Origin of the sequence: Salinispora fenicalii, from assembly GCF_000514815.1 — a bacterium.
Classification (GTDB): domain Bacteria; phylum Actinomycetota; class Actinomycetes; order Mycobacteriales; family Micromonosporaceae; genus Micromonospora; species Micromonospora fenicalii.
The window spans coordinates 115,343-171,467 of the sequence record NZ_AZWQ01000015.1 but is presented as its reverse complement, the minus strand read 5'-3'; the positions used below and the strand labels follow the sequence as shown (position 1 = coordinate 171,467).

The 56,125-nt window shown below is 70.1% G+C and carries 58 protein-coding genes and 2 tRNA genes (2 of these 60 cut by a window edge); 25 read left to right on the top strand and 35 right to left on the bottom strand.

Going from position 1 to position 56,125, the window contains the following annotated elements:
* Window positions 1-1,866 carry the 3' portion of a phosphate acetyltransferase gene (gene pta / locus B116_RS0105310; RefSeq protein WP_027659404.1) on the top strand. The gene continues 210 nt to the left of window position 1, outside the view, so 1,866 of the gene's 2,076 nt are visible here — the last part of the coding sequence; its start codon lies beyond the left edge, outside the window; its stop codon occupies window positions 1,864-1,866.
* Window positions 1,863-2,978 carry an acetate/propionate family kinase gene (locus B116_RS0105305; RefSeq protein WP_018720461.1) on the top strand — a complete coding sequence of 372 codons (1,116 nt, stop codon included), beginning with the start codon at window positions 1,863-1,865 and terminating at the stop codon, window positions 2,976-2,978. The genes pta and B116_RS0105305 overlap by 4 nt, the downstream gene beginning before the upstream one ends.
* A gap of 6 nt (window positions 2,979-2,984) precedes the next feature.
* On the opposite strand, the gene B116_RS0105300 is transcribed toward B116_RS0105305, so the two are convergent.
* From B116_RS0105300 to B116_RS0105290, 3 genes are all read right to left on the bottom strand, one after another.
* A complete protein-coding gene (locus tag B116_RS0105300) occupies window positions 2,985-3,947 on the bottom strand; it encodes a zinc-binding dehydrogenase (RefSeq protein WP_027659403.1) in 963 nt (320 codons plus the stop codon).
* 153 nt (window positions 3,948-4,100) lie between these two features.
* Complete coding sequence (locus tag B116_RS0105295; RefSeq protein WP_027659402.1) at window positions 4,101-5,276, bottom strand: NAD(P)-dependent malic enzyme; 1,176 nt, start codon at window positions 5,274-5,276, stop codon at window positions 4,101-4,103.
* 140 nt (window positions 5,277-5,416) lie between these two features.
* Window positions 5,417-5,818 (bottom strand): S24/S26 family peptidase, encoded by a 402-nt coding sequence (locus B116_RS0105290; RefSeq protein WP_018720464.1) that lies wholly within the window; start codon window positions 5,816-5,818, stop codon window positions 5,417-5,419.
* A gap of 24 nt (window positions 5,819-5,842) precedes the next feature.
* On the opposite strand from B116_RS0105290, the gene sodN reads away from it, so the two are divergent.
* Complete coding sequence (sodN, locus tag B116_RS0105285) at window positions 5,843-6,247, top strand: superoxide dismutase, Ni (RefSeq protein WP_018216841.1); 405 nt, start codon at window positions 5,843-5,845, stop codon at window positions 6,245-6,247.
* Window positions 6,248-6,388: 141 nt separating this feature from the next.
* Window positions 6,389-6,790 (top strand): ATP-binding protein, encoded by a 402-nt coding sequence (locus B116_RS0105280; protein ID WP_018720465.1) that lies wholly within the window; start codon window positions 6,389-6,391, stop codon window positions 6,788-6,790.
* Between the two features lie 42 nt (window positions 6,791-6,832).
* Here B116_RS0105280 and B116_RS0105275 read toward each other — a convergent pair whose 3' ends face one another.
* Entirely contained in the window at window positions 6,833-7,222 is a 390-nt protein-coding gene (locus tag B116_RS0105275; RefSeq protein WP_018720466.1) for a hypothetical protein, read from the bottom strand.
* A 42-nt stretch (window positions 7,223-7,264) separates the two neighbouring features.
* Here B116_RS0105275 and B116_RS0105270 point away from each other — a divergent pair, with 42 nt between their 5' ends.
* Both B116_RS0105270 and B116_RS0105265 read left to right on the top strand, forming a co-directional pair.
* Complete coding sequence (locus B116_RS0105270) at window positions 7,265-8,215, top strand: diacylglycerol/lipid kinase family protein (RefSeq protein ID WP_027659401.1); 951 nt, start codon at window positions 7,265-7,267, stop codon at window positions 8,213-8,215.
* 422 nt (window positions 8,216-8,637) lie between these two features.
* Window positions 8,638-8,895 carry a WhiB family transcriptional regulator gene (locus tag B116_RS0105265; protein WP_026321393.1) on the top strand — a complete coding sequence of 86 codons (258 nt, stop codon included), beginning with the start codon at window positions 8,638-8,640 and terminating at the stop codon, window positions 8,893-8,895.
* Between the two features lie 112 nt (window positions 8,896-9,007).
* Here the strand turns inward: B116_RS0105265 and B116_RS0105260 are convergent, their stop codons facing one another.
* The 4 genes from B116_RS0105260 to B116_RS0105245 are packed head-to-tail and all read right to left on the bottom strand — an operon-like array spanning window position 9,008 to window position 12,358.
* Window positions 9,008-9,760 (bottom strand): sirohydrochlorin chelatase, encoded by a 753-nt coding sequence (locus B116_RS0105260; protein WP_027659400.1) that lies wholly within the window; start codon window positions 9,758-9,760, stop codon window positions 9,008-9,010.
* A complete protein-coding gene (locus tag B116_RS0105255; RefSeq protein WP_018720469.1) occupies window positions 9,742-10,497 on the bottom strand; it encodes a phosphoadenylyl-sulfate reductase in 756 nt (251 codons plus the stop codon). Before B116_RS0105255 ends, B116_RS0105260 begins: the two co-directional genes overlap by 19 nt.
* Entirely contained in the window at window positions 10,494-10,652 is a 159-nt protein-coding gene (locus B116_RS27770; protein ID WP_188115992.1) for a hypothetical protein, read from the bottom strand. Before B116_RS27770 ends, B116_RS0105255 begins: the two co-directional genes overlap by 4 nt.
* Window positions 10,649-12,358, bottom strand: a complete 1,710-nt coding sequence (locus tag B116_RS0105245; protein WP_027659399.1) for a nitrite/sulfite reductase — start codon at window positions 12,356-12,358, stop codon at window positions 10,649-10,651. The genes B116_RS27770 and B116_RS0105245 overlap by 4 nt, the downstream gene beginning before the upstream one ends.
* A gap of 338 nt (window positions 12,359-12,696) precedes the next feature.
* Between B116_RS0105245 and B116_RS0105240 the strand changes: the two genes are divergently transcribed.
* Entirely contained in the window at window positions 12,697-14,145 is a 1,449-nt protein-coding gene (locus B116_RS0105240; protein ID WP_027659398.1) for a glycosyltransferase family 39 protein, read from the top strand.
* 78 nt (window positions 14,146-14,223) lie between these two features.
* Here B116_RS0105240 and B116_RS0105235 read toward each other — a convergent pair whose 3' ends face one another.
* Window positions 14,224-15,747: a sensor histidine kinase gene (locus tag B116_RS0105235; RefSeq protein WP_027659397.1), complete on the bottom strand. Its 1,524-nt coding sequence runs from the start codon at window positions 15,745-15,747 to the stop codon at window positions 14,224-14,226.
* A gap of 25 nt (window positions 15,748-15,772) precedes the next feature.
* Entirely contained in the window at window positions 15,773-16,804 is a 1,032-nt protein-coding gene (locus B116_RS0105230; protein WP_018720474.1) for an SIS domain-containing protein, read from the bottom strand.
* A gap of 186 nt (window positions 16,805-16,990) precedes the next feature.
* Between B116_RS0105230 and B116_RS0105225 the strand changes: the two genes are divergently transcribed.
* Window positions 16,991-18,805, top strand: coding sequence for a tetratricopeptide repeat protein (locus tag B116_RS0105225; protein ID WP_027659396.1), 1,815 nt, complete (start codon window positions 16,991-16,993; stop codon window positions 18,803-18,805).
* Between the two features lie 20 nt (window positions 18,806-18,825).
* Here B116_RS0105225 and B116_RS0105220 read toward each other — a convergent pair whose 3' ends face one another.
* Window positions 18,826-20,403 (bottom strand): MDR family MFS transporter, encoded by a 1,578-nt coding sequence (locus tag B116_RS0105220; RefSeq protein ID WP_026321394.1) that lies wholly within the window; start codon window positions 20,401-20,403, stop codon window positions 18,826-18,828.
* Between the two features lie 105 nt (window positions 20,404-20,508).
* Between B116_RS0105220 and B116_RS0105215 the strand changes: the two genes are divergently transcribed.
* The gene (locus B116_RS0105215; protein WP_026321395.1) at window positions 20,509-21,099 is read left to right on the top strand and encodes a TetR/AcrR family transcriptional regulator; all 591 of its coding nucleotides are present in this window, start codon (window positions 20,509-20,511) and stop codon (window positions 21,097-21,099) included.
* A gap of 62 nt (window positions 21,100-21,161) precedes the next feature.
* On the opposite strand, the gene B116_RS0105210 is transcribed toward B116_RS0105215, so the two are convergent.
* Window positions 21,162-21,665: a GNAT family N-acetyltransferase gene (locus tag B116_RS0105210; protein WP_018720478.1), complete on the bottom strand. Its 504-nt coding sequence runs from the start codon at window positions 21,663-21,665 to the stop codon at window positions 21,162-21,164.
* Window positions 21,662-21,883: a biotin/lipoyl-binding carrier protein gene (locus B116_RS0105205; protein WP_018216856.1), complete on the bottom strand. Its 222-nt coding sequence runs from the start codon at window positions 21,881-21,883 to the stop codon at window positions 21,662-21,664. The genes B116_RS0105210 and B116_RS0105205 overlap by 4 nt, the downstream gene beginning before the upstream one ends.
* Window positions 21,884-22,142: 259 nt before the next feature.
* Between B116_RS0105205 and B116_RS28905 the strand changes: the two genes are divergently transcribed.
* Window positions 22,143-22,217 (top strand): 50S ribosomal protein bL37, encoded by a 75-nt coding sequence (locus B116_RS28905; protein WP_372492465.1) that lies wholly within the window; start codon window positions 22,143-22,145, stop codon window positions 22,215-22,217.
* Between the two features lie 93 nt (window positions 22,218-22,310).
* Here B116_RS28905 and rsrA read toward each other — a convergent pair whose 3' ends face one another.
* The 5 genes from rsrA to B116_RS0105175 form a co-directional block, all read right to left on the bottom strand.
* A complete protein-coding gene (gene rsrA / locus B116_RS0105195; protein ID WP_026321396.1) occupies window positions 22,311-22,598 on the bottom strand; it encodes a mycothiol system anti-sigma-R factor in 288 nt (95 codons plus the stop codon).
* A 1-nt stretch (window position 22,599) separates the two neighbouring features.
* A complete protein-coding gene (locus B116_RS0105190; protein WP_018720481.1) occupies window positions 22,600-23,406 on the bottom strand; it encodes a sigma-70 family RNA polymerase sigma factor in 807 nt (268 codons plus the stop codon).
* Window positions 23,407-23,613: 207 nt separating this feature from the next.
* A complete protein-coding gene (locus tag B116_RS0105185) occupies window positions 23,614-24,282 on the bottom strand; it encodes an alpha/beta hydrolase family protein (protein WP_027659395.1) in 669 nt (222 codons plus the stop codon).
* Window positions 24,283-24,335: 53 nt separating this feature from the next.
* Window positions 24,336-24,725 carry a WhiB family transcriptional regulator gene (locus B116_RS0105180; protein WP_026321397.1) on the bottom strand — a complete coding sequence of 130 codons (390 nt, stop codon included), beginning with the start codon at window positions 24,723-24,725 and terminating at the stop codon, window positions 24,336-24,338.
* Between the two features lie 191 nt (window positions 24,726-24,916).
* Window positions 24,917-25,636, bottom strand: a complete 720-nt coding sequence (locus B116_RS0105175) for an SOS response-associated peptidase (protein WP_033667301.1) — start codon at window positions 25,634-25,636, stop codon at window positions 24,917-24,919.
* A gap of 105 nt (window positions 25,637-25,741) precedes the next feature.
* Between B116_RS0105175 and aroA the strand changes: the two genes are divergently transcribed.
* From aroA to B116_RS0105155, 4 genes are all read left to right on the top strand, one after another.
* Window positions 25,742-27,043: a 3-phosphoshikimate 1-carboxyvinyltransferase gene (gene aroA / locus B116_RS0105170; RefSeq protein ID WP_018720485.1), complete on the top strand. Its 1,302-nt coding sequence runs from the start codon at window positions 25,742-25,744 to the stop codon at window positions 27,041-27,043.
* Window positions 27,013-28,137: a ribosome small subunit-dependent GTPase A gene (rsgA, locus tag B116_RS0105165; protein ID WP_033667300.1), complete on the top strand. Its 1,125-nt coding sequence runs from the start codon at window positions 27,013-27,015 to the stop codon at window positions 28,135-28,137. The genes aroA and rsgA overlap by 31 nt, the downstream gene beginning before the upstream one ends.
* Window positions 28,138-28,162: 25 nt before the next feature.
* Entirely contained in the window at window positions 28,163-28,966 is an 804-nt protein-coding gene (hisN, locus tag B116_RS0105160; protein WP_027659392.1) for a histidinol-phosphatase, read from the top strand.
* A gap of 74 nt (window positions 28,967-29,040) precedes the next feature.
* Complete coding sequence (locus B116_RS0105155) at window positions 29,041-29,964, top strand: hypothetical protein (RefSeq protein ID WP_188115994.1); 924 nt, start codon at window positions 29,041-29,043, stop codon at window positions 29,962-29,964.
* Here B116_RS0105155 and B116_RS0105150 read toward each other — a convergent pair.
* Window positions 29,919-31,121 (bottom strand): glycosyltransferase, encoded by a 1,203-nt coding sequence (locus tag B116_RS0105150; protein ID WP_027659390.1) that lies wholly within the window; start codon window positions 31,119-31,121, stop codon window positions 29,919-29,921. The genes B116_RS0105155 and B116_RS0105150 overlap by 46 nt on opposite strands.
* A gap of 222 nt (window positions 31,122-31,343) precedes the next feature.
* Here B116_RS0105150 and B116_RS0105145 point away from each other — a divergent pair, with 222 nt between their 5' ends.
* Both B116_RS0105145 and B116_RS0105140 read left to right on the top strand, forming a co-directional pair.
* Window positions 31,344-31,916 (top strand): DUF5709 domain-containing protein, encoded by a 573-nt coding sequence (locus B116_RS0105145; protein ID WP_018720490.1) that lies wholly within the window; start codon window positions 31,344-31,346, stop codon window positions 31,914-31,916.
* A gap of 90 nt (window positions 31,917-32,006) precedes the next feature.
* Window positions 32,007-32,462: an ATP-binding protein gene (locus B116_RS0105140; protein ID WP_027659389.1), complete on the top strand. Its 456-nt coding sequence runs from the start codon at window positions 32,007-32,009 to the stop codon at window positions 32,460-32,462.
* Window positions 32,463-32,478: 16 nt separating this feature from the next.
* Here B116_RS0105140 and B116_RS0105135 read toward each other — a convergent pair whose 3' ends face one another.
* The 4 genes from B116_RS0105135 to B116_RS0105120 all read right to left on the bottom strand — a co-directional run bounded on the left by B116_RS0105135 (window position 32,479) and on the right by B116_RS0105120 (window position 34,766).
* The gene (locus B116_RS0105135) at window positions 32,479-33,417 is read right to left on the bottom strand and encodes a ribose-phosphate diphosphokinase (protein ID WP_027659388.1); all 939 of its coding nucleotides are present in this window, start codon (window positions 33,415-33,417) and stop codon (window positions 32,479-32,481) included.
* A 22-nt stretch (window positions 33,418-33,439) separates the two neighbouring features.
* Complete coding sequence (locus B116_RS0105130) at window positions 33,440-34,273, bottom strand: phosphoribosylaminoimidazolesuccinocarboxamide synthase (RefSeq protein ID WP_018720493.1); 834 nt, start codon at window positions 34,271-34,273, stop codon at window positions 33,440-33,442.
* Window positions 34,274-34,373: 100 nt separating this feature from the next.
* Window positions 34,374-34,616 (bottom strand): hypothetical protein, encoded by a 243-nt coding sequence (locus tag B116_RS0105125; protein ID WP_018720494.1) that lies wholly within the window; start codon window positions 34,614-34,616, stop codon window positions 34,374-34,376.
* Window positions 34,617-34,692: 76 nt separating this feature from the next.
* Window positions 34,693-34,766, bottom strand: a tRNA-Met gene (locus B116_RS0105120).
* Between the two features lie 119 nt (window positions 34,767-34,885).
* Here B116_RS0105120 and B116_RS0105115 point away from each other — a divergent pair.
* A complete protein-coding gene (locus tag B116_RS0105115; RefSeq protein ID WP_018720495.1) occupies window positions 34,886-35,500 on the top strand; it encodes a dihydrofolate reductase family protein in 615 nt (204 codons plus the stop codon).
* A gap of 122 nt (window positions 35,501-35,622) precedes the next feature.
* Here B116_RS0105115 and B116_RS0105110 read toward each other — a convergent pair.
* The 3 genes from B116_RS0105110 to B116_RS0105100 form a co-directional block, all read right to left on the bottom strand.
* Window positions 35,623-35,696 (bottom strand) — tRNA-Met (locus B116_RS0105110).
* A gap of 119 nt (window positions 35,697-35,815) precedes the next feature.
* Window positions 35,816-38,812: a UPF0182 family membrane protein gene (locus tag B116_RS0105105; protein ID WP_188115991.1), complete on the bottom strand. Its 2,997-nt coding sequence runs from the start codon at window positions 38,810-38,812 to the stop codon at window positions 35,816-35,818.
* Window positions 38,813-38,921: 109 nt separating this feature from the next.
* The gene (locus B116_RS0105100; RefSeq protein ID WP_026321399.1) at window positions 38,922-39,935 is read right to left on the bottom strand and encodes a YlbL family protein; all 1,014 of its coding nucleotides are present in this window, start codon (window positions 39,933-39,935) and stop codon (window positions 38,922-38,924) included.
* Window positions 39,936-40,117: 182 nt separating this feature from the next.
* On the opposite strand from B116_RS0105100, the gene B116_RS24700 reads away from it, so the two are divergent.
* The gene (locus B116_RS24700) at window positions 40,118-41,332 is read left to right on the top strand and encodes a zinc-dependent metalloprotease (protein WP_018720498.1); all 1,215 of its coding nucleotides are present in this window, start codon (window positions 40,118-40,120) and stop codon (window positions 41,330-41,332) included.
* Between the two features lie 19 nt (window positions 41,333-41,351).
* On the opposite strand, the gene B116_RS0105090 is transcribed toward B116_RS24700, so the two are convergent.
* Entirely contained in the window at window positions 41,352-42,014 is a 663-nt protein-coding gene (locus B116_RS0105090; RefSeq protein ID WP_018720499.1) for a hypothetical protein, read from the bottom strand.
* A 30-nt stretch (window positions 42,015-42,044) separates the two neighbouring features.
* A complete protein-coding gene (locus B116_RS0105085) occupies window positions 42,045-42,563 on the bottom strand; it encodes a M48 metallopeptidase family protein (protein WP_018720500.1) in 519 nt (172 codons plus the stop codon).
* Between the two features lie 478 nt (window positions 42,564-43,041).
* Between B116_RS0105085 and B116_RS27765 the strand changes: the two genes are divergently transcribed.
* The 3 genes from B116_RS27765 (at window position 43,042) to B116_RS0105070 (ending at window position 45,919) form a co-directional block, all read left to right on the top strand.
* Window positions 43,042-43,209 carry a DUF5679 domain-containing protein gene (locus tag B116_RS27765; protein ID WP_012014940.1) on the top strand — a complete coding sequence of 56 codons (168 nt, stop codon included), beginning with the start codon at window positions 43,042-43,044 and terminating at the stop codon, window positions 43,207-43,209.
* A 179-nt stretch (window positions 43,210-43,388) separates the two neighbouring features.
* Window positions 43,389-44,441: a thiamine biosynthesis protein ThiF gene (locus B116_RS0105075; protein ID WP_027659386.1), complete on the top strand. Its 1,053-nt coding sequence runs from the start codon at window positions 43,389-43,391 to the stop codon at window positions 44,439-44,441.
* Between the two features lie 131 nt (window positions 44,442-44,572).
* Window positions 44,573-45,919 (top strand): ABC1 kinase family protein, encoded by a 1,347-nt coding sequence (locus B116_RS0105070; RefSeq protein WP_018720502.1) that lies wholly within the window; start codon window positions 44,573-44,575, stop codon window positions 45,917-45,919.
* Window positions 45,920-46,259: 340 nt separating this feature from the next.
* On the opposite strand, the gene B116_RS0105065 is transcribed toward B116_RS0105070, so the two are convergent.
* From B116_RS0105065 to B116_RS0105055, 3 genes are all read right to left on the bottom strand, one after another.
* Window positions 46,260-46,622: a WhiB family transcriptional regulator gene (locus tag B116_RS0105065; protein WP_027659385.1), complete on the bottom strand. Its 363-nt coding sequence runs from the start codon at window positions 46,620-46,622 to the stop codon at window positions 46,260-46,262.
* 129 nt (window positions 46,623-46,751) lie between these two features.
* On the bottom strand, window positions 46,752-47,006 hold the full coding sequence (locus B116_RS0105060) for a hypothetical protein (RefSeq protein ID WP_027659384.1): 255 nt from the start codon (window positions 47,004-47,006) through the stop codon (window positions 46,752-46,754).
* A gap of 120 nt (window positions 47,007-47,126) precedes the next feature.
* Window positions 47,127-49,286 carry an ATP-dependent DNA helicase UvrD2 gene (locus B116_RS0105055; RefSeq protein ID WP_027659383.1) on the bottom strand — a complete coding sequence of 720 codons (2,160 nt, stop codon included), beginning with the start codon at window positions 49,284-49,286 and terminating at the stop codon, window positions 47,127-47,129.
* An 84-nt stretch (window positions 49,287-49,370) separates the two neighbouring features.
* On the opposite strand from B116_RS0105055, the gene B116_RS0105050 reads away from it, so the two are divergent.
* Window positions 49,371-49,613 (top strand): mycoredoxin, encoded by a 243-nt coding sequence (locus tag B116_RS0105050; RefSeq protein WP_018720506.1) that lies wholly within the window; start codon window positions 49,371-49,373, stop codon window positions 49,611-49,613.
* Here B116_RS0105050 and B116_RS0105045 read toward each other — a convergent pair.
* Complete coding sequence (locus B116_RS0105045) at window positions 49,582-50,886, bottom strand: MFS transporter (protein WP_027659382.1); 1,305 nt, start codon at window positions 50,884-50,886, stop codon at window positions 49,582-49,584. The genes B116_RS0105050 and B116_RS0105045 overlap by 32 nt on opposite strands.
* Window positions 50,887-51,044: 158 nt before the next feature.
* Between B116_RS0105045 and B116_RS0105040 the strand changes: the two genes are divergently transcribed.
* From B116_RS0105040 to B116_RS0105030, 3 genes are all read left to right on the top strand, one after another.
* Complete coding sequence (locus B116_RS0105040; protein ID WP_026321400.1) at window positions 51,045-52,025, top strand: helix-turn-helix domain-containing protein; 981 nt, start codon at window positions 51,045-51,047, stop codon at window positions 52,023-52,025.
* 71 nt (window positions 52,026-52,096) lie between these two features.
* Entirely contained in the window at window positions 52,097-52,324 is a 228-nt protein-coding gene (locus B116_RS0105035) for a DUF397 domain-containing protein (RefSeq protein WP_027659381.1), read from the top strand.
* Between the two features lie 240 nt (window positions 52,325-52,564).
* Window positions 52,565-52,840: a hypothetical protein gene (locus B116_RS0105030; RefSeq protein ID WP_027659380.1), complete on the top strand. Its 276-nt coding sequence runs from the start codon at window positions 52,565-52,567 to the stop codon at window positions 52,838-52,840.
* A gap of 165 nt (window positions 52,841-53,005) precedes the next feature.
* On the opposite strand, the gene nudC is transcribed toward B116_RS0105030, so the two are convergent.
* The 3 genes in view from nudC to B116_RS0105015 are tightly spaced (each overlapping or abutting the next) and all read right to left on the bottom strand, a layout consistent with a single transcriptional unit that may run on beyond the window.
* Complete coding sequence (gene nudC, locus B116_RS0105025; RefSeq protein ID WP_027659379.1) at window positions 53,006-53,953, bottom strand: NAD(+) diphosphatase; 948 nt, start codon at window positions 53,951-53,953, stop codon at window positions 53,006-53,008.
* Window positions 53,950-55,293 carry a M16 family metallopeptidase gene (locus tag B116_RS0105020; protein ID WP_018720512.1) on the bottom strand — a complete coding sequence of 448 codons (1,344 nt, stop codon included), beginning with the start codon at window positions 55,291-55,293 and terminating at the stop codon, window positions 53,950-53,952. Before B116_RS0105020 ends, nudC begins: the two co-directional genes overlap by 4 nt.
* On the bottom strand, window positions 55,290-56,125 hold the 3' portion of the coding sequence (locus B116_RS0105015; RefSeq protein WP_027659378.1) for a M16 family metallopeptidase. 475 nt of this gene lie beyond the right edge of the window; only the last 836 of its 1,311 coding nucleotides appear in the window; its start codon lies beyond the right edge, outside the window; its stop codon occupies window positions 55,290-55,292. Before B116_RS0105015 ends, B116_RS0105020 begins: the two co-directional genes overlap by 4 nt.

Here is a 56,125-nt window from a genome sequence, read left to right as displayed (position 1 = left end):
GGCACCACCTACACCGAGGCCACCGGGATGGTCGCCGAAGGTCGGCGGGAACAGCTCGTCTCCCGCATCGTCGAGCGATATCGCGCGATCGAGCGGCAGTTCCCGGCGGTGGTCGTGGTGGGCAGCGACTTCGCCGATGGCGGCGAGGGCGCCGGGCCCCGGGAACTGGCCTTCAACGCCCGGCTCGCGACCGAGTTCGGCAGCGTCGTGGTCCCCGTGGTGGACGGGTACGAGCAGGAGACCTCCACCATCGCCGCGGCAGCCCGGGGGGCGTACCACGACCTGGCGGACCTCGGCGCGACGGTGCTGGCGGTCGTCGCGAACCGGGTGACCGGTCCGCTCACCCTGCCCGAACTGCCGGTGCCCGCGTACCTGATCCCCGAGGTGCCCAGTGTGTCGGCGCCGACCGTCGCTGAGGTGGCGACGGCGCTCGGCGCCACCCAGGTCGGTGGGGACAACGCCGCGCTCAGCCGCGACGTACTCGACTATGTCGTCGGGGCGGCCCACGTGCCCACGCTGCTCGACCACCTGACCGAAGGCGCCCTGGTGATCATGCCAGGGGATCGGGACGATCTCCTGGTCGCCACCAACGCCGCGCACGTCGCGGGACAGGTCGCGCTCTCCGGGCTGGTCCTCACCCTCGGCGAAACGCCGGACCCACGCACAATGCAGCTGGTCGAGCGGCTACGGCCGGGCCTCGCCGTGCTCTCCGTGCCTAGCGACAGCTACGACACGGTCGCCGCCTGCAACCGAATCGAGGGCCGACTCAACGCCGGCAACCCGCGCAAGGTGGAGGCCGCGCTGGGTGCCTTTGAGCGCTGCGTGGACACCGACGACCTGTCCCGCCGACTACGGGTCACCCGTTCGCAGCGGGTCACCCCGCTGATGTTCGAGTACGACCTGATCGACCGGGCCCGGGCACAGCGCCGGCATGTGGTGCTGCCGGAGGGGAACGAGGAGCGAATCCTGCGGGCAGCCGAGATCCTGCTACGCCGGGATGTAGCCGAACTGACCCTGCTCGGCCGGCCCGACGATATCGCCCGACGGACCCGGGAGTTGGGCGTCGACATCGCCGGCGCACGGGTGATCGATCCGTTCACCAGCGAGTGGCGCGACGAGTTCGCCGACGGGTACGCGCGGCTCCGCGCCCACCGGGGCGTTACCCCGGACCTCGCCCACGACATCGTGCCCCAGCCGAACTACTTCGGCACGATGATGGTGTGGGCCGGGTACGCCGACGGCATGGTCTCCGGTGCCACCCACACCACCGCGGCCACCATCCGTCCCGCCTTCGAGATCATCCGCAACCTGCCCGACGTCTCCATCGCCTCCAGCGTCTTCTTCATGCTGCTCGCCGACCGGGTACTCGTCTACGGCGACTGCGCGGTCAACCCCGACCCGAACGCCGCCCAGCTCGCCGACATCGCGATCTCATCTGCCGACACCGCCGTCCGGTTCGGCATCGAGCCACGGGTGGCGATGCTGTCGTACTCGACCGGTAGCTCGGGCGCCGGCGCCGATGTGGAGAAGGTCGCGGAGGCCACTCGACAGGTTCGGGAGCGCCGACCGGATCTACTGGTCGAGGGGCCGATCCAGTACGACGCGGCGATCGACCCGACGGTGGCGGCGACGAAGCTGCCCGGCAGTACGGTCGCCGGGCGGGCGACGGTCTTCGTCTTCCCGGATCTCAACACGGGCAACAACACGTACAAGGCGGTGCAGCGGTCTGCCCGAGCGGTGGCGGTCGGGCCGGTCATGCAGGGGCTACGCCGGCCAGTGAACGACCTTTCCCGGGGTGCGACCGTTCCGGACATCGTCAACACAGTGGCGATCACCGCGATCCAGGCCGGAGAGGCAGGCAAATGAGCCGGGTACTGGTACTCAACTGCGGGTCATCGTCGGTCAAGTGGCGGCTCTACGACGGCGACGATGTCCTCAACCGGGGCGCCGTCGAGCGGATCGGTGAACCCGGGGGCGGACCGGCCGACCACAGCACCGCCATCCGGGGGATCCTCGCCGAGCTCGACCTGACCGGGCTCACCGCCATCGGGCACCGGGTGGTGCATGGTGGACGCCGCTTCGGCCAGCCGGTCCTGATCGACGACGCGGTGCTCACCGCGATCCGGGAGCTGGTGCCCCTCGCCCCGTTACACAACCCCGCAAACTTGGCCGGCATCGAGGTCGCCCGGGCGACGCTGCCCGGTGTCCCCCAGGTCGCCGTCTTCGACACCGCCTTCCACACCACGATGCCCGAGTCCGCCGCCACCTACGCGATCGACCGGGCGACGGCCGACCGGTACGGCATTCGGCGGTACGGCTTCCACGGCACCTCCCACGCGTACGTCTCCCGGCGCACGGCGGAGTTGCTGGGTCGTCCGTACGCCGAGACCAACACCATCACCCTGCACCTGGGCAACGGCGCGAGCGCCGCCGCCGTCGCTGGTGGGCGAAGCGTGGCCACTTCAATGGGGATGTCCCCGCTCGAGGGGTTGGTCATGGGCACCCGGAGCGGCGACCTGGACCCAACAGTGATCTTTCACCTGCGGCGGGAGGGCGGGCTGGGCGTCGACGACATCGACGACCTGCTCAACCATCGCAGCGGCCTGTACGGGCTCACCGGCGCCAATGACATGCGCGAGGTGCTTGCCCGCCGGGCGGACGGCGACCAGGCCGCTGTCCTCGCCTTCGACGTCTACTGCCGCCGGATCACCAGCTATGTGGGGGCGTACTACGCGCTGCTCGGCCGGGTGGACGCGGTGACCTTCACCGCCGGCGTCGGCGAGCACGCCGCCCCGGTCCGTGCGGCGGCCTTGGCCGGACTGGAGCGACTCGGTATCACGGTCGATCCGGAGCGCAACGCCGGCAGTGGTGACCGGGTCATTTCGCCGGACGGGGGCGAGGTGGCGGTCTGCGTCATCGGTACCGACGAAGAGCGGGAGATCGCCCGCGCCGCCCGGGAGGTGGCGGGCCGGCGCTGACGTCGCTCAGGCAGCGTGGTCAACGACCACCTTGCCGAAGACGTCGCCGGAGTGCAGGCGGACGAATGCCTCCTCGACCGCGGTGAACGGCACCACCCGGTCCTGCACCGGGCGCAGCCCCCGCTCGGCGCAGAAGGTCAGCAGCGCGGCCAGCTCATCCGGGGTGCCCATGGAGGTGCCAAGGATCTCCAGCTGCATGGCGAAGACGCGGCGCAGGTTGACCTTGGGTTCGTGCCCGGCGGTAGCGCCGGAGACCACGATCCGGGCCTCGGGTGCGGCTGACTTCAGCGAGTGGTCGAAGGTCGCGGCACCGACCGTTTCGATCACCAGGTCCACCCGCTCTGGCAGCCGAGCGCCCGGTTCGACGGCGGTCGCGCCGAGCACCGCGACCCGCTCCCGCTTGGCGGCGTCCCGGCTGGTCGCATAGACCCGTTTACCCATTGCGCTGGCGAGCGCGATGGCCGCGGTGGCCACACCTCCACCCGCCCCCTGCACCAGCACGGCGGCGGCCTCGTCCACCCGGCCCCGGGTGGTGAGCATCCGCCATGCGGTCAGCCAGGCGGTGGGCAGGCAGGCCGCGTCCGTCGCCGCCAGACCCGCCGGCAGCGGCAGCAGGTTCGCCCGGGGTACGGCGACCCGTTCGGCCAGGGTGCCCGGGAAGTGCTCGGAGAGGATGGAGATCCGCCGGGGATCGCTCGGGGTGGGGATCACCGGGTAGACGACCACCGGGTTGCCTTCCGGGTCAATGCCGGCCGCGTCGCAGCCCAGGATCATTGGCAGCTGCTCCGCGCGCAGTCCGACGCCGCGCAGCGACCAGAGGTCGTGGTGATTGAGCGAGCTGGCGGTGACCTGGACGGTCACCCAGTCGTCGCCGTGGTGCGCGGGTTCAGGCCGTTCGCCGACGGTGAGCGCGGCGAGCGGGTTGGCGTCGTCGAAGCGGGAGGCGAAGGCGGCACGCATGATCGGCACGGTAACAACCCAGGCGGGTGACCAGAAGGCCCATCGGCGTGTGTGAGACCACACGTCGGGGTTAGCCGCCGCGCCACGCGAACCCCGCCGCCGGCACGCACCCCGCGCCACGCGGATCCCACCATCTTCACCGCGCGGATCCCGCCACCGCGGCTACCGGGTAACGCCGTCGCGCCGCGCAGCCTCCGCGACCGCCTCGGCCACAGCGGGGGCGACCCGCGGGTCGAGGGGTGACGGGACGATCGCCTCGGGTGTGAGCGAGTCGGCCACCACCCCGGCGATCGCGTCCGCCGCGGCCACCTTCATGTCATCGGTAATCCGGGTGGCCCGGGCGTCCAGGGCGCCGCGGAAGACACCGGGGAAGGCGAGCACATTGTTGATCTGGTTGGGGTGGTCGCTTCGACCGGTGGCGACCACCGCGACGTGTCGGGCGGCCACCTCCGGCTGCACCTCGGGGGTGGGGTTGGCCAGGGCGAAGACGATGCCGCCGGGAGCCATGCCGGCCACTGCTGCCTCGGGGATCTGGCCACCGGAGACACCGATCAGCACATCGGCGTCGCGCAGCGCCTCGGCCATGTCGCCCCGCCGACCGTCACCGTTGGTCAGCTCCGCCAGCTCGGCCTTGGCACTGGTGAGACCTTCGCGGTGCGATCCGAGGATGCCCCGGGAGTCACAGACCACTACCTGTTCCGGGTTCACTCCACCGGCGATGAGCATCTTGGTCACCGCCACGCCGGCGGCACCCGCGCCACTGATCGCCACCCGAAGGTCGCCGAGCTTTCGGGTGAGCAACGCCGCCGCGTTGCGTAACGCGGCGAGCACGACGATCGCGGTGCCGTGCTGGTCGTCGTGGAAGACCGGGATGTCCAGCGCCTCGTCGAGGCGCTGCTCGACCTCGAAGCAGCGCGGCGCGCTGATGTCCTCCAGGTTGATGCCGCCGAAGGAGGGGGCGAGGGCCAGGACCGCCGTCACGATCTCATCCACGTCTTGCGTGTTCAGACAGATCGGTACCGCGTCCACCCCACCGAACTGCTTGAACAGCACAGCCTTGCCCTCCATGACCGGCAACGCGGCCTGCGGGCCGATGTTGCCGAGCCCCAGCACGGCGGAGCCGTCGGTGACGACCGCGACGGTGTGCCCGACCCAGGTGTAGTCATCGGCTGCCCGGGGGTCGGCGGCGATGGCCGCACAGACCCGGGCCACCCCGGGGGTGTACGCCAGGGAGAGGTCTTCCCGGCTGTTCAGTGGCACGGTCGAGGCGACGGCCAGCTTGCCGCCCCGATGCAGTCGGAAGACCGGGTCCTCAGGGTCCAGGGTGGACGATGGCATTGGTGACTCCAGGATCTGTCGAGCAGATGGACCAGCTGGTCCGGACGCGAGGTGGGCGCCGACCGGCGGCAGAGGTGTGGGGGTCACCCGGGACACCTGCCGAGCATAGTGCGCAGTACGTCGCCCGGATGTGAGTAGGGTCATACTCCACGGCGGCACAGCAGTCGAGGCCGCGGCCAGTAGCGCGCCACCACCCGCCCCCAGATGTCCGCTCCACCGTATGCCCGCGAGTCGTCAGTGATCAATGGATTGTCGCCCGCGAGCCACCAGCCCTCCGCGGTCGGACCGACCGCCCGCTTGACCACCAGCAGGTCGGGACGGCTCCGAAAGACCGCGACCACCACGTCCCCGGCCCGGATACCGCGGTCCCCACGGCGCACCAGTACCGCGTCACCGTGCCGCAGGGTCGGCGCCATGGAAGGACCCGTCACCAGAACGGCGGAGAGCGACCACCGGGCGCGTGGCACCGGGCACGGCGGGGGCGGGCGCATGCCGTTCACCTCCACCAGGTACGGCGTCCAAGTAATGTCGTGCTCGATCATCGCAAACTTCCCAGGAGGCTCCTGATGCGACTTCCACGCATCCTCACCCCCCGAGTGACCGCCAGCGCCCACTGCGACCTGCCCTGCGGTGTCTACGACCCGGCCCAGGCCCGGATCGAGGCCGAGTCAGTAAAAATGATCTGTGAGAAGTACCAGGCCAACACCGACCCGGAGTTCCGCACCCGGGCCATCCTGATCAAGGAGCAGCGGGCCGAGCTGGTGAAGCACCACCTGTGGGTGCTCTGGACCGACTACTTCAAGCCGGCCCACTTCGAGAAGTACCCGCACCTGCACCAGCTCTTCAACGAGGCCACCAAGCTAGCCGGCGCGGCCGGTGCCAAGGGCGCGACCGACCCGGCGAAGGCCGACGAGTTGCTGCAGAAGATCGACGAGATCTCGAAGATCTTCTGGGAGACCAAGAAGGCGTAGCCGAAACGCCAACGGCGACGGCCGGCGCGTCCGCGGACGCGCCGGCCGTCGCCGTGGTAGTTCAGTCGGGGCTACCGGGTAGAATTCCCTGACGGGCCGCTACCCCCGATCCGGGTAGCGGGTGCCCCGGGGGGATGACGCGTGACTCCGACGACCAGCCAACCCGCCAGCGACGACGTGGTGCACCTGACCGTACCCGCGGACGGCGGCTACCTGGCCGTGCTCCGCACGGCCACGGCCGGGCTCGCGGCCCGGCTGCAGTTCGCCCTCGACGAGATCGAGGATCTCCGCATCGCGGTTGACGAGGCGTGCGCCATGCTGCTTCCGATCGCCACCCAGCCCGCCGAGCTGGAGTGCCGGTTCTCCGTAACCGACGATGCACTTGCCGTCGAGGTCACGGTGCCAACCCCCCGCGGTGCGCGGCTGCCGGCCGAGTCCTCCTTTGCCTGGAAGGTACTCACCGCACTGACCACCTCGGCCGCCGCTACCGCTGACAACGACCGCGCAACCATCTCCCTGCTGACCCGTCGCGTCGCCAGCTAGGTCGAATCGGTCCCGCCCCACCGGCGGCGCCGGCTGGCGCCCTCACTCGAAGCCGAGGGCACGGGTCGTCGGGGTACTCAGCAGCAGGGCGGTGACGCCGAGGCCGAGTGCCATCAGTGGCCCGCCCAGCCAACCGACCCCACCCTGGATCATGAACCATCCGATCGGCAACAGCATCAGCTGAAGCACGATCGACGGAGCCCGGGCACCCGCCCGACACCGCGCGAGCGCCCCGCCCAGCGCCCAAAGCACGGCCGCCACACCAGCCGCGAACGCCGTCAGCAGCAGCGCCGACGTCAAGTCGGTGGTGGACGCCACGAGGTTGGCCCAGAGCAGCCAGCTGGCGATCAGACCGACGGCGACCGCCTCACCGCGCAGCATCAGGACGGCCCACCGAAGTGGGCCGGGTATCTGGTTGGAGGCGATCGTCACGCGACCACGATACCGGTGTCACCACGCGGTACAGTGCCGCCCATGCGGGCCGTCCTGGTGGTCAACCCCAAGGCCACCACCACCAGCGAGCGCAGCCGGGATGTCCTGGTCCGGGCGCTGCGCAGTGAGGTCGACCTGTCGGTGCGCTACACCCGACACCGGGGGCACGCCACGACCTTGGCCCGCCAGGCGGCCGAGGAGGGCGTTGACCTGGTGGTCACGCTTGGTGGCGACGGCACGGTCAACGAGGTCGTCAACGGCCTGGTGGCCGCGCTGCCGACGACGGGGCCGGCCGGGGCGGCGACGGCCGAGCAGCTCCCCGCTCTGGCCACTGTGCCGGGCGGTTCGACGAACGTCTTCGCCCGCGCTCTCGGCCTACCCCGGGAATGGCCGGACAGCACCAGCATGATCTTGGAAGGGCTGCGGCTGGGGCGGCACCGCACCATCGGCCTAGGGCGGGCGGACGACCGCTACTTCACCTTCTGCGCCGGTTTCGGAATCGACGCCGCGGTGATCCATCGGGTAGAGCGCTCCCGCCGACGCGGACAGATCTCCACGCCCAGCCTGTACTTCCGGTCGACCCTCGCCCAGTACTTCCTCGCCTCGAACCGCCGGCACCCCGCAATCGCCCTCCAGCGGCCGGACCAGCCCACCGAGGAGCAACTCGGCACAGTGATCGTCCAGAACACCGCACCCTGGACGTACCTCGGCGATCAAGCGGTGAATCCGAATCCGGAGGCGTCGTTCGACCTCGGCCTGGACGCGTTCGCACTACGGCAGCTCCGGGTAACCAGCACAACACGGACGATCACTCAATTCTTCGGTCGAGCGCCGGGGCCGCATGGCAAACACGTGCTCCGACTCCACGACCTGGCCGAGTTCACCTTGATCGCCCGCCACCCACAGGCGTTCCAGCTTGACGGCGAGTACCTGGGCGAGCGCGAGAAAGTCGAATTCACCGCCGTACCCGCGGCAGTGCGAGTAATCTGCTAGCTCTCGGGCACTCCCCTCGGTTGAGCCGGCCCGTCCATGACGATTGGCGCCACGTGGGGTGAGTGACGGAAATGTCAGCGAAATCAGCGCCGCCGTACTATATTGATCCCCGACTGTGGTACTCCGAGTATCCGGAGCCTCGGTCAAATCAGGACAAACAGGTTGTGGGCTTGCTCACCGCACGGAGTTTTCCGAGCGTCACCCTTGACATCGCGAGCGTTCGTGAAAGTATTCACAAGCGACTTGAGTTTCCGGGACATCGCCTGGATACGCTCGGCAGAATGAGCGGTTCCAGCAGGTCCACGGAGCCAACAGCCTGCTCACGCATTGCCAGCAAGCCGGACGCGAACCGTTACGGCCGGCGCTGCGGATGCATATAGCAAGCCATCTGCCACCCATCCAGAATGAGGAGTGTTGCCGCCATGGACTGGCGTCACCATGCTGTCTGCCGCGACGAGGACCCCGAGCTGTTCTTCCCGATCGGGACGTCCGGTCCGGCCCTCCTGCAGGTGGAGCAGGCCAAAACCGTCTGCCGGCGTTGCCCGGTGACGGATCAGTGCCTGCAGTGGGCCCTCGAGTCCGGCCAGGACGCAGGCGTCTGGGGCGGAATGAGCGAGGAGGAGCGGCGCGCCGTCAAGCGTCGCGGCGGCCTCCGGGTGCTGCGCGCTCACACCGCCTGACCACCAGCCGAAAGCGGAACGCCCCGGTCGGCCCAGAGCACCGGGGCGTTCCGCTGCCCGGCCCGTGTCAACCGAGACCTGCACCACCTGGACGACCCCACCACAACTGGGCCTAACCGAACACCGCGTCCACCCGGCGAAGGACCAAGTCGACCAGCTCAGGAGCGTCCGAGAGCGGGGCCGCCACCGCCACCGCACCGGCCTGCCGGGCCGAGGCGGTCGCCACGTCGTGGAACAGCCCGGGCGCCAGGAAGTACGCGGCCACCGCCACCCGCCGCGCCCCCCGTACCCGCAGGCGGGTCACCGCCACACCAGTGGCGGGCGGGGCCGCCGAGGCGTAGGAGACCCGGGTCGGAACGGCCAGGGCCGCCCGCAGCGATGCCGCCACCCGCCCCACCGAGGCGCGCGCAGCCGGATCCCGAGTGCCCGCAGCGGCCAACACCAGTCCGTCGTAGCCCCCGGGCTCCGCCTCGGCCAGCCGGCGACGCAACCCGGCCAACAACGCCGGATCGACCCCCCGGACGGCGGGACCGAGCACGTCGGTCACCCGTACCGCCAGCTCGGGAACCGTCTGGCGGACCGCGGCGACGGCCATTGGGATGTCCACCCGCCAGTGATACGCGGCGGTCAGCAGCAGCGGCACCAGCACCACCCGGGGGAAGCCAGCGTCAGCCAACTCCCGTAGCGCCTCCGTTGGACCGGGGCGGGTATGGTCCAGCCAGCTCGGCACCACCCGCCGGCCAGGCCGCGCGGCGGCCACCGCCGCGGCCAGCGCCCGCGTCGCCGCGGCGGCCCGCGGGTCCCGACTGCCATGCGCGACCAGGAGCACCGGATCCCCGGTCTCGCTCAGCCGTGCAGGCCGCACTCGGCCTTCTCGAACAGCGCCCACCGGCCGGCCCGCGGATCCTCCCCAGCCTTCGTCCGCCGGGTACAGGGCCAGCAGCCGACCGAACTGTAGGACCGGCCGAACAGCTCGTTGACCGGCACATTCCAGCGGGAGATGTACCTCTCCACATCAGCCTGCGTCCACGCCACGATCGGGTTGACCTTCACCTTGCCCCGACGCGCGTCGAAGGTCACCACCGGGGTGTTCGCCCGGGACGGCGACTCGTCCCGGCGCAGCCCCGCGGCCCACGCGTCGTACCCATCCAAGGCCCGCTCCAGCGACTCCACCTTGCGCAGCTGGCAGCAGTCATCCGGGGAGCGGTGGAACAGGCGCGGCCCGTACTCACCGTCCTGCTGGCCGACGGTCAGCCGGGGTCGGATCGAACGGACGTTCACCGGCATGGTGCGGACGACCTGGTCCCGGACCCTGAGCGTCTCCGGGAAGTGCAGCCCGGTGTCCAGGAAGACCACGTCAACGCCGGGCGCTACCCGAGAGAACAGGTGGACGAGCACCGCGTCGGCCATCGAACTGGTGACGCAGAACCGGTCCCCGAACGTCTCGACCGCCCACCGGGCTACCTCCAGCGCCGGTGCGCCCGCCAACTCCCGGCCGGCCGTCTCGGCCAGCGTCCGCAACTCCGGCCGGTTCGCTTCCGCGGCGGCCGGTTCACCGGCCCCGACCAGGCCGAGACCGGCCGCCCAGAGCAGACCGCTCACCGGAGCACCGCCTTCGCCAACAGGCCCTGCAGCCGTACGGTGAAGACCCGGGCGCAGGCGTGGCACTCCCAACTACCGTGCCCGGCCTCGTTCGGCCGCAGGTCCTCCTCCCCGCAGTACGGGCAGTACAGCGGGGTGGAACGGGCGTCACTCATCGCAGTTCCTCCTCGTCGGCCCGGATCACCCAGTTGGCGAACGCCTCGCCATCGGTACGACCAGCCAGGTAGCGCCGAGCCAGCCGCTCCACGTACTCCGGAAGCTCCGCCGCCGTGACCTTCAGGCCGCGCGGCTTACGACCGAACCCCGCGGCCTGGCCCTGCGCCATACCCAGACCACCGCCGAGATGCACCTGGAAGCCCTCCACCTGGCGGCCGTCCTCGCCGACCATCAGCTGACCCCGGAGACCGATGTCGGCAACCTGGGTACGGGCACACGCGTTCGGGCAGCCGTTGAGGTGAATGGTGATGTCGGCGTCGAAGTCCCGCAGCCGTTCCTCCAGCCGGGCCACCAACTCCGCGCCCCGCACCTTGGTCTCGACGATGGCCAGCTTGCAGAACTCAAGGCCGGTGCAGGCCATGGCGCCACGCCGCCAAGCCGATGGCCGAGCCGACAGGCCGATCTCGTTCAGCGCCTCGACCAGGGACTCCGTCCGGTCCGGTGGCACGTCCAACACCAACAGCTTCTGGTACGGCGTCAGCCGGACGCGCTCACTGCCGTGCGCCTCGGCCACGTCGGCGAGCCGGGTGAGCTGGCTACCCGAGACCCGGCCGACCGTCGCCGCGGCCCCAACGTAGGTACGCCCGTCGCGCTGCTCATGCACCCCGATGTGGTCAATCTGCTGCGCCGGCAGCTCGGCCGACGGTCCGTCCCGCAGGGCACGGCCCAGATACTCCTGCTCCAACACCTCCCGGAACTTCGCCACCCCCCAGTCGGCGACCAGGAACTTCAGCCGGGCGCGGTGGCGCAGCCGTCGGTAGCCGTAGTCGCGGAAGATGCCCACCACCCCCGCCCAGACGTCCGGCACCTCGTGCAGCGGCACCCACACCCCCAGCCGCTGGGCGAGCATCGGATTCGTGGAGAGGCCGCCGCCGACCCAGAGGTCGAAACCGGGGCCGTGGTCGGGGTGAACCACCCCGAGGAAGGCGATGTCATTCGTCTCGTACGGCGTGTCCACCAGCCAGGAGATCGAAGACTTGAACTTGCGGGGCAGGTTGGAGTACTGCTTGTCGCCGACGTAGCGACGGACGATCTCGTCGATAGCCGGCGTCGGATCGATCACTTCGTCGCGGGCCACGCCAGCGACCGGGCTACCGAGCACGATCCGGGGACAGTCACCGCAGGCCTCGGTGGTCTGTAGGCCGACTGACTCCAGTCGACGCCAGATCTCTGGCATGTCCTCGACCCGGATCCAGTGGTACTGAATGTTCTGCCGGTCGGTGATGTCGGCGGTGTCCCGGGCGAACTCGCGGGAGATCTCGGCCACCACCCGGAGCTGGGCCACGGAGAGCTGCCCACCGTCAACACGCACCCGGAGCATGAAGAACTCGTCTTCAAGCTCGTGCGGCTCCAGCACGGCGGTACGCCCACCCTCGATGCCGGCCTTGCGTTGCGTGTATAGCCCCCACCAGCGGAACCGACCCCGCAGGTCCTGCGGGTCGATCGAGGCGAAGCCCTGGTGGGCATAGATATTCTCGATCCGGGCCCGGACGTTGAGTGGGTCGTCGTCCTTCTTGATCCGCTCGTTGGCGTTGAGCGGCTCGTGGTGACCGAGCGCCCACTGGCCCTCCCCACGGGGGCGGCGGGGAGCCCGGACCGATCGGAGCGTCGGGTCTTCGGGCCGAGCCGGGTTGGACAGCGCCATTGTGGCGTCCTCCGTTGTCTGCGGTGCCTCGTGCCGCTACGCCGAACGCGGTGGCCGGCCCCGGCATGACGGGCGGAGCTGGGGCGAAGCAGCCGGCGCAGAGCGCCCGAGACAGCTGGGTCGGGCGTCGTCAGTTGGCCGGACAGATCGCGCTGCGCACGCGGCCAAAATCGACGTGGCGACGGGCCACGAAGTGGCGAACAACGGCGGCAGCCATGACGTTATGCTGCCACGGCGTCACCAGAGCAGCCAAGGATCGCGTGCGGCATCCCACATCCCGGTCGGCGGTGTTCCGGTCCGGCCCCCGGGGGCCCGGGGGCTGTGCGAGGCTCAGCGACATGGGCGCGCGAACCGTGCCGCAGCCGCCGGTGTGGCTGCCGCCGGCGCTGCTGACGCTCGCGGTCACCCTCACCGACGTGACCGGGGCACAGCTCTGGCGAGACGAGCTGGCGACGTGGAGCGCCGCCACCCGCCCGCTCGGCGACCTGGCTCGGCTCACCGGCACGATCGACGCCGCAACCGGGCCGTACTACCTGCTGATGCAGATCTGGGTGGCCGGAGCGGGCGATTCGGTGGCCGCCCTGCGGCTGCCGGCCGTGCTCGCCATGACCACGGCCGCGGCCCTGACCGCGCTCCTCGGCGCACGGCTGTACGGTCGGTCGGCCGGGCTGCTCGCCGGCCTCCTCTTCGCGGTACTACCCAGCACCTCCCGGTACGGGCAGGAGGCCCGCCCGTACGCGCTCGCTACCGCCCTCGCTGTCCTCGCAACGCTGTTGCTGGTCATCGCGGTAGCTCCGGTGCCGGAGGGCCGGCGGGTCGGAACTCGGATCCGCTGGGCCGGCTACGCCGCCGCGCTGGCCGCGCTGGGCCTGACCCACCTGGTCGCCCTCACCCTGCTCCCGGCCCACGCGGTGGTGGTGCTCGCCGCCCGGCGCCGGTATCCCGACCGCCGCATCGTCGGAGCCGGGCTACTCGCGCTCGTTCCGGTGACGCTGCTGGTCGGTCCGCTGCTCTGGGTCGCCCATGGCCAGCACGCCCGCCAGCTTGACTGGGTGGACCCCGCCCGCTCCGCCGATCTCGCCACGCTGGCTGGCGGGGTGACGCAGAGCGGGGTGGTCGGCGGCCTGCTGGTCGGGCTCGCCGCACTCGGCGCCGCAGCGCTGGGGCGGTCGGCGCTGCTGCCCGGATTGGCCGTACTCCTACCGGTGCTGCTGGTCTTCGCCGTCGGCGTGCTTGCCCCCCTCTGGGTACCCCGATACCTGGTCTTCGTGGTGCCGTTCGGCTGCCTGCTGGCCGGTATCGCCCTAGCCGGGGTGCCGTTTCTACCGGCGCTGACCGTCGTGGCCCTGGCCGGGGCGCTCGGCCTGCCAGCCCAGGCGGCGCTGCGGCGTACCCACGAGTGGCCCCGTTCGGCGCTGGTCGACTACGCCGGGGCGGCCCAGATCGTGGCGGACGGGCAGCGCCCCACCGACGCGGTCGTCTACTCGCCCCGGGAGGGCTGGCTCTTCCTCGACCTGGGCCTGGCCTATCACCTGGGCGACCACCGTCCCCAAGACGTGCTGCTCACCGCCAGCCCGGCCCGCCGAGGTGACCTGTGGGCCGCCGAGTGTGCCCGTCCGGCCCAGTGCCTGGCCGACGCGGACCGGGTTTGGCTGGTGCTGGCTGGCCAGCACGACGACCCGCTCGCCGCCGTACCCGGCGCGAAGGGGGTGGCGTTGCGCGACGGACGGATGGTCGAGCAGGTCTGGCACCCCCGCGGACTGACCGTCGCCCTGGTACGCCGCTAGCCGGCGGCGCATCACTGTCCGACTCCGGCAGCGCGTCACTGGAGTCTCGCCGCTAGCCGGCGCCACCCGCCCGAGTGGTCACAGCCGGTTGAGGGGAAGGACGAGCAGCGCCTCGGTGCCTCCGCCGGCACTCGTCCGCAGCTCGATCGTGCCGCGCAGCTCCCCGGTGACCAGCGCACGGACGATCTGCAGGCCGAGGCTGCCGCCGCGCTCGGCGTCGAACCCCGGCGGCAGTCCACCACCGTTGTCGATCACCGACACGTGCAAGATCTTGCGAAAGCGGTGCGCCGAGACCACCACCTCGGGGGAGAAGCCGGCTCCTGGCTGCTCACCCGCCTCTTCGTCGGCGGGGAACCCGTGCTCGACTGCGTTCAGCAGGAGCTCGTTGAGGACCATCACCAGCGACGTGGCGAGCTCGGCGGGGAGCACGCCGAAGCTGCCCTGACGGCGCATCCGGACGGTCGTCTCGGTCGCCGCCACCTCGGTCGCCGCGCTCGCCACCCGGTCCACAATCCCGTCGAACTCGACCACCTCGTCGTTGGACATGGAGAGCGTCTCGTGTACCAGCGCGATCGAGGCGACCCGGCGGACCGACTCCTCCAACGCGATCCGCGCCTCCGGCATGGCCACCCGGCGGGCCTGCAACCGCAACAGGGCGGCGACCGTCTGGAGGTTGTTCTTCACCCGGTGATGGATCTCCCGAATGGTGGCGTCCTTGGTCATCAACGCCCGGTCCCGGCGCCGGACCTCGGTGACATCGCGGACCAGCACCAGCGCGCCGATCGGCACTCCAGCGGGGATCAGCGGTAGCGCCCGGGTCAGCATGGTCGCCCCGCGCGCGTTGATCTCACGACGGGGCGGTGCCTCGCCCCGAAGCGCGGCGAGTACCGCGTTGGCCGCGTCGGTCCCCTCCAGCGGGTCATCGGCGAGGCGCCGGTGCAGCGCCGTGAGGTCCTCCCCCACCAGGTCCGAGGCGTAGCCGACCCGCCGGTACGCCGACTGCGCGTTCGGGCTCGAGTACGTCACCCTGCCGCCGGCGTCCAGCCGGACCAGCCCATCGCCGACCCGGGGGGCCGAGGTGGTCTCCCCCGGGTGCCGGGGCGGCGGGAAGGTACCGTCGGCGAGCATCTGCGCCAGGTCGTCCGCCGTGGTCAGGTAGTTCAGCTCCAGTTGGCTGGGGGTCCGGGCGGTCGACAGGTTGGTGTCCCGACCGACCACGGCGATCACCTCGGCCTGCTCACCGTCGGCGGCCCGCAGCCGCACCGGGATCGCCTCGTGCCGCGCGGGCACGTCCCCGTACCAGACCGGATCGCCCTCCCGCCAGATCCGGCCTCGCCGGTAGGCAACCTCCAGGTGGTCCACCTCCGGCCCACCGGTGATTCGGCCTACCTGGTCATGCTGGTAGGCAGTGGGCGCGGTGGTCGGTCGAACCTGGGCCACGCAGAGGAACGTCCCGTCCTCGCCCACCGGCACCCAGAGCAGCAGGTCGGCAAAGGACATATCAGAGAGCAACTGCCAGTCGCCCGCGATCCGGTGCAGATGATCGATGTCAGCGGGACGTAGCTGGGTGTGCTCGTCGGCGAGGTCGCGCAGCGTGGACACGCTGCCCAGCCTGCCACGCCAGCGCTCACATCGTCGCGGTGACCTTCTTCAGGCCCCGGGGTGCGTCCGGGTCCTCGCCTCGGGCCAGCGCGAGCGCCAGGGCCAGGCGCTGCAGCGGCAGGATGTCCAGCAGCGGCGCGTACCGCTCGTCAACCTCGGGAACGGCGATCCGCGTCGTGGTGGGCACCTCCGCCGAGCCGACCACCACCACATCGGCGCGGCGCTCGCCGAGCCGGGGCAGCACCTCCCCCATCGCCTGGCCGCCGGGGCCGGAGCCGACCACCGCGAGCACCGGCACGTCCGGATCGGTCATGGCGAGCGGACCGTGCAGCAGGTCGGCACCGGAGAAAGCGAGCGCCGGTAGGTACGAGGTCTCCATCAGCTTCAACGCGGCCTCCCGCGCGGTCGGGTACGCGTACCCCCGGCCGGTCGTGACCAACTGCGCGGCGAACCGGTACCGGGGGGCGAGCTGGACCGGCGTCGGGTCGGCGAGGGTACGCGCGGCGAGGTCGGGCAGCGTGTCGAGGGCGGTCCGCTCAGCGGCCGGCAGCACGCCGTCGCCGGCCCGGATGCCCTCCACCAACATGAGCAGGGCGAGCAGCTCAGCCGTGTACGTCTTGGTGGCGGCCACTGCCCGTTCGTGCCCGGCGGCGATGTCCACGCTCAGCTCCGCCGCCTCAGCGAGCGGCGAGTCGGGCGCGTTGGTGACCGCGAGGGTGAGCGCGCCGGAGTTCCGGGCGGCCCGCAGCACCTCGGTGAGGTCCGGGGAGCCGCCGCTCTGGCTCACCCCGACCACGAGCGCGGCGGAGAGGTCCGGGCGGGCGCCGTAGGCGGTGACGGAGCTGGGCGAGGCGAGCCCGGCGGGCAGACCCAACCGGATCTCGGTCAGGTAGGTGCCGTAAAGCGCGGCGTGGTCTGAGGTGCCGCGGGCGGTGAACACCACGTGCCGCGGTCGGTGCTCGGCGATGGTGGCGGCGACCCGAGCGATCTGCCCGGCGTGCTCGGCGGAGAGCAGGCGGGCGTAGGCCGCCGGCTGCTCGTCAATGTCGGCGGCCATGCCGGCCCCTGGACGCGTCACAGAAACTCCTCCTGGTGCGCGATTCCCGCGCGTTTGTGTTCAGTCTTGCACTTTTAAGCGTCCAAGCGCAACACAACGAGCAGCAGCGCTCGGTCATCGCTAAAAATCCTCACTATCACCTACGCTGACCGCCCGGAGCGCATACCACCACGGCGGGAGAAGAACGTGTCCCCGGACAAGCGAGACCTGCCGGCGGCGGAGGACCTGACCCTGGCCCGACTAGCCCTCACCGAGGGCGACCTAGCGCACGCCGCCGCCCACATCGCGGGGGCGCTGGCGCAGGCACCGACCCTTCCCGAGGCCCACGAGTTGCTCACCCGGCTCGCTGCCGTTGACGGCGACGGGCTCGACCTCTTTCCCCTGCACCAAAACGTCTTCGTCGGAACCGTGGTCGCCCGAGCCCACCTACTCGCCGCAGCTGGCCGGCCCGCCGAGGGGCTGGACCTGCTCGTTGCGGCCACTGGCTACGCGCCTGCGCAACCGTGGGCGGAGGTGCCCTGGGTGACCGCACCCGACCTAGCCGAACGCCTCCGGCCGGAGCGGACCGCCCAGATTCTTTTGCAGGTCTGCGCAGCGACCGCTGATCCAGTCCCCCGAGCCGGAAGGGCCGCCCTCACTCCATACCTCACCCTCGCCCGCAACGCGGTGACCGTGCACCACGACCACGCGCTGCTGTTCGGGGCCGCCTCCGCACTGGCCCGCCGGCTCGGCGAGGTATCGCTCGCCGTCCAATGGGCATCCCGAGGGTTACGTGCCGAGCCATCGAAGATCGGCGAGGTGTGGCTCGGGTACGCCTATCGAAGCGCGGGGCGGATCCGAGACGCCCTCGCGGCGCTGGAACGTGCCGTTGAGCACGACCCGGACGACCTGGCCATCTACGCCGACATCGCCGGCACCCTCGCCGACCACGGACGGCTGGACGAGGCCCTCGACTGGATCAACCGGGCGCTTGCCCGGGACCCGACGTTTGACTGTGCAGTGCATACCGCCCAGCGGCTGCGCTTCCAGCGCGACGGCGACGTCGCCCACCTGATCGCACTGGCGGATTTCATCCGGGAGCACCCCGAGGATTCCCACGAGCACACCGACCTCGCCGAGTCCTGCGCCGGCCAACCCTGGCTCGGGCAGATCACTCCGGCCGCCGGCCCCGCCGTTGACGCGCTTCGGGCCAACCATGCCGGCGCTCAGCTGGGGGCCAGCATCCGGCTCGGGTCGCCGGTGCCGCCGAGCGCCCTGCAAACCCTCACCCGCACCGTGCCCGGCCTGCGGGTCCAGCTGACGCAGGGTCCGGGCCCGGACCCGCAGGAACCCCGACGCGCGGTGGACTGGCGCCTGTGGCGGCACGACGGCACACCTGCCGTCGAAGCCCCCTCGCCACTAGCGGCAGACCACCTCCGACAGTTCGTGCATCCGGCGTGGCCTCACCCGCCGGCGGCGTACGACGCCGGCGTGGCCCTGGCCACCCTGAACTTGACCGATCTACTCGGTCTGCTGGCCCATCCGCCGACGACCCCACCGACCGCACTGGGCCGGCTCCTCGACGAGCAGGACCCGTCCCTCTGGGTCCGCAGCGTTCAGGTGTGGGCCTGCCTTGGACTGCTACACCACCGCACCGACGAGCCGTGGCCGACCTCCACCCGCCGCTCGGTGCTTCTCGACCTGGTCTGGGGCGTCGAGGACTGGGTCACCGAGGCCGCGCTCTTCGCCCTGGTCACCATCGCCTGGGTCGACCCGGCGGTCCGCCCCGAGGTCGCCACGGTGGTCGCCGAACGACTCACCGATGCCGTCGAAGTGGCGCGAACGCGTCCGGTCCCGATCGGCAGGTCCCTGGCGTACCTGGCACTGGCCACCCCGGACCTGGCCCCGGAGTCCCGAGCACTGGCCCGGACGTTGGCCGGTAGCCGGCCGCCGGCTCCAACGCCGCCCGGCCGGCTTCGCCGCCTCTGGCGACAGATCACGGCGATCTTCCGCCGGCACTGACCTCGCCGGTCCGACGCGGGTCAGCGGTGGGCGTCTGGGCGCTGGCGCTCCGCCTCGCCTGCCGGCACCGGGATGTTCTCGGTACGCAGCGGAATCTCCCTGATGAGCCAGGCGAGCACCGGCACCACGAGGGTGAAGAGCAGAGCCCAGAGGAACACATGCGAGATCGCGTCGGCAAGGCCGCCGAGAACCAGCTCCCGGACCGCCTCCGGCAGTTCCCGAAGCTTCACGAGGTCCATCGCCGCCCCGGCCTCACCGCCGCCGAAGATCCCGCCACCGGGGGAGTCGGCCAGCCGGCTGGCGAAGACGGCCCCAAAGAGCGAGATGCCGAACGAGCCGCCGATCGAACGGAAGAAGGTCGCCGCGCCGCTGGCCGCGCCCAGATCACGCTGATCAACGCTGTTCTGCGCGATCAGCATCGTCGTCTGCATGAGGAAGCCCATGCCGACACCGAGCACGAGTAGGTAGAGCGAGGACTCCGCCACTTCGGTCTGCGCGTCGAGCCGCGTCAGCAGCACCATGCCAGCACTCATCACCACACCGCCGATGATCGGGAAGGCCCGGTACCGGCCGGTCCTGGTGATCGTCCGCCCCACCACCAACGAGACCACCAGCATGCCGAACATCAACGGCAGCAGGAGCAGCCCGGATTCGGTGGCGGAGGCGCCCTGCACGGTCTGCTGGTAGAGCGGCAGAAAGCTCATCGCTCCGTACATCGCGAAGCCGAGCAGGAAGCCGATCACCGAGATCAGCGCGAAGTTGCGATTGGCGAAGAGTGACAGCGGCAGAACCGGTTCAGCCGCCCGCCGCTCGACGACCGCGAAGACGGCGAGCGAAGCCACCGCGAGGACGATCAGGCCAACAATCTGCGGAGAACGCCAGGCGTACTCGTTGCCACCCCAGGTGGTGACCAGCACGATCGCGGTGATGCCGACCGCGAGCAGTGCGGCACCAAGCCAGTCGATCCGGTGCTCGGTGCGATGCCGAGGCAGACGCAGGGTGGCGACGAGCAGTGCCAGCGCGGCCCCACCGAGGGGCAGGTTGACATAGAAGGCCCAGCGCCAGGAGAGATGGTCGGTGATGAAGCCGCCGACCAGCGGGCCAGCCACCAGGGCGATCGCCATGATCCCGGCAATCATGCCCTGGTAGCGGCCCCGCTCCCGGGGCGGCACCAGGTCGCCGATGATCGCCAACACCCCGACCATCAGGCCGCCCGCGCCGAGGCCCTGCACCGCGCGGAAGGCGATCAGCTCCACCATCCCGTCGTCCGGCCCGCCAAGCAGTTCGGAGCCCGCCATGCCGCAGAGTGCGGACCCGATCAGGAAGATCACCACCGAGCTCAGGAAGATCGGCTTCCGGCCGAAGAGGTCACCGAGCTTGCCCCAGATCGGAGTGGAGACGGTGGTCCCGAGAACATAGGCGGTAACAACCCAGGTGAAGTGGTCCAGCCCGCCGAACTCACCCACGATCCTCGGCAGGGCGGTGCTGACGATCATGTTGTCCAACATCGCCAGCATCATGGCGATCATCAGGCCGAAGAGCACGATCCGGATATTCGGTCGCGTCGAGGCTGGGGCTGCCTGGGTTGCCTGGGTCATACGTCGTTCCCCTCGGGGGTGGGTGAGCTTACTTGCCGACCGGCTAGCCAGCTTACTAGCCGTACGGTAAGTTGGGGTGCCGACGGCAGTCAAGCGGGTCAGGTGATGAGAGTGCGGGAGAGCACCGGCAGCACACGGGAACGGATCAAGACCGTCGCCCTGGAGCTCTTCACCGAGCAGGGCTACGAGAAGACCTCGCTCCGGGAGATCGCCGAACGGCTCGATGTGACGAAGGCGGCGCTCTACTACCACTTCAAAAGCAAGGACGAAATCGTCAACAGCTTCGTCGAGGACCGCCTCGATCAGCTGGACGACCTCGTCGCCTGGGCCGAGGCCCAACCGGCCACGCTGACCACCCGACGGGGCATCATCGGCCGGTACGCGGACACCATGTGCGCCGGGCAGTACCCGTCGGTGATGCGCTTCTTCGAGCAGAACCAGACCGTGCTACGGAGCCTCGCCGCCGGCCAGCGGATGCGGGAGCGGATGTTCCAGCTGGCCAACCTACTCTGCGGCGACGATTCCTCCCCCGAGGCCCAGCTCCGGGCCACCCTCGCGCTCTTCTCCGTACACAGCAGTTGGTTCGGGGTACGAGCGCCCGGTCTGACCGACCAGGAACGCAGGGAGGTCGCCCTGAAGGTGGCCGACGAGCTCATCGCCGCCATCGGCCCACCCCCGACCGACGACCCCCGCTGACCCAACCGCCGGCTCTGCTCCCGCCCCGGGCGCGAGCAGACGCCGACAGCAGAACAGCCAGCTCAGGCGGGAAGCGAAAGCCGCAGTCCCCGCAGGAGCACATCGGCCATCGGCGACCAGTCCAGCTCTGGCGCCCGAATGAACCCCCGCCGCTGATAAAGCCGCTGCGCCGAGGCGGCGAGGCCATCCCGGATGCAGATCACCAGGGCGGAGCAGCCCAACTCGGTCGCCCGCGTCACACACGCCTCCACCAGAGCTGCGCCGACCCCCCGCCCTTGCGCTGCCGGATCCACGGCGAGCATCCGAAACTCCGCCTCACCGGCTCCGGAGAGCTCGGCATAACGGGTACCGGGCAGGACGAAGAGGACCGAACCGAGCACGGCGTCGGTGCTGGCGTCCACGGCGACCAGCACCGCACCGTGCTCCACCCGGGCGTCCACGTCGGCGAGCACAGCCGCGTACCCATGCTCCCCTTTGAGCTGCCCGTCCGCCTCGTAGGCGGCGACCGTCAGCCGGGCGACCGCGGCGTGATCAGCGGGCTCGACGGGGCGTACCAGGACACTCAACCGATCACCGCGATCAGGTCGCCATCCTGCACCACGTCCCCCTCGTTGACCGCCAGCTCCTGCACGACGCCGTCGGACTCGCTGACGACCGGGATCTCCATCTTCATTGACTCCAGGATCACCAGGGTGTCCCCCTCGGACACGGTGTCCCCGGCCGATGCGACGACCTTCCAGACGTTCGCCACCATCTCGGCGCGGATCTCCTCGGCCATCTCCACAGCCCTTTCTCTCACGACTGTCCTGCCGACGTATCCAATCATGAGCCGGGTCGGGGCGGGGCAACCACGCCAAGACCAGATCCACCGCCGGTCCCGCGCCGAGACCGCCCGAGCACGCTTCCGAGAAGTAGCGCCTACCCCTCGCCGGGCGATGCCGCGGGCCGGGCCCGCTGGCCGGTGGCAACGGCACTAGGGTCGGACGCGTCCGGTTTCACGCCGCGGCGGCCCCGTCGCTGTGGCGCACTACGAGGAGGTCACCATGGCCAAGAGGGCCCGGAAGAAGAAGGCCCGTAAGAAGGGCGCGGCCAACCACGGCAAGCGCCCCAACTCCTGAACCACCGGCGCGACCAAGCCCAGTAGGCTCGGCCAGCGCGGACGACGGTGGCCCGGACCGAGGTCGGTCCGGGCCACCGCGGTGTCACCCCGGTCAGTCGGTCAACTCACGCGACTCGCTGCTGCCGAAGACCACGAGTTCGGCGAGCTTGCTGCGGAGCCGCTCGCGAAGCTGGTCAGGAGCGGTCTCATTACCGCAGCAGCGGGCCACGAGCGCCTGAACCTCCTGCTCGATACCGTATTCGCGTAGGCACGGCCCACACTCGTCGAGGTGGTGCCGGATCAGTTTCCGCCGCTCCTCGGCGCACTCCAGGTCCAGATACAGATAGACCTCCGCCAACACCTCGCGGCAGTCCGTCTCGTGCGGCTCTCCACAGCTCACGTCACACCCCCCGGCCGGTCGAGCCCTTGGCCGACGAAGCAGAGCTGAAGCCCCGCTCGGCCGCGTACTGCTCCAGCAGGTTGCGCAGATTACGACGACCGCGGTGCAGGCGCGACATCACTGTGCCGATCGGCGTACCCATGATCTCGGCAACCTCCTTGTAGGAGAAGCCTTCAACGTCGGTGAGGTAGACCGCCAGCCGGAATTCCTCGGGTAGCTGCTGGAGGGCCTGCTTGATGTCGCTGTCCGGCAACCGATCCAACGCCTCCGTCTCAGCGGAGCGCAACCCGCTGGAGGTGTGCGACTCGGCCTCAGCGAGCTGCCAGTCGGTGATCTCGTCGGTCGGCGCCTGAATCGGCTGCCGCTGCCGGCGCCGGTAGGAGTTGATGTAGGTATTGGTCAGGATCCGATACAGCCAGGCCTTCAGGTTGGTGCCCTGCTCGAACTGGTGAAAGGCCGCGTATGCCTTCAGGTATGTCTCCTGGACCAGGTCCTCGGCATCCGCCGGGTTGCGGGTCATCCGTAGGCCAGCAGCGTAAAGCTGGTCAACGAAGGGCATCGCGTCCCGCTCGAAGCGGGCCCTGCGCTCGTCCGTCTTCTCGGTGGTCAACCGCGCATCCCCTCGGGTCGGATGTTTCCTCGCCGAGGATACGTGTATCCGCTCGCCGAGCGATTCACTTCCGCCCAGGTGCCCGACCGAAACCGGGACCGCCGACGCCGCCGCTGGCCAGTTCGGCCCCTCCAGCAGGCGGTAGAGCCGCCGCGTGTCCCGATCGTCCCACTCCCGGGCCTGCGTCTCGACCGGCACCGGCCACCCCCCTCGTCGGAAAAGTCGTCCGCGGGGTGTAACGCAGGTCGGCGGGGTGGGCATTCCAGCCATCGGCCCCCTTTCCTGGTCCCGGTCCGACCTCGGCGGAGACCGGAGCTGGGACCAGGAAGGGCCCGGGAGGACCGGCGCCGCCCCCGGGCTAGGGCAGGCGGCGCCATCCAAAGCAACGAGAGTTTCCCACTGCGGTCACGCCTCATCGGCGCAGTCGGGCGGTGTGGACCCACCCGACGACCGATCCGGCTGGCGGGTCCAGCCGCCGGCCCGCAGCCAGTCGAGGACGACCGCCGCCGTGCCCAGCGGATCCTTGCGCAGCTCATGCCGCTCCCCCGGCCGAGTGATGACTCGCACCGTCGGCACCGCGGCCACCGGCATCCCGAACGGGTCCCGATCGCCGTTTACCACCAACGTTGGCACGCTGGTTGGCAGCTCTTCGGCGCGAGACCGCTCCGGCCGGCCCGGTGGGTGCAGCGGAAACGCCAGGGCCACCACGCCGGCTGCCCCAACCGCGTCGGCGGTACGGCAGGCCACCCGGGCACCACTGGACCGGCCGCCCACCACCAGCGGAATTCCGGGATACCGCGCCCGAAGCGCGGACAACACCACCGTCCAGGACAGGTCGAGCTGCCGCGCGGGCGCGGGCGCACGCCGGCCCGCGAGCCGGTAGGGCTGCGTCACCCGAGCAACGACCAGACCAGCGGCCAGCGCGGCGTCCCGGAGCGCAAGCAGATCCGGCGCATCCACCCCGCCGCCCGCTCCGTGACCAAGCACCAACAGTGCGGTCGGCGGACCACCGGGCCAGTCGAGCTCCACTCCGGCCGGCCCGTGCGGGGTGCTGATTTCCTCGGTCGGCGACACGGAACCATTCTGAGCATCGCGCCGATACGCCGGCTACACGGCCGCGCCAACTCTCAACGGCCGAGTGGCACCGGGGTCAGCCGCCGGCCCCGGACCAGTGGCCGGGCAGCGTCGGTTAGTGCCGGCTGAGCCTCGCCGCGCCAAGCGACCAGCATGGCCCGGCGCTCGCGCGGGGTGGTGCCACCCCAGACGCCGTAGCAGTCGCCGACCTCCAGCGCCCAGGCGAGGCAGGCCCCCTGCACGTCGCAGGTGTGACAGAGCGCCACAGCAGCGTCCGCCGGCTCGTTGGGCGCCGGAAAGAAGGTTTCCGGGTCAACGCTTTGGCAAAGGCCTCTGGTACGCCAGGCCTCATCCTGCTGACGCTCGTGCAGGGCCCGCAACAGGCGCGTGTCGCGTCGTGCGGCAGCAACCTCGTGTGGACGGGGCGTCCGTGCCCTGGTCATCCACCCACCTCCCCCGTGGGACCGGAAATTTTGGGTGCGACTCGCCGCATGCGAATCGACGCCCACCACCGGCGCTCTGGTGTATCGCACTTTTCGAAGTCGATACAAGGGGTAGCGGGAAAAAGTTAAATTAACCAACAAAGTTTTGCTATTAAATCCGACAAATCACCTGACCTAAAGTCGCGAATACGTCAGAAAAGCGTCTCCTCCCCGAGCCCGCTGCTATGCCGACGCGGCACCGACGCGGTGACCCGTTCCACGAGGCTCGGACCGTCGTTACGGACATTGCCAACCGCCGGCCCAACCGGACGAATCTCCAGCCCGGCCAGCCACTCCAGTGACGGCGGAGCGAGCAGATCCACTGGCCGGTCCGTGGGCCCCAGCCAGGCACTCCACCGCTCGATAGGCAACAACAGCGGCATCCGGTCGTGCACGTCGGCCAGGTCACCGCGGGCAGGGGTGGTCACAATTCCGCAGGTCAGCACCGGGCCGCCCGGGCCCTCCCACACCGACCAGATGCCGGCGAAGACGACCGCCGAGCCGTCCCGGGGAGTCAGGTAATACGCCTGCTTGCCGCCGGGATGACGGACCCACTCGTACCAACCGTCCGCCGGCAGCAGACAGCGGTGGCGGGCGAAGGCACGGGCGTACGCCCGGCTCGTGGCCACCGTCTCAGCCCGAGCATTGATCATGCGAGCCGCGCCGGCCAGGGAGCGCGACCAAGCCGGTACGAAACCCCAGCGTCCCAACAAAAGCACCCGCTGGCCCGCCGCGGTGGCCTGAACCAACGGCACCGAATCGGTGGGGGCGACGTTGTAGTCGGCGCCGAGCCGACCACCCGTTTCGTCGTACGACTCGAACATCGCGCTCAGATCCCCCGCGGACCGGGTCGTCGCGTATCTCCCGCACACACCGGACACGCTAGCGCCCCAACTGGTCGCCCGCCGTCCCGCGGACCGAGCTAACAACCGGGGGTAGCCGGCAATGACCGTTAGTGAAGGCGGCAGAATGTAACCGTGGGACATCTGACCGCTACCCGGCCGCTGCGGCCGTGGACCGCGCCGACCGCCTCGGATCCGGTCTCGACGACGCTGCGCCTGCCCGGCTCCAAGTCACTCACCGCGCGTGCCCTGGTGCTCAGCGGCCTGGCTACCGGCCCATCGACGCTCGCCCGGCCCCTACGCGCCCGGGACACCGAGTTGATGGCCAACGGGTTACGGGCGATGGGTGCACACGTCTCGATCAGCGACGACGAGCGCTGGCTGGTCCGGCCGCACCCGCTGGCCGGGCCGGCGCACATCGATGTCGGCCTCGCCGGCACGGTAATGCGCTTCCTGCCCCCGGTAGGCGGCCTCGCCGACGGTCGGATCACCTTCGACGGCGACCCGCAGGCCCGCCAGCGCCCGCTTGGACCGCTCCTGGACGCACTACGCCGCCTCGGCGTCCGGATCACCTCGCCGGCCTCCGGGAGTCTGCCGCTGACCGTGCTCGGCGGAGGAGGCATTCGCGGCGGCGAGGTCGTGATCGACGCCAGCGCCTCCAGTCAACTCGTCTCCGGGCTGCTACTGGCGGCTCCCCGCTTCGACCGTGGGGTCGTCGTTCGACACGTCGGCCCACCGGTGCCCTCCGCGCCCCACCTGCGGATGACGGTGCAGATGCTGCGAGCCGCCGGCGCCGCCATCGACGACACCACCCCCGATGTCTGGACGGTCGAGCCGGGCCCACTGACCGGCCGTGGCTGGGAGATCGAGCCAGACCTCTCCGGTGCGGTCCCCTTCTTCGCCGCCGCACTGGTCACCGGCGGAGAGGTGACCGTGACCGGCTGGCCAGGCGGCAGCGTCCAACCAGTCGAACGGCTCCGCGGGCTGTTACAGGCGATGGGGGGCGAAGTGTCACTCTCCACCGCCGGGCTGACCGTGCGGGGCACCGGCACCGTGCACGGCCTGACCGCCGACCTGTCCGACGTGAGTGAGCTAACCCCGGCGTTGACCGCGCTGGCGATGCTCGCCGAATCCCCCTCCCGGTTCACCGGGATCGCCCACATCCGGGGGCACGAGACCGATCGGATCTCGGCGCTCGCCCGCGAGTTCACCGCGCTCGGTGCCGACCTCACCGAATCCCGGGACGGGTTGGCGATCCGACCCCGGCCGCTTCACGGCGGAGTGTTTGAGACCTATCACGACCATCGGATGGCGCACGCCGCCGCGATCACCGGGCTGGCCGTACCCGGCATCGAACTGAGCGACGTTGCCTGTACCTCGAAGACGATGCCGGAATTCCCGGCGCTATGGTCGGCAATGGTGACCGGCAAGAGCTGAAGGGAGCTGTCCTGGCAACGAGGCGGCGGGAGTACGACGAGGACGACGTCCGGATTCGGCCCGGCAGATCCTCACGTCCACGTACCCGGAGGCGTCCGCGCCACGCGGACGCGGTCGAGGGTTTCGTCACCGCCGTGGACCGAGGGCGCTACACCTGCGTACTGACGGACGCCGACCCGAAGCAGGCACCGGTGACCGCGATGCGGGCCCGGGAGTTGGGCCGCAAGTCCGTTGTGGTGGGCGACCGGGTCGGGCTGGTTGGCGACACGTCGGGGACCCCCGGGGCGCTGGCCCGGATCGTTCGCATAGCCGACCGCAGCTCGGTGCTGCGACGTACCGCCGAGGATGACGCGACCACCGCCGAAGGGCGACTGGAACGGGTCGTCGTCGCCAACGCCGACCAACTCGTGATCGTAAGCGCGCTGGCCGACCCGCCGCCCCGGACCGGCTTCATCGACCGCTGCCTGGTAGCCGCGTACGACGCCGACATCGAACCGCTGCTCTGCCTCACCAAGGCCGACCTGGCCGGGCCCGAGGAGGTGCTTGGGTACTACGCCGAGCTAGCGCTGCCCTATGTCCTGATCTGCCCCGACTCGACCCTGGACACGCTACGCGACCTCCTCGCCGGACGAATCTCGGTGCTGGTGGGCCACTCCGGGGTAGGTAAGTCGACGCTGGTCAACCGCCTGGTCCCCGCGGCCACTCGGGCAGTTGGCCAGGTCAGCGCGATCGGTCGGGGCCGGCACACGTCAACCAGTGTGGTGGCGCTACAACTACCACCGGTCGCCGATGCCACCGAGAGCTGGATCATCGACACTCCGGGAATCCGCAGCTTCGGGCTGGCCCACGTCTCGGCCGAGAGCCTCCTGCACGGCTTCCCCGACCTCGCCGAGGGGGCGGCCGACTGCCCGGCGAACTGCCCACACACCGCCGGTGAGTCGCTCTGCGGGCTGGGCGCCCGGGTCGCAGCCAGTCAGGCCGACCCGCGCCGGCTGGCCTCGTACCAGCGGCTCCTCGCCTCGCGCACGGGCGAGAGCGAGCCACGCACCCGGCCCAGTTCCCGAGACCCGAGTAGCCCTTCGGCGGGAACCTGACCAGACCGGCACTACTGTTCCATGGATGAAGGGTTACGCCGCCGACATCGCCCTCGCCCACCGCCTCGCGGACGCCGCCGACACGGTCTCCGCCGCCCGATTTGGTGCCGTGGACCTTCGGGTGGACACAAAGCCCGATCTCACCCCCGTCTCCGACGCCGACACCGCGGTCGAGCAGGAGATTCGGGCCCTGCTCGCCGCCGAGCGCCCCAACGACGGCCTACTCGGCGAGGAGTACGGCGAGCGGACCGCGGGCGGCCCAGGCGGACGGCGGTGGGTGATCGACCCGATCGACGGGACGAAGAACTTCATCCGTGGCGTACCGGTCTGGGCCACGCTCATCGCCCTACTCGAAGGGGACCGACCGGTCGCCGGCCTGGTCTCCGCGCCGGCCCTGGGGCGGCGCTGGTGGGCAGCGCTCGGCGAGGGGGCGTACGCGGGGCCGGACCGGGCGTCCGGTACGCCGATCCAGGTGTCGGCGGTGGCCGATCTGACCGATGCCAGCTTCTGCTACTCCTCACTCGATGGCTGGGAGGAGAGTGGCCGGCTGCCGGCGGTCCTACAGATCATGCGAGACGCGTGGCGCAGTCGGGCGTACGGCGACTTCTACGGTTACATGCTGCTGGCCGAGGGTGCGCTGGACATCATGGTGGAGCCGGAGCTGTCCCTGTGGGACATCGCCGCGCTGGTGCCGATCGTGACCGAGGCGGGTGGCACCTTCACCGACCTGGCCGGCCAGCCCGCCCCGGGGGACATCGGCTCCGACGGGATCAGCGCGATCGCCACGAACGGTCCGTTGCACACCAGTGTCCTCGCCCGCCTGGGTTGAGCACCTGCGCGCTGATTTCGGTTAGCCTCTATCCTCGCGCTGTGGTTTCCTCCGGTTGGTACTTCCTCGCGGCAATGATCATCGCGTACGGGGTCGCCAACTTGCTCCAGTCGGTCGCGGCGGCCCGCACCACCGTGCACCACTCGTTCGATCCGGGGCTGCTGCTGCGACTGGCCGGACACCGCACCTACCTGCTCGGGCTGGGCTGTCAGGTCGGCGGTTTCGTGCTGGCCTTCCTGGCCCGACGGGACCTTCCACTCTTCCTGGTGCAGGCCAGCATGGCGGCAGGGCTCGGCGTGACCGCCCTGCTCGGGGTGCTCCTGCTGAGGTGGCGACTGCCTCGGGCGGAGGTCGTTCTGCTGGTGCTGCTCGTCGCCGGGATCACCGGGCTGGTGCTCTCAGCCCGGCCGGCGCCCTCGCGGCAACTCGGCACCGCCGGCCTGGTCACCCTGGCGGCGACCTTCGGCGTAATCGCCCTGCTGGGCTTCTTCGCGGTACGGCTGCACGGCGCGCCCGGATCGGTCGCGCTCGGCTCCCTCGCCGGCCTGGCCTTCTCCGCCGCGGCGGTGGCGGCCCGGCCCCTTGCCTCGACCCACTCGGCGGAGGAGTTCCTCGGCGATCCGCTGCTCTACCTGCTGGTGGCCCACTCGATCATCGGCCAGCTCCTACTCGGCCTGGCGATGCAACGCGGGTCAACCACGGCCGCCGTAGCCGCGATGGACGCGGCCGGGGCGGTGCCGGCAGCCATCATTGGGCTGCTGCTGCTCGGCGACCAGATCTGGCCGGGACGAGAGTGGCTGGCNACGGCCGGCTTTCTGGTCACCCTCGCCGCCGTGCTCGGGCTGACCCGGTACGCGGAGCCGCAGCACCAGCACGCCGTGGCGGGTAGGCGGGAACGGGTGGTGGTCAGCGTTGACCGCTCCAGCTCGGCGCCGTCAGGGCGGGTAGGCGCTCAGGCGGCCTCAACCGGGGTGCGGGCGCGGACCACCCGCTCGTAGAGCCGTTCCAGCGCAGCGCCGGTCCGCTCCCATGTGTAGCTACACCGCACCCGATCCACGGCGGCGTGCCCGTACGCGAACCGCTCGGCGCTATCGGTCACCAGTCGACGCAGCGTCACGCCCAAAGCGCGTACGTCGCCCGGCAGCACCAGCCGTCCGGTGACCTCGTCGACGACCGCGTCGGCGACTCCACCCATCGCGTACCCGACGACCGGCACGCCGCAAGCCATCGCCTCCAACGACACCCGGCCGGCCGATACGTAGCCCGACGTACACGCCACCACGTCCGCCGAGCGGTACCAGGTGGCCAGCTGCTCGGGCGGCACCGCCCCCACCAGGGTCACCTGATCGGCCACCCCGTTGCGTTCGGCCAGTTCCCGGAGCTGGCGTGCCTCGGCGTGCAGGGCGAGCCGCTCACCCGGCGGGCCACCGACGATCACCAGTTCCGCATCGCCAGCCATCCGGATCACCCGGATCAGATCCTCCTGGCCGTGGCCGGGATCGAGGGTGGTCACGGAGAGGATCCGCGGTCGTGCCTCGCGCGGCGCAGCCTCCCCGTCGGGGTGAAACAGCTCGGCGTCCACCCCTGGTGGGACCAGCGCCACCGAGGCACGTTGCAGGCCCATCCGGGCCAGTTCGTCCACCTCGTCGTTGGACTGAGCCACCGCAATGTCCACCACGCGAATGAGGGCCCGTTCCAGCGGAATTCGCTCCGGGGGCGCGCTGTAGCGCGCGCCGACGCGGCGCAGTTGTTCCAGCCCAAGTGAGTAGAAGGTCTGCACGATCGGGATGTCGGTCTCGCGAACGGCGTGCGCGGCGGCGAGCCCACCGAGCCAGTAGTGCCCGTGCACTATCTCCGGCGCCCAGTCGTCCGCCCACCGGTCGGCCAGCCAGCGGCCGTACTCGGCGACGGAGCCAACCAACTCGCCGGTGGGCACCGCCGCGGCCGGACCAACCGGGACCCGCTCGACCAGGTAGCCGTCCGCCGTCGCTGTCGCCTCTTGGTCCGGGGCGTCGCGACGCTGGTAGAGCCGAACGTCGTGGCCCCGCCCTGCGAGTTCAGCGGCGACCCGGGCGATGTGCTGGTGGGTCCCGACAGACAGGCCGCCGACACGCCGGGACGGGTCGGCGTGCGCGCACACGAGACCGACGCGCATGGTCACCTCCAGGCATCGTCGCAATGGCGGGGTCCTCCCGGTCAGAGGGTCCCATTAACTCGGGGCCGGGGAGCCGAAACCTGACAGATCGGCGCAGGAGCAGCGGCATCACAGGCAGCGGCCCGACAGCGACAGCAGCGGCAGCGGCAGCGGCAGCGGCAGCCTGACGATGGATACCGGATCGACGGTTACGAGACGTGGGGCAGCGGGTAGAGCATCGGCATGCGCGACGACGAGTACCCGACCCCGGTGTCTGACCCGGAGGCGGTGGGCCTGCCCGACACCGCCGACGACGACTCGACCGCGAACGACAACGTCCGGACTGGGCGGGAGGCAGACGGCCCGGACCCAGCGCAGCTGCCCGGGGACCGGATGCCGATCGCGGTCGACCGGTTCGGGACCACCGCCGACGAACAGCTCGACGGCGAGTCGCTGGATGCCAAACTCGGCCGGGAGCGGTACGAGCGGCCGGCGGATGATCCGTTGGCCGGCCCGGTCGACCCGGACATCGCCGCCGAGGCGAGTAGCCCGGAGCAGGCCGCTCAGGCCCAGCTCGACGCCGACGTGTTCGAACCGGGGCCGTCCTCTGATCCGAACTCCCCGGTCTCCCTCTACGACCACGGCCTGCTCGGCAGCGGGGCCGACGCCCAGGTGGGTCGGCTGGTCGAGCCAGACGAGGGCGTCCATCCCGACCAGACACCCGACTCAGTCGCGTACGACGCGGGTTCGGCTGGCGGCGGTGCGACCGCTGAGGAGTTGGCGGTCCACGAGACCCGCCCGCCGCCGGCGGTCTAGCTCTCGGCATTCGGCCATCGATGCGGGTAGCGGCCCTGGCGTACGGTGAAAATGCCGCTATTCCGCACCGGACCCCTGCCGGGAAGGGCCATGACGAACGCAGACCCGGAGTCACCACGCGCGGCTGCGCCCCTTGAGCCCTGCCTGTTGATCGACACGGCCTTCGACCAGGGACAGGTGACCCAGCTCCGTCACTCGGCCGCGGCGTACGCGCATACGGCGGGCCTGCGGGGCCAGCGCCTCAACGACTTTGTGCTAGCGGTGAATGAGCTGACCACCAACGCGGTTCGCCACGGCGGCGGCCGTGGGTCGCTGCGGATGTGGCGGCAGGCCGGGAGCCTGGTCTGCGAGGTCTCTGATCATGGGGATGGAATTAACGGCCGCTTACTCGGAGAGCACCGCCGCCCAGTTCCGGAATCGGTCGGCGGCTGGGGGCTCTGGCTGGCTCGCGAGCTGAGCGACACCATGGATGTGACATCCGGCCGAGCCGGCACGGTCGTCCGCATCACGACCCTCCTGCCGATCCCCCACCCCACCCCCGACTAGCCAGGGCAGGAGGGGTTCAGCCGAAGAGCGCGCTCACCGACTCGCCGTTGTGGATCCGGCGAATCGCTTCGGCCAGCGCGGGGGCCACCGACAGTACGGTCAGCTTAGGGATCCGCTTCTCGGTGGGGATGGGAACCGTGTTGGTGCAGACGATCTCCTGCACCTCCGCCTGCTCGCTCAACCGCTGCACGGCTCCGTCTACGAGGAGTCCGTGGGTGCAGGCCAGCCGGATCGAGCGGACCTCCATCTCGCGCAGGTGCCCCATCAGCTCGATCACCGTGCTGCCCTTGACAATCTCGTCGTCCACCACAATCACGTCCCGGCCCTGCACCTCGCCGATGATCGTGCTGATCTCCACCCGGTCGCCCCCGAAGCGCTGCTTGGCCCCGGCGGCGACCGGCGTACCGAGCTGCCGGGCGAAGGCCGCTGCCTCCTTGACGTAGCCCAGGTCCGGCGAGACCACCACGGTGTTGCTCAGGTCGAGCGCCCGGAAGTGGGCAGCTAGTTCGCGTAACGCGTGCAGGTGATCGACCGGGATCCCGAAGAAGCCGTAGACCTGCGGCGAGTGCAGGGTCATCGTGAGTACGCGATCGGCGCCGGCCGCGGTGAGCAGGTCCGCGACCAACCGGCCACCGATCGAGATGCGCGGTGCGTCCTTCTTGTCGGAGCGGGCGTACGCGTAATGCGGTAGCACCACGCTGATCCGACCGGCCGAGGCTCCCCGGGCCGCGTTGATCATAAACAGCAGCTCGACCAGGTGCTCCTGCACCGGCGGGACCAGTGGCTGGATCAGGAAGACGTCCCGTTCCCGGCAGTTGGCCTGTAACTGCACTTCCAGGCAGTCGTTGGCGAACCGGGACACCCGAGTCGGGTCCAGGGGCACTCCCAGGTGGGTGCAGATCTCTGCACCGAGCTCAGGATGGGCGCTTCCACTGAAAACGGCGAGCTGGCGCACAGCTGTCGATTCTACGAGCTATTCAGCGCCAGCGCTCGCCGGTGAGCTTCTCGTAGACATCGACGTAGCGGGCGCGAGTGGCGTCAACGACCTCACCCGGCACCTCCGGCGCCGGGCTCTGCTTGTCCCACCCACTCCTAGTGGCCCAATCCCGCACGTACTGCTTGTCGTACGAGAACTGGGCGCGCCCTGGCTGGTACGACTCGGCCGGCCAGAACCGGGACGAGTCCGAGGTCAGCAGCTCATCGCCGACCGTCAGCGTGCCATCGGCAGCCCAGCCCAACTCGATCTTAGTGTCGGCGATCAGGATTCCCCGGTCAGCGGCGAGCTCGGCTCCCCGTCGGTAAACGTCGAGCGTGATCTGACGCAGCCGCTCGGCGGTCTCCGCGCCAACCTTCTCCACCACCTCACCGAAGGTCATCGGCTGGTCGTGCTCTCCTACTGGCGCCTTGGTGGAGGGAGTGAAGATCGGCTCCGGCAGGGCGGCCGCCTCGACCATTCCGCGCGGCAGCTCGATCCCGGAGACCGTTCCGGTGCGCTGGTACTCGGCGAAGCCGCCACCGACCAGATAGCCCCGGGCGACGCACTCCACCGGAACCATCTCCAGTCGCCGGCACCGAATCGCCCGACCGGCGAACTCCGGCGGCACGTCGGTCGCCGAGAGCACATGGTTCGGTACCAGCTCGGCGAGCTGGTCGAACCACCACAGGGAGAGCGCCGTGAGAAGTTTGCCCTTCTCCGGGATCGGCGTCGGCAGCACGACGTCGTAGACAGAGACGCGGTCCGAGGCGACCAGGATCAGGTCGTCGCCGTCAGCGTAAACATCCCGAACCTTGCCCGAGTGCAGAAGTTCCACGCGAGCTAGTACATCACGCGGCCCAGATCGGCCCGCGCCCGCAGAGCGCGGTCCGCACGAACCGACCGGAGCACGCAGGGAGCAGCGGCCGCTGGTCGGCTCAGCGCCGAGGGCCGCGCCGACTACGGGTCATCCGCAGGATGAGCAACACGATCACGACGACCACGATCAAGCAACAAAAGAACCCGAGAAAGCCGAAGCCCCCACGGCGGCGTCGGGCGGCCTCGACCGCCAGCTCACCCGGGCCGCTGGCCGCCCAGGCCGCCACAGGGACAAAGACCGCCAGCACGACCGCACTGAGGACCGCGGTGAGCCGGCTCCACCACTTCGCGATTGCAGACATGACCCCATCCTCGCCGAGCCGCGCAAGCCGGGTACGACGAAGGCCCTGGAGGAAACCTCCAGGGCCTTCAAACGAGTAGCGGGGACAGGATTTGAACCTGCGACCTCTGGGTTATGAGCCCAGCGAGCTACCGAGCTGCTCCACCCCGCGTCGGCTTCACTACTGTACCCCATCAGATCCGGCCATGATCCGCACCCCCGAGGCTCGGGTATTTGCCCAACACCTCCACGACTGGTGTTGTACGTTCGCGCCGATCCACGACCACCTCTATGGACCGCCCGAACATCGGAGTCGCTTTGCGCAAACTCGTCTACTTCGTCGCCGCCACCCTCGACGGCTTCATCGCCGCACCCGATGGATCGTTCGACTTCTTCCCCCTGGAGCCCGATGTAGCGCCCTACCTGGTGGCCGAATGGCCCCAAACGCTGCCCACCTTCACTCACCCGCAGCTCGGTGTCGCATCCCCGCCCACCGGTCGTTTCGACACCGTACTGATGGGCCGTGTCACCTACGAGCCGGGCCTCAAGCTCGGGTACACCAGCCCCTACGACCACCTGAAGCAGTACGTCTTCAGCCGCTCGCTGGCCCCGGCCAGCTACCCGGACGTGGAGATAGTCTCCGGCGACCCGACAGCCCTCGTTCGCCAGCTCAAGGCACGGCCCGGCCGTGACATCTGGCTCTGCGGCGGCGGACAGCTCGCCGGTCAACTCCTCGACGAAATCGACGAACTGGTGCTCAAACTCAACCCGGTCGTCGCCGGCAGCGGCATCCCGCTGGTGGACCGGGGCTTCGACCCACACCGCTTCGTACTTACCTCGACGCGCCCTTTTGCCAGTGGTGTAGTCGTCCTGCACTACACCCGACAATCCGGTGACCCCACCTAACAAAACTTCAGGGGAAAGTCCCAGCGGAGCGTCCGGCCGACCAATCCGCTGGACCACCGCACCGGAGCGGTCAACCAATACACGAAAGCCCCGGAGGGTTTCTCCGGGGCTTTCGAACAAAGTAGCGGGGACAGGATTTGAACCTGCGACCTCTGGGTTATGAGCCCAGCGAGCTACCGAGCTGCTCCACCCCGCGTCGGCTCGTAAACGTTAGCGCACCACCCCGGGCCAACGCAAAACGGCCCCTATGCTGGGGCGAAAACCACGACGCCCCCGGGAGTCCCGGGGGCGTCGTGGATCGTAGGTGCTGGCGGGTCAGCCGCCGGGCGAAGGTGAACCCGTCGGTGCCGTGGTCGGCGTAGCGGCGGGGGGCGACCCAGCTGCCTGCTCGAAGGCCGCGGTCGCCTCATCCAACGCCTGCAGCGCCCGGCCATAGCGCTCGAAGTCGCCGGACTCCTGCGCGGCCCGGAGCTCCACGATCGCCGCCTGAACCCGCTGGGCCGCCTCAGCCACGTCGCCGGTGAACGGGGGTGGGGTAGCGCTCGGAGTCGTCGGGGCCGGGGTCGGGGTCGCGGTCGGGCCCGGGCTCGGGGGCGTCTCGTCGTCGGACGGCGGAGGCGATGGCGCACCGGCCTGTTCACCCTGCTCGACGAGCTGTTTGATGCCCTCGGTGAGGTTGTCGGCCAAGACCACGAACGATCCGCCGTCACCGTAGGAGAGGAGCACCTTCTGCAACAGGGGATACGCCTGCTGCTGGTTGCTCTTCACATAGACCGGCTCGACATAGAGCATGCCGTTGCCGAACGGCAGGGAGAGCAGGTTGCCGTACTGGACCTGAGCCTGGTTCGACGAAAGCAGGTTCAGCTGCTGCCGGATCTGGGCGTTGTTGGTCATCTGCTGGTGCACCTGCACCGGACCGGAGATCCGAGTGTCCTCCGGCAGCTCGTACACCTCAAGCCGCGGCTTGCCGTCCACGTACGAGCCAGAAATCAGCGCCGCGAGGTTCTGCCGTCGGTTCGGCGTCACCGCCGAGGTGAGTTGGAAACGCGGCTCCTCCTGCCCGGGCATCTGGGTGAAGAGGTAGTACGGGGGCTGCTTCTGGCCGCTGTCCGGCGCGTCCGGCACATTCGGCACCTGCCAGAAGTCCTGCCCGGAGTAGAAGTCACCGGGGTTGGTCACGTGGAACCGGGTGTATACGTTCCGCTGCACCTTGAACAGGTCCGCCGGGTAACGGAAGTGGGCGCTCAACTCGGTCGGGATCTCCGTCTTCGGCTTGATCAGATCGCCGCCGAAGGCCTTGTTCCACGCCCGGAGTACTGGGTCGCCGTCGTCGAACTCGTAGAGGGTGACCGTGCCGTCGTACGCGTCAACCGTCGCCTTGACCGAGTTCCGGATGTAGTTGATGTTCTCCCGGGCCTGCTGGAAGGTGCCCCGGTTGGTGAGTTCGTCGGTGGTCTCGGTCTGGAGGTTGATCCGCTCGGCGTAGGGGTAGGTCGCGGCGGTGGTGTAACCATCGATGATCCAGGTCACCCGGCCATCGATTACCGCCGGATACGGGTCACCGTCCACGGTGAGGAACGGGGCGACCTTCTCCACCCGCTCCCGCGGGTTACGGACGTAGAGCAGCTTCGAGTTCTCGTTGACCGCCTCGGAGAGCAGGAAGTTTGACTCCTGCTCTTTGATCGCGTAGAGCAGCCGGCGACCGAACGAGCCGACGTCGACGCCGCCGGAGCCGGTGTAGGTGTAGTAGGACTCGGATCCGTCCTCGCCGACCGGGCGATCGAACTCGGCGGGGCTGGCATCCGGGTTCGACTTACCGACGATGGCGTAGTCACCGGCCTCCATCCGCTCGCCGTAGTAGATCCGCGGCTGGCTGGCCGGGATCTGGTCGACCTGCGCGGCGCACCCCTCCTGCGACCGCTCCCCGAGGAAGCCGGAGACGAAGTACGGCTGGCCACCGCAGACCACCCGGTTCGCCGGGGCCGCGACCAGACCGTAACCGTGGGTGTAGACGGTGTGCCGGTTGATCCAGTTGCTCTGCTGTGTGGTCAGCTCGCCATAGTTGATCTCACGGACCCCGACCACGTAGTCCTGGGTCTTCCCATCGACGGTGTAGCGGTCGATATCGAGCTTGGGGCCGAAGTCGTAGAAACCGCGAACCTGTTGCAGCTGCGTGTACGTCTCGCTGACCAGCTGCGGATCGAGCAGTCGGGCGTTCGGCACCACCGCGGTGTCGGTGGCGAGGCTCGCCGGCGGCTGCAGGTTACTCGCCGCGTACCGCGTGGTCTCGGCCACGCCCAGACTGAATGCCGCCCGAGTCGCTTCGATGCTGCGCTCGATGTACCGCGCTTCCTTGTCTCGGGCACTCGGCTTCACCTCGAAGGTCTGCACAGCCCACGGGTAGATGCCGCCGATGGCGACCGCGGAGACCCCGAGCAGGGCCAGCGAGATGCCGGGCCAGACCAGGTTGCGCATCCAGGCGTTGGAGAAGACGAGGACCGCGATCGCCACGACGACCGAGATGTAGGCGAGGATCTCCTTCGCCGGCAGCAACGCGTTGACGTCGGCGTAGCCGGCACCGTAGACGTTGGCGCCGTCGTTGTACTCCAGCAGCATTGTCCGCCGGTCGAGCACGTACGCGACGGCCTTGAGTAGCACGAAGACCGCGATCAAGCTGCTCAGATGGGCCCGCGCCGCGGTGCTCATCCGGTCGCCCACGCCCTGGAGCCGGATCCCGCCGAAGACATAGTGCACAGCGAGCGCCCCGAGCAGGGCCAACACCACGGCGGTGAAGGCGACCCCGAGCAGATAGCGCCAGAACGGCAGGTCGAAGATGTAGAAGCCGATGTCCACCCCGAACTCCGGGTCCTTGACTCCGAAGTCCCCACCGTTGCGGAACAGCAGCCACTCGCTCCACCTGCTCTGCGCCGACAGTCCCGCGAAGAGGCCGACCACGACGGAGGCCGTCGCGAACCAGATGCCGAGCCGAGGGCTGAGCAGCATCCGGTATCGCTCCAGGGTGGCCTGCTCCGGTGACTGCGGGCGCAGCCGAGGCCGCAGTCGATGCGCCAGCCAGAGATTGCCGCCGACGATGGCCGCCATGGCCAGGCCGACCGTGACGAAGAGCAGCAGCCGGGTGACGAGCACCCCGCTGAAGACCGCGGTGTAGTCGACCTCGCCGAACCAGAGCCAGTCGGTCCACGCCTGCACACCCCAACCGAGCAGGGTGAAGAGCACGAAGACCCCGACCAGGACACCAATCGTGACGCGTCCGCGTCGGCTCATCCTCGGCATGGGGGCGCTGCTACGCATAACCACTGTTGGCTCCGCACGTTCGGTTGATCGGCTCCGACCAGGCCACCAGAGTACGGGGTCTCGCCAAACCTGTCGTCCGCGGTCGTGCCGAGTGCCGGCAGTTGAGTCAGCAGCGGGTCGGCTCACCCCCCGTTCGCAGCTGCTCGAGGGCGGTCAGCGCGTCGTCCAGCGTCGCCACCTTGAGCAGCGGCAGGTCGGGCTGGGGGTTGCGGACTGCCTCGGCGCAGTTTTCCGCCGGGACCAGGAAGGAGGTAGCGCCGGCCTCCTTGGCGCCGACCAGCTTCTGGGGGATACCGCCGATCGGGCCGATCCGGCCCGCGTCATCGATCGTGCCAGTGCCCGCGATGATCTGCCCACCAGTCAGATCCTCCGGGGTCAACTTGTCGATGATGCCGAGGGCGAACATGAGTCCGGCGCTCGGACCACCGATGTCCTCCAGGTCGATCGTGAGCGTGAACGGGTGCGGTTGCTGCTGTTCGATTCCGATCCCGATCCGGGGTCTACCGTCCCGCTCCTGGCTCGTGATCCGCGCAGTCCCGGGAGTCCCGTTGCGGGTGTAGCCGATCTCCAGGACGGTGCCGACCGGCTCAGCCTGGATCAGCTCGGTCAGCCGGATGGCCACCGGGACCGGCTCTCCGTTGACGGAGGTCACCACGTCACCGGGACGGAGCAGACCGGCCGCCGGGCCGTCCTCGGCGACTGTCTTTACCTCCACCAGCACCGGGAATCCGAGTTCACGCAGCGCGACCGTCTCCGCGCTGGACTGAGAGGCCTCAAAGTCCTCCGCATTGCGTTCCTCGACCTCCTCTCGGCTCTCCCCCGGCGGGTAGACCAGCTCCCGCGGCACCACCGCCTCGTCGTCGGAGAACCAACCCTGGATGGCCGCGCGCAGCTTGACCGAGGGCTGCACCCCCACGGTGGTCAACCGCAACTCCCCCGCCGAGGTGGAGGTCTCCCGACCGTCGACCTGGATGACCTCCTTGCCGTCCTCGGTGCCCAGCGTGTTGACGGTGGGGCCGGGGCCCAACACCACGTACGGGATGGGCGCCGCAAGCACGCCGATGCCGAGCAGGGCAACAAAGATGGCACCGAGCAGGACGGTCACGCCGCGACGTCTCATGCGGCAGAGCGTACCGATCGAACGCGTTGGCCCCCGCGGACCAGCCAGGACTTCACCGTTGACGCGACGCCAGCCGACGCGACCTGGGGCGCGGCGCGCGTACCGTAGACCCCGTGCCTGATATTCCGTTCGGTTTCGCGCTCCCCGGTGGCCAGCCACCAGACCCCAACGACCCCGCGCAGATGCAGCAGTTCATGTCCCAGCTGCAGCACCTGCTCGCCGCGCCCGGCAGTGGACCGGTGAACTGGGACTTGGCCCGCCAGGTTGCGGCGAGCCAGCTCAGCGCCGGTGGCGATCCGGCTGTCTCGCCGTACGAGCGCAACGCGGTGGAGGAGGCGCTGCGGCTGGCCGACCTCTGGTTGGAGTCGGGCTCGGCGCTCCCGTCGGGCATCCGCGCCTCGGTGGCGTGGAACCGGAATGAGTGGATCTACAAAACCCTCGATGTCTGGCGCAAGTTGTGTGACCCGGTGGCCAGCCGAATGGTCGGCGCCATGGGCGACCTGGTGCCGCCGGAGGCGCGGGCCCAACTCGGCCCGATGCAGTCGATGGTGGCCACCCTCGGCGGGGCCCTCTTCGGGGGCCAACTGGGCCAGGCCCTCGGCTCACTCGCCGCCGAGGTGCTCTCCGCTGGCGACATCGGGCTGCCACTCGGCCCGGCCGGCACGGCGGCGCTCGTCCCGGCCAACATCCGGGACTACGGTGCCGGGCTGGAACTGCCCGAGGACGAGGTACGCCTCTACGTAGCCCTACGCGAGGCGGCTCACCAGCGCCTCTTCGAGCACGTGCCGTGGCTGCGCGGACATGTACTCAACGCGGTAGAGATGTACGCCTCCGGCATCCGGGTCAACCGCGAGGCGATTGAGGAGGCGATGGGCCGCGTTGACCCAACCGACCCGGAGTCGATGCAGGCGATCGCGCTGGAGGGGATCTTCACCCCAGAGGACAATCCAGCCCAGAAGGCGTCGCTGGCCCGACTGGAGACGGCCCTCGCGCTCGTCGAGGGCTGGGTCTGCCACGTGGTCGACAGCGCGGCCGGGGAGCGACTGCCCAACGTCGTCCGGCTCGGGGAGGCGTTCCGGCGACGGCGGGCCGCGGGAGGTCCGGCCGAGCAGACCTTCGCCGCCCTGGTCGGCCTGGAGCTTCGGCCACGGCGGCTGCGGGAGGCGGCGGCGCTCTGGGCGGCCCTCACCGAGCACCGGGGAATCGCCGGGCGGGATGCGCTCTGGGGCCACCCCGACCTGCTGCCCTCCGACGACGACTTCGCCGACCCGGTTGCCTTCGCCCAATCCCGGCTCGATGCTGACGAGTTGGAGAACTTCGACTTCAGCGCGCCGGGTGGCCCGCCGGAGAAGGCCCCCGGCGAGCCCGACGGACAGGACCCACCCACGGCCGGCTGACTCGCCGGCCCGCCGGGGGTCAGCCGAGGATTCCGGCGCTGGCCAGCAGGGTGCGGGTGGCGTCCCAGCCAGCCAGGGCGGGGTCGAGCCGGGCCAGGTCGTCCGGGCCGCGCAGCCGATGCCACCGGGCGGTGACGGCGAGATCGCCGGGGCGAGGCGCCGCCGCGCGCACCGCGGCAGGCACCGCCCGATCCAGGTCCAGCGCCGGTAGCCACTCCGGTAAGGGCAGTCGGGCCGCCGCTCCGAGCAGGCCGGCGTCGGCACCTGCGACCGGGGCCACCGCCATCGGTCGGGTGGTGAGCGGCCGGAGTAACTTGCCGATGGTCAGCCCAGGTAGGTCCGGGGCGTCCCCGGCGACAACGGCCACCTGGTCGTAGCCGCGCCCGGCCTCGGCGCGGTTGCTGCTGGCCGGCTGGCTCGGCCGGACGGTCTGCCCGCAGCTGGCGAGGACGGCGTCAACGGTGGGCTGCGGGATCTGATAGATGGTGGTGCCGGGCCAGACCACGGCGTCGGCCAGCCACTGGTCGGCCTCGGTCACCGCAACAGCGGTCTCGACTTCGTTCAGCGTGGCGAGTAGGTCAACGACGTCCTCGGCGAGCGCCGTCCGCCAGTCGGTCGGGTCGATCTCCGGCGGCGCCCAGGTGAGCGGCGCGAGTAGGGCAACCACCAACCGTCGTACCACGCACCGACCCTACGCCCCGGCCGCCGGAGGTCAGGAGGAGGAGACGGCCGCGACGCCCTCCAGGTAGCCCCGGGCCCGCTCGGTCTTCGGGTACCGGCCCACAAGCTGCCAGAACTGAGCGTTGTGACTCGGGACGATAAGGTGGGCCAGCTCATGCAACAGGACATAATCGATCACCCAGTCCGGCATGTCCTGCAGCCGATGGGAGATGCGAATCGTCCGATCAGCCGGAGTGCAGGAGCCCCAACGACCCGTCTGATTGGTCACCCAACGGACGCTTGCCGGGATCGCGTCATGCCCATGGTCGGCCAGGTAGAGGCCGATCAGTCGAGTGGCACGGGCGAGTAGTTCGTCGTCGGACCGGACCAGCCGGCCCTCCCGGGCGGCGAGCCGGGCGAGCATTCGGTCCACCCACTCGCTCTCCTCCGCTCGGGAGAACTGGTCTGGGATCAGGACGACAACCCGCTCGCCGTCGCGGTACGCGGACACCGTTCGCCGGCGGCGCTGGCTGCGCCGTACCTCGACCACCGGCTTCCGCGGCGCTGCCATCAGCCGGCCGCGCCGCCTCGGTTTCCTGCCACGAAGAAAAAGTTACTTCGTGGTGACCAGGGGTCCGCAAGGGCCAACCCGCGACACGCGCCCGAAAAATAAGTGTTGGTCGCCAGGAGTCCCGAAAATTTTTCCGCGTTCGCCCGCTCGGGAATAACTCGAAGGCAGATCCCACACCAGGTGATCATGTTGACTCCCGTCACCTGCGGGCGCTCCGCGCCGTTTTTCAGGGCATCCGTCCGGCGTGTCCCCGCCAAACTCACTTATCCAAGCTAATTCGCCGTGCACACTCTCGTCGTCAACTTGCTCACAGTGTCGATGAGGAGTTGACATGGAACCCCCCAGATCTGGGTAGGGTCCGCGGACCAGTGGTCACGCCTGTGACCACGACGGAAGGCCTAGCGCCGGTGCCCTCATGGCCCGCCGCTGGAACACCGCCGGATGAGCGTTCGCCGGCGGACGAGACGAGGAGGCACCCGTGGCCGACCAGGCCCAGACTTACAACGGTTACTGCGTCAAGTGCAAGGAGAAGCGGGACTTCGAGGGGCGCGTCGAGGTTTCCAAGACCGGGATGAACATGGCCAAGGGCAAGTGCCCGGTGTGCGGCACAACAGTGAACCGCATTCTAGGTAAAGCGAAGGTCTAACGCCTTTCGGGGTGGTGGAAGGGCGACCCTTCCACCACCCAGCCAATGTCGGTTGCCGGACAGGCGCGCCCGATGCCTGTGGAGAACCAGCCACTTCCTGTGGAAAACCTTGGACAGGGCTCCGCATGCCTGTGGACAACGTTCGACGGAAAGCTCTGACGCGATCACCATTCGTACCCATGAGCCTTGCCGCCCTGCCCCGGCCAACCCTGCTGCCCGGCCTCACCCGCCTCTGGCGGGACCGACACACGCTGCAACTGGGTGTCGACCCGAGCCGGGCCGTTCTGCTGGAGCTGGCCAACCCCCGTACCGCTCGCCTCCTCGACCTGCTCGACGGCGCGCACAGCGAGCGGCACATCCTGGACCAGGCCAACCGAATCGAGGTGGGGCGGGATGAGGCCCGCACCCTGCTCGAGGCGCTCCGCTCCGCCGGCCTGGTCGTACCCGCTCACACCCTCCTACCCCGCGACCTGATCGGTCCGCCACGAACCCGCCTCGCCGCCGAGGCCGGTGCCCTCGCCTTGGCCAACCAACAGAGAGCCGGCACGCCCGCCCAGGTATTGCGCCGCCGTCGGACAGCACGGGTACTGGTAACCGGCGCCGGTCGCCTCGGCGCTCCCGTCGCCGTCGCCCTGGCCCAGGCCGGCGTCGGACACGTGCAACCACGCCTGGCCGGCCCGGTCGCACCGGCGGACCTCGTCGGCACCGGGATCCCCGCTGCCGACCTCGGCCAGCCGCTCACCGACGCCGTCCGGGAGACCCTCGGCCGCACCGCCCCCGGCACCACCACCGGCCCGCTCCGATCCGGCCGGATCGACCTCGTGATCCAGTGCGGTACGGACCGCCCCGCTCCCCTGCTCGCCGCCGCCCACCACCAACGTCGACAGGTGCACCTGCTGCTCGACCTCCGGGAGGGCGTGCCGGTCATCGGCCCGCTGGTCCGGCCACCACTCGGTCCCTGCCTGAACTGCCTCGACCTGCATCGCCGGGACCGCGACCCGAGCTGGCCGGCGCTCGCCGCCCAACTCGCCAGCGGCACACCGGAGTGGGCCTGCGCGACGACAACGCTGCTCGCCGCCGTGGCGCACGCCACCAGCGAAGCTCTGAACCACCTCGATGGCGGCGTCCCGGTCACCGTCAGCGGTTCCGTCGAGGTCACCACCGACGGCCGGCTCCGTCGCCGACACTGGACCCCCCACCCCACCTGCACCTGCTCCGGTCGCAGAACGTGAGTTCCGTCCACGCCTCCCGGTGGGCCCCGCCCGCCCGGATTCGCGCGAGCCCGGGCGCCCATCCACCGGAAGACGGGTCCGGCCCGCCCGCACGGCAGCCGCCGACCCGCCCGGTCGGTCACAATAGCCAGGTGACCGAAATCCCGCGCCGGGCCGTCTCCCGAACCGCCAAGCTCGCCAGTCTGCCGCTCGGCTTCGCCGGCCGGACCGTTCTCGGCGTGGGCAAGCGCGTTACTGGACTCGCCTCCGACGTGATCTCCGCGGAGATCCAGCAACGTACCGCTGAACAGCTCTTCAGCGTCCTCGGGCAGCTCAAAGGCGGCGCGATGAAGTTCGGCCAAGCGCTGTCGGTCTTCGAGGCGGCGCTGCCCGAGGAGATGGCTGCCCCCTACCGACAGGCCCTGACCAAGCTCCAGGAAGCCGCGCCCCCGCTACCCGCCGCCTCCGTACATCGGGTGCTCGCCGAACAACTCGGCCCGGACTGGCGGGACCGGTTCGTGGAGTTCGACGACACGCCGGTCGCCGCCGCCAGCATCGGGCAGGTACACCGCGCGCAGTGGCGAGAGCCGGGATACGACGCATCCGGCGTGCCGAACACCCGCGACGTGGCGATCAAGATTCAGTACCCGGGTGCAGGGGAAGCCCTGCTCACCGATCTCAAGCAACTCTCCCGGCTCGGTGGGATGTTCCGGGCGATCCAACCGGGGCTGGACATCAAGCCACTCCTCACCGAGCTACGGGAACGCATCACCGAGGAGCTCGACTACGAGTTGGAGGCCGAGTCGCAGCGCGCCTTCGCCACGGCGTACGCGGACGACCCGGAGATCTACATCCCGGCCGTGGTCGCCGCGTCGCCTCGGGTCCTCGTGACCGGGTGGGTCGAGGGGACTCCACTGTCGCAGATCATTCGGGAGGGCTCCGAACGAGAGCGGGACGAGGCGGGCCGGCTGATGGCCACCCTGCACCTCTCCGCGCCGATGCGGGCCGGGCTGCTCCACGCCGATCCGCACCCGGGCAACTTCCGGCTACTGCCTGACGGCCGACTTGGGGTGGTCGACTTCGGCGCGGTGGCCCGGCTACCCGAGGGGACGCCCGAGCCGATCGGCCGCATCGCCGGACTGGCCCTGCGGGGAGATGCCGAGAAGGTGATGACCGGCTTGAGTGACGAGGGCTTCGTCAGCAGCAGCGAGGCGATCGACGGGCCGGCGCTGCTGGACTTCCTCCAGCCAATGCTGGAGCCGGTCGCCGCCGAGGAGTTCCGGTTCACCCGGGCCTGGCTACGGGCTGAGGCGACCCGGCTGGCCAGCCCTCGCTCGCCCGCGTACCAGCTCAGCCGACACCTGAACCTGCCCCCGTCGTACCTACTGATCCACCGGGTCACGCTCGGCTCGATCGGGGTGCTCTGCCAGTTGGAGGCGAAGGCGCCGTACCGGGGGATCCTGGAACGGTGGCTACCCGGCTTCGCCCCGGCCGCGTAACTGCGAGGACGGGCGCATCCGGTGGTAACCGAACGCGCCCGTCGCAGCGGTGCCAGCCAACGGGCCCGCTCCCCAGCGCAAGGGGGAGCGGGCCCGCTGTCTAACCGATGCCCAACTCGCGCGCCGACCGCCTGCGAGCGGCCATGGCGACGGTACGGGCGGAACGATAAGCCTCAGTGCTCGTGGTGATGCGACCGGCCTGAGGCCGGCGCATTCGAGCCCTCGCCAACACTTCGTTCAGTAATTGCAGTTCGAATTTGTTCGATTGCTTGAGCATCCTCGTCAGCTTTCTCGTGGCCGGCGCGAACACCGGCGAAGGGTGGAACGGATCGGGTGGTTGTCAGGCCGCCAGCCGGACCGCGTCGCGCCAGGCCAGCCCACTGGCCTCCAGTCGCGCCTCGGCCTGGACCCGGAGCGTGGCGTCCCGGGCGACATCTTCCTTACGGGGACGGCCTCGGGGCCGCTTACGCGGAACCACCGCGCCACGCTCGAAGATCTCGCCACCCCAGACGCCCCAGGGTTCGGCTCGCTCCACCGCGCCAGCGAGGCACTCGACGCGCAGCGGGCACTCCCCGCAGAGCGACTTGGCCACCTCAAGCTCGGGGGGCGAGTCAGAGAACCACAGGTCAGGGTCGAACTTCCGGCAGGGCAGGTTCGCCTCCAGCTCGACACTCAGGTCGAGTGGGGCCAACACCAGACTCATCGCCCGGTCACCTCTCTCTCACTTCGATCTCTTGGATCGCACTTCCGACTTACTTCGGCGGGACAAAAACAAAGGCCGCGGATCCCGGTATGCGGGTTCCGCGGCCTCGAGGTGAGCCGGTGGTCTGTCTCAGACCGGTCTACCTCGAGGTGGAACACCGCGGACGTCCATGCGCCGCTGAGCGCTGTCGACGCCCTTGCCCGTGAAACCACTGGTCCCCTGGGTTCCGTATGGCGCCAGCATGAGCCTCAGCTCGGCCTGAGTCTCGATCTGGTGCACCTGCGGAACCGACGGTCGCGCAGCGGTGAGGGCCACCTGGACGGCCGACAGGGGAGCGATGGCAGCAGGCAGCACCATCGGACGTGCATTGCTGTAGATCTCCATTGGGCCACCTCCCTAACTTCCCTCGTGCCGACCGAATCACGCCCGTGAGCAGCCTGAATGCCGCCGCTCGCGAGGTATGCCCCGAGGCTATGCCGCGCCCAGGGGCAAGGGCAAACGAATTTACGGCGAGATTTCAGAAGTTCTCTCCGAGCAGACCTCGTCCACCGTCGCGCCGGCCACCAAGGCCAACACCGCCTCCCCGTAGAGCCCCAGCTTGCGGGCCCCGATTCCCGCGATCGCGGTGAGGTCGCGGGGCTGCTGCGGGCGCCGCTCCGCCAACGCGACCAGCGTCGCGTCGGTGAACACCACATAGTCCGGCACCCGCTGGCCGTCGGCCACCCGACGCCGCCACTCACCCAGCCGCCCGTGCAGCTCCTTATCCAGGTCAGACGGACAGGCGGTGCACCGGCCCAGCTTGCGCTCCGCGCCGGCGAGCAGCGTCGTACCGCAGACCCGGCAGGAGACGATCTGGGTACGCCGACGCTCGGTCCGCCGCGCCCCACTCGCGCCGGCCCGCCTAGTGGTACCGGAGGAGTCCAGCCGGGGCAGGAAGCGACAGGGCCGCCGGGGACGTCCACCCGGTGAACGGGCTGAGGCGTACGACAGCCAAAGCCACTCCCGAGCCCGGGTGACGCCCACGTAGAGCAGCCGGCGCTCCTCTTCCACCTGCTCCGGTGTCTTCGCGTAGGTGGTGGGCAGGGTGCCCTCGGCGAGGCCGACCAGGAAGACGGCATCCCACTCCAGGCCCTTCGCCGAGTGCAGGGAGGCGAGGGTCACACCCTCGACCGTCGGCACGTGCTGGGCGGCAGCGCGCCGGGCCAACTCGTCGGTGAAGTCGGCCAAGGTGGCCGGCCGCTCGACCGCGGCAGCCGGCCCGATCGGCAGCACCGGGGCGCTGGCCGCGTACTCCTCGGCGAGTTGGACCAGGGCGGCGAGGGCCGCCCACCGTTCCCGGGCGGCGCCACCGGCTGGTGGCGTATCCGGTGCCCACCCCACCGCGGCCAACGCCTCGACCACGGCCGCCGGCAACGGGGTGTCGCCGGGAAGGGAACGGGTGGCGGCGCGCAGCGCGACCATCGCCTGCCGCACCTCGACGCGCTCGAAGAACCGCTCCGCACCCTGCACCTGGTACGGCACCTCGGCCTCGGTCAGCGCCTCCTCGTACGCCTCGGACTGCGCGTTGGTCCGAAACAGCACGGCGATCTCCCGGGCCGGTGTGCCAGCGTCCACCAGGGCACGGCAGCGGGCGGCGACGGCGGCGGCCTCGGCCGGCTCGTCGGTAAAGATCCTTAACTCGGGCTCGGGGCCCGCCGGGCGCTGGCCGACCAACTCCAGCCGAAGCCGCGCCTCCTCGCCCCGGGCCGGCGCGATGACCGAGTTGGCCAGCCCGACCACCTGGGGCGTGGAGCGGTAGTCACGCACCAGGCGGACCACGGTTGCGCCCCGGTACCGACGGGGGAAGTCGACCAGGTAGGACGAGGTCGCGCCAGTGAACGAGTAGATTGTCTGGCTCGCGTCACCCACCACCGTCAGGTCGTCACCACCACCGAGCCACGCCTCCAGTAGCCGCTGCTGGAGCGGGTTAACGTCCTGGTACTCGTCAACGACGAAGTGCCGGTACTGGGCACGCACCTGGTCGGCCACGTCCGGGTGCTCTTCGATTCCCCAGATCGCGGCACGCAGCATGTCCTCGAAGTCGATCACCCCGCCGGCGCGTTTGGCCTTCTCGTACGCGGCGAAGACATCGGCTACCTTCGCCGGCTCGTACGGGGTGTCCCGCAGCGCCCGGGCGGCCGCGACCACGTACTCCCCTGGCTCGACCAGGGACGACTTCGCCCACTCAATCTCGCCCGCGAGGTCCCGGACGCCGGCTCGGTCGGAACGGATCCCGACCTTCGCCGCGGCGAGGGTGACCAGCCGGAACTTACTGTCCAGCAGTTCGGGCATCGCCCGGCCGGCGAGCAACCGGGGCGCGAAGTAACGCACCTGACGCAGCGCCGCGGCGTGGAAGGTGCGCGCCTGCACCCCCGGCACCCCGAGCGTGGTGAGTCGGCTGCGCAGCTCGGCGGCGGCCCGCGCGGTGAAGGTGACCGCGAGCAGGTGCCGGGGCAGGATCTCCCCGGTCAACGTCCGGTGCGCGATCCGGGAGGTGACCGCCCGGGTCTTCCCGGTGCCGGCGCCGGCCAGGACGCAGACCGGGCCAGCCGGCGCGGTTACCGCCGTCCGCTGCTCTGGGTCGAGGCCGGCGAGCACCCGGTCGGACGTTGAGTGGGACACCACAGCGAGGAATTGTTCCAGCCGCTCCCAACGTTGGTGCAGTTAGCCTGGCTCGAATCACGATCCAGCCCCCTTGGAGGTCTGACGATGTTGACGATGTACTCCACGCCTTGGTGCGGCTACTGCCACCGGCTGAAGTCACAGCTGGACCGGGAGGGCATCGGGTACGAGGTGGTCGACATCGAGCAGGAGCCGGAGGCCGCCGCGTTCGTGATGAGCGTCAACGGCGGCAACCAGACCGTGCCGACGCTGCGCTTCGCGGACGGCAGCGCGCTGACCAACCCCACCATCCGGCAGGTCAAGGAGCACCTGTCGGGGATCTCCGCCTGATCGGTACGGGTGCCGGCTGGGCCGGATGGCTCAACCGGCGCCCACCCCAGAGGTAGCCGCTGGCAAGTAGGGTGATCAGGCCCACCACCACGAAGAGCAGGCGGTAGTCGAAGACGCCGACGAGCAGTGCGCCGCCCCCGATCGAGACGGCCCGCGGGCCGCTGACCACCGCATCGGCACCGGCCGCGACCCGGCCGATCAGCGGTGCCGGCGTACGCCGCTGAATCAGCGTGTGCAGGCCGACCATGGTGAGCGGCAGGGAGACCCCAGCCAGCAGGACAGCGGCGCAGCCCAGCCAGAGGTTGGGGTAGGAGAGCGTCAGCGCGGCTGACCCGAACAGCGCCACCCCCACGGCGAGCGCGCCGACCTCTCCCATCCGCCGGATCACGCCGGGCGAGATCAGTCCACCAGCGAGGCCACCGACCCCCTGCACGGTCACGAGCACCCCTACGAACGCCGCATCGCGGCGAAGCCCGTGGTCAACGTAGGCAAAGATCAACGACTCGCTGAAGCCCATCACCAGTGAACCGAGACCGTAGCCGAGCAGTGCCCGGCGCAGCGCCGGCTCGCCGGCCAGGTACCGCAGGCCAGCACCGAGCTCGGCCGACCAGCGCGACGTGCAACGCGACGTGCAACGCGGTCGCCTCGCCCAAGTGCAGGGTTGGGTGCAGCCCGGGCGGCAGCACCGTCCTGACCGCGACCGGGGCGGTTCGCTCACCCGGAGCAGGCCCACCAGCACCGCCGCGGCCATGAAGCCGACTATCGCCACGCCCGCCAACAGTCCACCGCCGACAGCGGTGTAGAGGGCAGCCCCCGCGAGCGGGCCGACCAACCGCAACCCCTGCCGCACCGTCTGTAGCACGCCGTTCGCGTCGGCCAGCAACTCCACCGGCACCAGGTGCCGCAGGAGGCCGCTGAGCACCGCGCTGAGGGTGATGTACGAGAGTCCGTAGAAGATCGCGACCAGGTAGATGAGCCAGAGGTCGGTACGGTCCCCGACGGCGAACAACGGGGTGAGTAGGACGGCCGTGACCAGGTTGGCGGCCACGAACAGGGGCCGGCGCGGATACCGGTCGACGACCCAGCCGACCAACGGGGCCAGCGTCATTGGGGCGATGATCGCGAAGATGGTGGCCCCGGCCAGTCCACTCGACCCGGTCAGTTCCTTGACCCAGATAGCGAGCGCGAGCAGCAGGATCGACTCGGCGGTCATGCTGGCCACCAGTCCACCGAAGAGCAGCCGGAAGTCCGGGCGGCGCAGGACGGTACGCATCTACCCTCCGTCGGAAGTGGTACACGGTGTGCCGCCTTTGGTCGAGACACGCCCCCGCCAGAACCTCCGGCACCGGCCGCGTCGTTCCATACTGAGGGTTAGGGGCGAATTCAGAGAGTTACCGTCGCATCTACGACGGTCTACGGAAAAGAGGACACGTGCCTCCAGTCGCACCCAGTCCTATCCTGCGGCGTCGCAGGTTGGGCAATGAACTGCGTCGACTGCGCGAGACCACCAGCCTCACCGGGGACCAGGTGGTCGAGCGGGTCGGTTGGGCCTCCGCTTCCAAACTGTCTCGCCTGGAGAATGGCCGCAGCCGGCCGGACCCGCAGGATGTCCGGGCACTGCTCGATCTCTACCGGGTGGACGTGACGCTACGGGAGGAGTTGCTGACCATCACCGGTGAGGCCGGCGACATCCGTGGCTGGCTTCGGAACTACCCGGTCATGACTCCGCAACAGCGCGGCTTCGCCGAGTTGGAGGCGGGCTGTGTGGAGATCTCGGAGTATCACCCACTGCTCGTACCGGGGCTACTCCAGACGCCCGGTTACGCCCGCATCCGAATCGCCTCCGCCCGGGATGTCGACGCAGCGGCAGGTGAGCCGGATGGCACCGAGGACATCGAGACCGAGGTGGGCGCCCGGCTGGCCCGACAGTCGCTGCTTACCCGGGGACCGGACGCACCCCGATATACGGCCGTGGTCGAGGAGACGGCACTCGGGGGGCGGGCCGGGCCGGCCGACGTACTGCGGGAGCAGCTTACGCAGCTCTACGAGTTGGCCATGCTGCCCAACGTCACGCTGCATGTGCTGCCTCGGGATACCCAGGCGAGCGGTTGGTACCTGCCACCGACGGCCTTCTCCCTCTACCGATTCACCGACCTGCAGGATCCCGAGACCTTGGCGATCGAAAGCGGGTTCTTGAACACCATGTCAACCGAGGCAAAAATCCTAAATCGCTATAAAGTGGTCTTTGAGTGGTTATGCACGGCAGCACTCCCCGCATCGGACACTCTCTCCTGGCTGAATACAGCCAGGGAACAGCCATTCGATGCAGCACCCTCGTCGGCAGCGGCGTTCGGGGCGGCAACACCGCCGGCCCAGCGTCGCCGGCGCCCCGGGCGATTGACGGAACGCTGACCCACCGGCACTCAACGTCGGTCCGTGCGGGCACTACTCGTCCATCGGCCGGTTCACACAGGAGTGCAACCATGAACGAGATCCATGACACGCCGACCGCCGTCCCCGACCTGGCGCGGATGACGTGGCGAAAGAGCAGCCGCAGCCAGACCTCAAACTGCGTCGAGGTAGCACCGATGCCAGCCATGGTGGCGCTGCGGGACAGCAAGGATCGGAGCGGTCCGGTGCTGTTGTTCGACCGAGGCGAGTGGCGGAGCTTCCTGGCCGCGACCAAGGACGGCCGGCTCGACCGAATCTGACCCGAAACTCCGTCGGGGCCGCCGGTGAGTACGTCCACCGGCGGCCCCGCATCGTCTACGAACGCCGGGCGGCGCCTCAGTTCGGGCACCCCGGTCCGGACGCCCTCGACCGATCGGCCACTCTGCCGGCCGATCGCGGCATTTCGGTTGCCAGGCCCGCTACGCGGCGTAGCATGACCCGCAGTGACGTGGAACTTCCACTCCGTTCCCGATCGTCGCGGCACACATCCGGAGACCGACATGCGGTTCCTGATCGTTCGCACCGATGTCCGCGCGGCGGCTGACGTGGACCTCACCGCCGCCTGGGCCGACGGGGGCCGGCTACGCGACGAGACCGTCGCGCCCGAGCCACGCCGGCAGGTCGTCCACGCCGACGACCGCGAAGCCGCACTCGTGCTCGCCCGTGCCCTCGCCGCGGTCGGCGCGGTCCGGGCCGGCCGACAACGGGTCAAGGTGCTTCCGCTCGACGAACCCCCGTCCGCCTGGCCAAGCTGGCCGGACGACCGGGGCAGCTGAGCGGCTACCCGTCCGTCGAACCGGCCCGGCTCTCCCGCCGCGCTCCTCGCCCCAGCCGGTCTCGACGGCACGGTCCCCGGCCCGTGACCGTCGCGGCAACGGCGGTCGCGGGCCGGGACCACGTTCGGGGTTGGCCACCGCCGGCTAGCGGCGCCTACCCCGCTCTCAACAGTGGCCGTCGAGCCAGTAGCGCAGCAGGAAGGACGCGATCGAAGACGACGGCGGCAGGACCAGCCGATCGCCCTGAACGTCAACGCGCTGCCCAGCCAGCGCCGCGTCGACCTCGGCCCGGGTGAACCAGCGGGCCGCCGCTATCTCCGCTGGGTCGACCCGCATTGGACGCCGTGGGTCGCCCACCGCCTGGAAACCCAACATCAACGAACCAGGGAACGGCCAGGCCTGGCTACCCACGTACGTGATGTCCGTGACCGGGACGTCAACCTCCTCGCGTACCTCACGCAGTACCGCCGCCTCGGCCGACTCCCCGGGCTCCACGTAGCCCGCGAGGCAGGAAAAGCGCAGCTCACCCGGCACCCGCGGCCAGGCGGCATTGTTACCCAACAGGCAGCGCCCATCCCAACCGGACCCCCCGTCGTGCACCAGGACGATCATCGCCGGATCGGTTCGCGGCCACATCCGCTCCCCCGCCGGGGCGACCCGGGACCAGCCGGCCTCATCCATCGTGGTGGCCTGCCCGGTCCGCGGGGAGTACTGGTGCCCACGGTGCCAGTTGAGCAGCGCCAGACCGGTGGTGAGCAGGCCCGCGTCCCGGTCGGTCAGCAGGTGGCCGACCTCCAGCAGGTGCGCCGCGCGGGTGCCGGGGAGCACCGGCAGGGGCGCGTCCACCGTGAACACTGCTCCGCCGTCCGGCTCGACGCCAAGGAACACTGCCCGCAGGGCCGCCTCCTCCGGCACATCCTCCGGGCCGACCAGCACCAACACCGGCGACTCCGGTTCGGCTGACACCAACGCCCGCCCCCCGTCGCCGCTGTCCAGCACGAGTACCCGACACCGTCCCCAGGCCTGACCCAACCAGTCGGGATCGGTACGCCGGTGCGCGGCCCGGTCCAGGGTGGGGCAGGCCAACGAAGGGGTCGGTCCACCGGCCGTCACGGAACCGCCGGTTCGGTCACAACCTCAGCCAACGTCCCCAACTGCCCGGCGACCCGCTGCGCATCCCCCAGCACGACCGTGACCGCCCGGGCCGGGGCAAGGTATCGGGCCGCCGCGTCGGCGACATCAGCCACCGTCGCCTTCGCCAGCCGAGCCGCGTGCTCGGCCAAGAAGTCCAGACGCAGGCCGCTACCCGCGTACGCGCTGGTCAGCGCCGCCAGCCCGGCCTGGGTGGAGATGCCGAGTTGGAGCGTACCGAGAGCGTACTGGCGGGCCTGCTCCAACTCCTCCGCGCCCGGTGCGACGCAGGCCAGCCGACCCAACTCGTACTGGGTCTCCAGCAGTGCCGCCCCGGTTACGTCGGTGGCCACCTCGGCGGCGGCGAGCAGGACCGACCCGGCGACCGAGTGCTCGACCAACGAGTGCGGCCCGTACGTGTAGCCCTTATCCTCGCGAATGTTCTCCACCCAACGGGATGAGAAGTAACCACCGAAGATTAGGTTCGCGAGTTGCAGGGCGGCGTGGTCGGGGTCGGTACGCGGCACCGCCGGCAACGCCATCCGCAGCGACGACTGCACCGATCCGGGGCGATCAACAAGGAGCAGCGGCCCCGGCTCCAACGGCGGCGTGGCGGGTAGCTCGATGACCTGCCCGGCACCATTCCATCCGCCGAGCGCCTGCTCGGCCGCGTCCAACGCCCGTTCCGGCTGGACGTCCCCGACCAACACCAGGACCGCACCCGTCGGATGCACCCGCTCGTCATGCAGCTTCCGCAGCACGTTCGGACGCACCGCGCGGACCTGGTCCGGGCTCGGCGTCTGCACCGCGTACGGGTGCCGGCCGTAGATCCGTTTGAGTAGGGCGGTACGGGCCAGGTGCCCGGGCTGAGACTGGGCCAACTGGATCCGGTCGACCAGCCGGTCCCGCTCGGTGGCGACCTCGTCGGCCGGATAGGCCGCCGCCGTCAGCACATCGGCCAGGAGCTCCAACATCCGGTCGAGGCCGGTCACCAGGCCTGCGCCGGAGACCATCAACCGGTCTGGGTCAACTCCGGCCGAGAGCCCACCGCCGACCTTCTGCAACTCCGCGGCGACCTGTACCCCGGTCAACGTCGTCGTACCGGAGAGCAGGGTCTGTGCGAGCATCGCGGCCCGGGCCGGGTGCACCCGCCCGAACGGCATTCCGAGCCGCACCTCGACCAGGGGCACCGCCGGCCGGCGGACCGCGATCACGGTGAGACCGTTGCCGAGCGTACGCTCGGCCTGCTTGGGCAGCTTCAGCTTCCGGGTTGGACCGAGCGGCGGTAGAGCGCGCGGCGCGGTCGTCATCGCGCCGCTCACTGGTCCGCCCCCGCGAGCACCTCGACGGTGGCCCGGCGCTGTGGGCGCAGCGTGGCGGCGGCGGCGCGGACCGACTCCTCGGTGACCTCGCCGACCAGGCGGGGCAACTCGTTGAGCAAGCCAGGCTCGCCGCGTTGCTGCTCTAGGACGGCCATCCGCAGGGCCCGGCCGAGCACCGCGTCCGTGTCGCGCAACAGGTGCGTGGCCATCCGAGCCTGGGTACGGGCCAACTCACCGTCGGCCAGCCCGTCGGTGGCCAGTCGGTCCAGTTCCTCATCCACCGTCTGCAGCACCTTGTCTACGTCACCGTCGGGTGGCAGATGCGCCTGGAGCAGGAGGGCCGTCGGATCGCGGACATCGAACGGGTCCCCCATGAAGCCCAGGTAGCCACCGATGCTGGTGACCGACCTGTCCCGCTGGACCAGCCGTTCGACCAACCGGGCGGCGTCCCCGTCGGTAAGCACCTCGGCGAGCACCGCGTACGGGAGGTAGCCGGCGAAGTCGCCGATCGGGTCCGGCACCCGCCACGCCGAGGCGACCGCCGGCAGTGGGGCCAGCCGATCGGTGTACGACACCCGCCGCTCGGCGGCCAGGTCCGGCTCGACGAAGCTCGGCCGGGGCGGTGCCGGCCGGGCCGGCACCTCGCCGAAGTGCCGCTCGACCAGCTCGACCGCCTCGGCTACGTCGATGTCGCCGCTGACCGCCAGTACCGCGTTACCGCTGGCGTAGTAGTGCTGGAAGAAGTCGGCGGCGTCGGCCACCGTCGCCGACTCGAGGTCGGCGAAGGACCCGTAGCCGTCGTGCGCGTTAGGGAAGGTGTCGAAGAGCACCG

Bases quoted from the DNA above. Each gene is read 5' to 3' on its own strand.
- B116_RS0105305 (WP_018720461.1), top strand. From the start codon at position 1,863: ATGAGCCGGGTACTGGTACTCAACTGCGGGTCATCGTCGGTCAAGTGG.
- B116_RS0105295 (WP_027659402.1), bottom strand. From the start codon at position 5,276: ATGCCATCGTCCACCCTGGACCCTGAGGACCCGGTCTTCCGACTGCAT.
- B116_RS0105290 (WP_018720464.1), bottom strand. From the start codon at position 5,818: ATGATCGAGCACGACATTACTTGGACGCCGTACCTGGTGGAGGTGAAC.
- sodN (WP_018216841.1), top strand. From the start codon at position 5,843: ATGCGACTTCCACGCATCCTCACCCCCCGAGTGACCGCCAGCGCCCAC.
- B116_RS0105270 (WP_027659401.1), top strand. From the start codon at position 7,265: ATGCGGGCCGTCCTGGTGGTCAACCCCAAGGCCACCACCACCAGCGAG.
- B116_RS0105265 (WP_026321393.1), top strand. From the start codon at position 8,638: ATGGACTGGCGTCACCATGCTGTCTGCCGCGACGAGGACCCCGAGCTG.
- B116_RS27770 (WP_188115992.1), bottom strand. From the start codon at position 10,652: ATGAGTGACGCCCGTTCCACCCCGCTGTACTGCCCGTACTGCGGGGAG.
- B116_RS0105245 (WP_027659399.1), bottom strand. From the start codon at position 12,358: ATGGCGCTGTCCAACCCGGCTCGGCCCGAAGACCCGACGCTCCGATCG.
- B116_RS0105240 (WP_027659398.1), top strand. From the start codon at position 12,697: ATGGGCGCGCGAACCGTGCCGCAGCCGCCGGTGTGGCTGCCGCCGGCG.
- B116_RS0105230 (WP_018720474.1), bottom strand. From the start codon at position 16,804: ATGGCCGCCGACATTGACGAGCAGCCGGCGGCCTACGCCCGCCTGCTC.
- B116_RS0105220 (WP_026321394.1), bottom strand. From the start codon at position 20,403: ATGACCCAGGCAACCCAGGCAGCCCCAGCCTCGACGCGACCGAATATC.
- B116_RS0105215 (WP_026321395.1), top strand. From the start codon at position 20,509: ATGAGAGTGCGGGAGAGCACCGGCAGCACACGGGAACGGATCAAGACC.
- B116_RS0105180 (WP_026321397.1), bottom strand. From the start codon at position 24,725: ATGACCAGGGCACGGACGCCCCGTCCACACGAGGTTGCTGCCGCACGA.
- rsgA (WP_033667300.1), top strand. From the start codon at position 27,013: ATGGTCGGCAATGGTGACCGGCAAGAGCTGAAGGGAGCTGTCCTGGCA.
- hisN (WP_027659392.1), top strand. From the start codon at position 28,163: ATGAAGGGTTACGCCGCCGACATCGCCCTCGCCCACCGCCTCGCGGAC.
- B116_RS0105150 (WP_027659390.1), bottom strand. From the start codon at position 31,121: ATGCGCGTCGGTCTCGTGTGCGCGCACGCCGACCCGTCCCGGCGTGTC.
- B116_RS0105145 (WP_018720490.1), top strand. From the start codon at position 31,344: ATGCGCGACGACGAGTACCCGACCCCGGTGTCTGACCCGGAGGCGGTG.
- B116_RS0105140 (WP_027659389.1), top strand. From the start codon at position 32,007: ATGACGAACGCAGACCCGGAGTCACCACGCGCGGCTGCGCCCCTTGAG.
- B116_RS0105125 (WP_018720494.1), bottom strand. From the start codon at position 34,616: ATGTCTGCAATCGCGAAGTGGTGGAGCCGGCTCACCGCGGTCCTCAGT.
- B116_RS0105115 (WP_018720495.1), top strand. From the start codon at position 34,886: ATGGACCGCCCGAACATCGGAGTCGCTTTGCGCAAACTCGTCTACTTC.
- B116_RS0105105 (WP_188115991.1), bottom strand. From the start codon at position 38,812: ATGCGTAGCAGCGCCCCCATGCCGAGGATGAGCCGACGCGGACGCGTC.
- B116_RS0105100 (WP_026321399.1), bottom strand. From the start codon at position 39,935: ATGAGACGTCGCGGCGTGACCGTCCTGCTCGGTGCCATCTTTGTTGCC.
- B116_RS24700 (WP_018720498.1), top strand. From the start codon at position 40,118: ATGCAGCAGTTCATGTCCCAGCTGCAGCACCTGCTCGCCGCGCCCGGC.
- B116_RS0105085 (WP_018720500.1), bottom strand. From the start codon at position 42,563: ATGGCAGCGCCGCGGAAGCCGGTGGTCGAGGTACGGCGCAGCCAGCGC.
- B116_RS0105075 (WP_027659386.1), top strand. From the start codon at position 43,389: ATGAGCCTTGCCGCCCTGCCCCGGCCAACCCTGCTGCCCGGCCTCACC.
- B116_RS0105065 (WP_027659385.1), bottom strand. From the start codon at position 46,622: ATGAGTCTGGTGTTGGCCCCACTCGACCTGAGTGTCGAGCTGGAGGCG.
- B116_RS0105060 (WP_027659384.1), bottom strand. From the start codon at position 47,006: ATGGAGATCTACAGCAATGCACGTCCGATGGTGCTGCCTGCTGCCATC.
- B116_RS0105050 (WP_018720506.1), top strand. From the start codon at position 49,371: ATGTTGACGATGTACTCCACGCCTTGGTGCGGCTACTGCCACCGGCTG.
- B116_RS0105045 (WP_027659382.1), bottom strand. From the start codon at position 50,886: ATGCGTACCGTCCTGCGCCGCCCGGACTTCCGGCTGCTCTTCGGTGGA.
- B116_RS0105035 (WP_027659381.1), top strand. From the start codon at position 52,097: ATGAACGAGATCCATGACACGCCGACCGCCGTCCCCGACCTGGCGCGG.
- B116_RS0105030 (WP_027659380.1), top strand. From the start codon at position 52,565: ATGCGGTTCCTGATCGTTCGCACCGATGTCCGCGCGGCGGCTGACGTG.